This is a genomic window from Nonomuraea cypriaca (assembly GCF_015645445.1).
GTDB classification, from domain to species: domain Bacteria; phylum Actinomycetota; class Actinomycetes; order Streptosporangiales; family Streptosporangiaceae; genus Nonomuraea; species Nonomuraea cypriaca.
In genome coordinates this window covers 1-57,671 of sequence record NZ_JADOGI010000019.1, presented here as the reverse complement: position 1 = coordinate 57,671, position 57,671 = coordinate 1, and the positions used below count along the sequence as shown (strand labels likewise).

Annotated in this window: 51 protein-coding genes (1 of these 51 running past the window's edge); 36 read left to right on the top strand and 15 right to left on the bottom strand. The window is 70.8% G+C overall.

Annotated features, from left to right (window positions below):
• The 10 genes from ITP53_RS09030 to speB form a co-directional block, all read left to right on the top strand.
• Positions 1-366: the final stretch of an extracellular solute-binding protein gene (locus tag ITP53_RS09030; RefSeq protein WP_236050610.1), read on the top strand. Its footprint begins 1,026 nt before the window's first position; only the last 366 of its 1,392 coding nucleotides appear in the window; its start codon lies off the left edge, out of view; the stop codon is at positions 364-366.
• The gene (locus tag ITP53_RS09025; RefSeq protein WP_328814318.1) at positions 341-1,267 is read left to right on the top strand and encodes a carbohydrate ABC transporter permease; all 927 of its coding nucleotides are present in this window, start codon (positions 341-343) and stop codon (positions 1,265-1,267) included. The genes ITP53_RS09030 and ITP53_RS09025 overlap by 26 nt, the downstream gene beginning before the upstream one ends.
• Entirely contained in the window at positions 1,264-2,082 is an 819-nt protein-coding gene (locus tag ITP53_RS09020; RefSeq protein WP_195894861.1) for a carbohydrate ABC transporter permease, read from the top strand. Before ITP53_RS09025 ends, ITP53_RS09020 begins: the two co-directional genes overlap by 4 nt.
• On the top strand, positions 2,083-3,147 hold the full coding sequence (locus ITP53_RS09015) for an ABC transporter ATP-binding protein (RefSeq protein ID WP_195894860.1): 1,065 nt from the start codon (positions 2,083-2,085) through the stop codon (positions 3,145-3,147). It begins immediately after the preceding gene.
• Entirely contained in the window at positions 3,144-4,328 is a 1,185-nt protein-coding gene (locus tag ITP53_RS09010) for a CehA/McbA family metallohydrolase (protein WP_195894859.1), read from the top strand. Before ITP53_RS09015 ends, ITP53_RS09010 begins: the two co-directional genes overlap by 4 nt.
• On the top strand, positions 4,319-5,206 hold the full coding sequence (locus ITP53_RS09005) for a TIM barrel protein (RefSeq protein WP_195894858.1): 888 nt from the start codon (positions 4,319-4,321) through the stop codon (positions 5,204-5,206). The genes ITP53_RS09010 and ITP53_RS09005 overlap by 10 nt, the downstream gene beginning before the upstream one ends.
• Positions 5,203-6,282, top strand: coding sequence for a Gfo/Idh/MocA family protein (locus tag ITP53_RS09000; protein ID WP_195894857.1), 1,080 nt, complete (start codon positions 5,203-5,205; stop codon positions 6,280-6,282). Before ITP53_RS09005 ends, ITP53_RS09000 begins: the two co-directional genes overlap by 4 nt.
• Entirely contained in the window at positions 6,279-8,996 is a 2,718-nt protein-coding gene (locus ITP53_RS60160) for a glycoside hydrolase family 38 N-terminal domain-containing protein (protein ID WP_195894856.1), read from the top strand. The genes ITP53_RS09000 and ITP53_RS60160 overlap by 4 nt, the downstream gene beginning before the upstream one ends.
• A 31-nt stretch (positions 8,997-9,027) precedes the next feature.
• Entirely contained in the window at positions 9,028-9,885 is an 858-nt protein-coding gene (locus ITP53_RS08990; protein WP_195894855.1) for a hypothetical protein, read from the top strand.
• Positions 9,886-9,988: 103 nt separating this feature from the next.
• Positions 9,989-10,924, top strand: coding sequence for an agmatinase (gene speB, locus ITP53_RS08985; protein ID WP_195894854.1), 936 nt, complete (start codon positions 9,989-9,991; stop codon positions 10,922-10,924).
• 19 nt (positions 10,925-10,943) lie between these two features.
• On the opposite strand, the gene ITP53_RS08980 is transcribed toward speB, so the two are convergent.
• A complete protein-coding gene (locus ITP53_RS08980) occupies positions 10,944-11,435 on the bottom strand; it encodes an Lrp/AsnC family transcriptional regulator (RefSeq protein ID WP_195894853.1) in 492 nt (163 codons plus the stop codon).
• A gap of 199 nt (positions 11,436-11,634) precedes the next feature.
• Here ITP53_RS08980 and ITP53_RS08975 point away from each other — a divergent pair, with 199 nt between their 5' ends.
• The 10 genes from ITP53_RS08975 to ITP53_RS60155 all read left to right on the top strand — a co-directional run bounded on the left by ITP53_RS08975 (position 11,635) and on the right by ITP53_RS60155 (position 23,043).
• Entirely contained in the window at positions 11,635-13,068 is a 1,434-nt protein-coding gene (locus ITP53_RS08975) for a gamma-aminobutyraldehyde dehydrogenase (RefSeq protein WP_195894852.1), read from the top strand.
• A gap of 6 nt (positions 13,069-13,074) precedes the next feature.
• A complete protein-coding gene (locus ITP53_RS08970; protein WP_195894851.1) occupies positions 13,075-14,142 on the top strand; it encodes an ABC transporter ATP-binding protein in 1,068 nt (355 codons plus the stop codon).
• Between the two features lie 9 nt (positions 14,143-14,151).
• Positions 14,152-15,348, top strand: a complete 1,197-nt coding sequence (locus tag ITP53_RS08965; protein ID WP_195894850.1) for a polyamine ABC transporter substrate-binding protein — start codon at positions 14,152-14,154, stop codon at positions 15,346-15,348.
• A gap of 51 nt (positions 15,349-15,399) precedes the next feature.
• Entirely contained in the window at positions 15,400-16,251 is an 852-nt protein-coding gene (locus ITP53_RS08960; protein ID WP_195894849.1) for an ABC transporter permease, read from the top strand.
• Positions 16,252-16,400: 149 nt separating this feature from the next.
• Positions 16,401-17,219, top strand: coding sequence for an ABC transporter permease (locus ITP53_RS08955; RefSeq protein WP_195894848.1), 819 nt, complete (start codon positions 16,401-16,403; stop codon positions 17,217-17,219).
• Positions 17,220-17,248: 29 nt separating this feature from the next.
• Positions 17,249-18,643 carry an NAD(P)/FAD-dependent oxidoreductase gene (locus ITP53_RS08950; RefSeq protein ID WP_195894847.1) on the top strand — a complete coding sequence of 465 codons (1,395 nt, stop codon included), beginning with the start codon at positions 17,249-17,251 and terminating at the stop codon, positions 18,641-18,643.
• Positions 18,644-18,658: 15 nt separating this feature from the next.
• Complete coding sequence (locus ITP53_RS08945; protein ID WP_195894846.1) at positions 18,659-19,531, top strand: alpha/beta hydrolase; 873 nt, start codon at positions 18,659-18,661, stop codon at positions 19,529-19,531.
• Positions 19,532-19,557: 26 nt separating this feature from the next.
• Positions 19,558-20,502 carry a quinone oxidoreductase family protein gene (locus ITP53_RS08940; RefSeq protein WP_195894845.1) on the top strand — a complete coding sequence of 315 codons (945 nt, stop codon included), beginning with the start codon at positions 19,558-19,560 and terminating at the stop codon, positions 20,500-20,502.
• An 89-nt stretch (positions 20,503-20,591) separates the two neighbouring features.
• Positions 20,592-21,494: a serine hydrolase gene (locus ITP53_RS08935; protein WP_236050620.1), complete on the top strand. Its 903-nt coding sequence runs from the start codon at positions 20,592-20,594 to the stop codon at positions 21,492-21,494.
• A 181-nt stretch (positions 21,495-21,675) separates the two neighbouring features.
• Positions 21,676-23,043, top strand: coding sequence for an MFS transporter (locus ITP53_RS60155; protein WP_195894843.1), 1,368 nt, complete (start codon positions 21,676-21,678; stop codon positions 23,041-23,043).
• A gap of 12 nt (positions 23,044-23,055) precedes the next feature.
• On the opposite strand, the gene ITP53_RS08925 is transcribed toward ITP53_RS60155, so the two are convergent.
• The 8 genes from ITP53_RS08925 to ITP53_RS08890 form a co-directional block, all read right to left on the bottom strand.
• Positions 23,056-24,567, bottom strand: coding sequence for an MFS transporter (locus ITP53_RS08925; protein ID WP_195894842.1), 1,512 nt, complete (start codon positions 24,565-24,567; stop codon positions 23,056-23,058).
• A 35-nt stretch (positions 24,568-24,602) separates the two neighbouring features.
• Entirely contained in the window at positions 24,603-27,422 is a 2,820-nt protein-coding gene (locus tag ITP53_RS08920) for a BTAD domain-containing putative transcriptional regulator (protein WP_195894841.1), read from the bottom strand.
• A 50-nt stretch (positions 27,423-27,472) separates the two neighbouring features.
• A complete protein-coding gene (locus ITP53_RS08915) occupies positions 27,473-28,222 on the bottom strand; it encodes an isocitrate lyase/PEP mutase family protein (RefSeq protein ID WP_195894840.1) in 750 nt (249 codons plus the stop codon).
• Positions 28,219-28,971 carry a cytochrome P450 gene (locus ITP53_RS08910; RefSeq protein WP_195894839.1) on the bottom strand — a complete coding sequence of 251 codons (753 nt, stop codon included), beginning with the start codon at positions 28,969-28,971 and terminating at the stop codon, positions 28,219-28,221. Before ITP53_RS08910 ends, ITP53_RS08915 begins: the two co-directional genes overlap by 4 nt.
• A 54-nt stretch (positions 28,972-29,025) precedes the next feature.
• Positions 29,026-29,724 (bottom strand): DUF998 domain-containing protein, encoded by a 699-nt coding sequence (locus ITP53_RS08905; RefSeq protein WP_195894838.1) that lies wholly within the window; start codon positions 29,722-29,724, stop codon positions 29,026-29,028.
• Entirely contained in the window at positions 29,721-30,926 is a 1,206-nt protein-coding gene (locus ITP53_RS08900; RefSeq protein WP_236050609.1) for a glycosyltransferase, read from the bottom strand. Before ITP53_RS08900 ends, ITP53_RS08905 begins: the two co-directional genes overlap by 4 nt.
• A gap of 99 nt (positions 30,927-31,025) precedes the next feature.
• Positions 31,026-31,838, bottom strand: coding sequence for a DMT family transporter (locus ITP53_RS08895; protein ID WP_207755700.1), 813 nt, complete (start codon positions 31,836-31,838; stop codon positions 31,026-31,028).
• A gap of 37 nt (positions 31,839-31,875) precedes the next feature.
• Positions 31,876-32,472 carry a DedA family protein gene (locus ITP53_RS08890; RefSeq protein WP_236050608.1) on the bottom strand — a complete coding sequence of 199 codons (597 nt, stop codon included), beginning with the start codon at positions 32,470-32,472 and terminating at the stop codon, positions 31,876-31,878.
• A gap of 413 nt (positions 32,473-32,885) precedes the next feature.
• Between ITP53_RS08890 and ITP53_RS08885 the strand changes: the two genes are divergently transcribed.
• The gene (locus ITP53_RS08885; protein WP_207755699.1) at positions 32,886-34,115 is read left to right on the top strand and encodes a sensor histidine kinase; all 1,230 of its coding nucleotides are present in this window, start codon (positions 32,886-32,888) and stop codon (positions 34,113-34,115) included.
• Positions 34,112-35,146 carry a hypothetical protein gene (locus tag ITP53_RS08880; protein WP_195894835.1) on the top strand — a complete coding sequence of 345 codons (1,035 nt, stop codon included), beginning with the start codon at positions 34,112-34,114 and terminating at the stop codon, positions 35,144-35,146. The genes ITP53_RS08885 and ITP53_RS08880 overlap by 4 nt, the downstream gene beginning before the upstream one ends.
• On the opposite strand, the gene ITP53_RS08875 is transcribed toward ITP53_RS08880, so the two are convergent.
• A complete protein-coding gene (locus ITP53_RS08875; RefSeq protein ID WP_195894834.1) occupies positions 35,054-35,695 on the bottom strand; it encodes a VC0807 family protein in 642 nt (213 codons plus the stop codon). The genes ITP53_RS08880 and ITP53_RS08875 overlap by 93 nt on opposite strands.
• Positions 35,696-36,094: 399 nt before the next feature.
• On the opposite strand from ITP53_RS08875, the gene ITP53_RS08870 reads away from it, so the two are divergent.
• A complete protein-coding gene (locus ITP53_RS08870; RefSeq protein WP_195894833.1) occupies positions 36,095-37,486 on the top strand; it encodes a selenium-binding protein SBP56-related protein in 1,392 nt (463 codons plus the stop codon).
• A complete protein-coding gene (locus ITP53_RS08865; RefSeq protein ID WP_195894832.1) occupies positions 37,483-38,082 on the top strand; it encodes a hypothetical protein in 600 nt (199 codons plus the stop codon). Before ITP53_RS08870 ends, ITP53_RS08865 begins: the two co-directional genes overlap by 4 nt.
• A gap of 308 nt (positions 38,083-38,390) precedes the next feature.
• Here ITP53_RS08865 and ITP53_RS08860 read toward each other — a convergent pair whose 3' ends face one another.
• The gene (locus ITP53_RS08860; RefSeq protein ID WP_195894831.1) at positions 38,391-38,612 is read right to left on the bottom strand and encodes a hypothetical protein; all 222 of its coding nucleotides are present in this window, start codon (positions 38,610-38,612) and stop codon (positions 38,391-38,393) included.
• A gap of 370 nt (positions 38,613-38,982) precedes the next feature.
• Between ITP53_RS08860 and ITP53_RS08855 the strand changes: the two genes are divergently transcribed.
• The 3 genes from ITP53_RS08855 to ITP53_RS08845 are packed head-to-tail and all read left to right on the top strand — an operon-like array spanning position 38,983 to position 44,325.
• Positions 38,983-40,806 carry a cellulose binding domain-containing protein gene (locus tag ITP53_RS08855; protein WP_195894830.1) on the top strand — a complete coding sequence of 608 codons (1,824 nt, stop codon included), beginning with the start codon at positions 38,983-38,985 and terminating at the stop codon, positions 40,804-40,806.
• Positions 40,803-42,473, top strand: a complete 1,671-nt coding sequence (locus ITP53_RS08850) for a carbohydrate-binding protein (RefSeq protein ID WP_195894829.1) — start codon at positions 40,803-40,805, stop codon at positions 42,471-42,473. Before ITP53_RS08855 ends, ITP53_RS08850 begins: the two co-directional genes overlap by 4 nt.
• A 52-nt stretch (positions 42,474-42,525) precedes the next feature.
• Positions 42,526-44,325, top strand: coding sequence for a chitinase (locus ITP53_RS08845; RefSeq protein WP_207755698.1), 1,800 nt, complete (start codon positions 42,526-42,528; stop codon positions 44,323-44,325).
• Here ITP53_RS08845 and ITP53_RS08840 read toward each other — a convergent pair.
• Complete coding sequence (locus tag ITP53_RS08840) at positions 44,318-45,895, bottom strand: molybdopterin-dependent oxidoreductase (RefSeq protein WP_195894827.1); 1,578 nt, start codon at positions 45,893-45,895, stop codon at positions 44,318-44,320. The genes ITP53_RS08845 and ITP53_RS08840 overlap by 8 nt on opposite strands.
• 117 nt (positions 45,896-46,012) lie before the next feature.
• Here ITP53_RS08840 and ITP53_RS08835 point away from each other — a divergent pair, with 117 nt between their 5' ends.
• Entirely contained in the window at positions 46,013-47,413 is a 1,401-nt protein-coding gene (locus tag ITP53_RS08835; protein ID WP_195894826.1) for a hypothetical protein, read from the top strand.
• Here the strand turns inward: ITP53_RS08835 and erm are convergent.
• Complete coding sequence (gene erm, locus ITP53_RS08830; RefSeq protein ID WP_236050617.1) at positions 47,385-48,110, bottom strand: ErmE/ErmH/ErmO/ErmR family 23S rRNA (adenine(2058)-N(6))-methyltransferase; 726 nt, start codon at positions 48,108-48,110, stop codon at positions 47,385-47,387. The genes ITP53_RS08835 and erm overlap by 29 nt on opposite strands.
• A 345-nt stretch (positions 48,111-48,455) precedes the next feature.
• Here erm and ITP53_RS08825 point away from each other — a divergent pair, with 345 nt between their 5' ends.
• Genes ITP53_RS08825 through ITP53_RS08800 form a run of 6 tightly spaced genes read left to right on the top strand, consistent with a single transcriptional unit; the run spans position 48,456 to position 54,033 of the window.
• Positions 48,456-49,133, top strand: a complete 678-nt coding sequence (locus ITP53_RS08825) for a response regulator transcription factor (RefSeq protein WP_195894824.1) — start codon at positions 48,456-48,458, stop codon at positions 49,131-49,133.
• Positions 49,130-50,539, top strand: a complete 1,410-nt coding sequence (locus ITP53_RS08820; RefSeq protein WP_207755697.1) for a sensor histidine kinase — start codon at positions 49,130-49,132, stop codon at positions 50,537-50,539. The genes ITP53_RS08825 and ITP53_RS08820 overlap by 4 nt, the downstream gene beginning before the upstream one ends.
• Positions 50,540-50,562: 23 nt before the next feature.
• Entirely contained in the window at positions 50,563-51,084 is a 522-nt protein-coding gene (locus ITP53_RS08815) for a hypothetical protein (protein WP_195894823.1), read from the top strand.
• On the top strand, positions 51,081-52,175 hold the full coding sequence (locus ITP53_RS60150; protein ID WP_207755696.1) for a peptidoglycan-binding protein: 1,095 nt from the start codon (positions 51,081-51,083) through the stop codon (positions 52,173-52,175). The genes ITP53_RS08815 and ITP53_RS60150 overlap by 4 nt, the downstream gene beginning before the upstream one ends.
• The gene (locus tag ITP53_RS08805) at positions 52,175-52,840 is read left to right on the top strand and encodes an ABC transporter ATP-binding protein (RefSeq protein ID WP_328814319.1); all 666 of its coding nucleotides are present in this window, start codon (positions 52,175-52,177) and stop codon (positions 52,838-52,840) included. Before ITP53_RS60150 ends, ITP53_RS08805 begins: the two co-directional genes overlap by 1 nt.
• Positions 52,837-54,033, top strand: a complete 1,197-nt coding sequence (locus tag ITP53_RS08800) for an ABC transporter permease (protein WP_195894822.1) — start codon at positions 52,837-52,839, stop codon at positions 54,031-54,033. Before ITP53_RS08805 ends, ITP53_RS08800 begins: the two co-directional genes overlap by 4 nt.
• 77 nt (positions 54,034-54,110) lie before the next feature.
• On the opposite strand, the gene ITP53_RS08795 is transcribed toward ITP53_RS08800, so the two are convergent.
• Positions 54,111-54,458 carry a hypothetical protein gene (locus ITP53_RS08795; RefSeq protein ID WP_195894821.1) on the bottom strand — a complete coding sequence of 116 codons (348 nt, stop codon included), beginning with the start codon at positions 54,456-54,458 and terminating at the stop codon, positions 54,111-54,113.
• Between the two features lie 79 nt (positions 54,459-54,537).
• Between ITP53_RS08795 and ITP53_RS08790 the strand changes: the two genes are divergently transcribed.
• Both ITP53_RS08790 and ITP53_RS08785 read left to right on the top strand, forming a co-directional pair.
• Positions 54,538-55,392 carry a hypothetical protein gene (locus ITP53_RS08790; RefSeq protein ID WP_195894820.1) on the top strand — a complete coding sequence of 285 codons (855 nt, stop codon included), beginning with the start codon at positions 54,538-54,540 and terminating at the stop codon, positions 55,390-55,392.
• 36 nt (positions 55,393-55,428) lie between these two features.
• Positions 55,429-56,196: a DUF6597 domain-containing transcriptional factor gene (locus tag ITP53_RS08785; protein WP_195894819.1), complete on the top strand. Its 768-nt coding sequence runs from the start codon at positions 55,429-55,431 to the stop codon at positions 56,194-56,196.
• Here the strand turns inward: ITP53_RS08785 and ITP53_RS08780 are convergent.
• Complete coding sequence (locus tag ITP53_RS08780) at positions 56,173-57,213, bottom strand: AI-2E family transporter (protein WP_328814316.1); 1,041 nt, start codon at positions 57,211-57,213, stop codon at positions 56,173-56,175. The genes ITP53_RS08785 and ITP53_RS08780 overlap by 24 nt on opposite strands.
• Between the last annotated feature and the right edge of the window lie 458 nt (positions 57,214-57,671).

Genomic DNA, 57,671 nt, shown 5'->3' with positions numbered 1-57,671 from the left:
GGCGGCGCGCTGCGTACGGTCAACCCCAACACCGAGCACCCGAAGGAGGCCTTCGAGCTGCTGGCCTTCACGCTCTCGCCCGAGGCGCTGAAGGAGGAGACCAAGGACGGCAACGTGCGCATCACCCCGCGTACGGACGTCAACAAGGAGATCCTCGCGGGCGAGCCGCTGCTGACCTTCATCTCGGAGCAGGTGCTGCCGGTGACCGCCTTCCGGCCGCCGGTCGCCGTCTACCCGCAGGTGTCGGTGGCGTTGCAGGAGGCCACGGCCGAGGTCGTCGGAGGCGCGACGCCCGACCAGGCGGCGGCCGACTACCAGAAGAAGCTTGAGGGAATCGTCGGTGGCGCAGGCAATATCGCCTCCTGAGTTCAAGGAGACCGCGCGAGGCGGCGGTGACGGCTCGGACGCGGCGGGCCTGGGCCGGTGGCGCGCGGGGGCCTTCGTGGCTCCCGCGCTGCTGCTCATCGCCGTCTTCCTCGTCTTCCCCGCGTTGTGGGTGCTCTATCTCGGGCTCACCAACTACCGGCTGACCGGGGTCGCGGCGGCCGAGCCGCAGTTCGTGGGGCTGGACAACTTCGTCAAGGCGGTGTCCGACACTGCGTTCTGGAGCTCCACGTGGCTGACCACGCAGTTCGTGCTGGGCTCGGCGATCATCGGACAGGTCGGGCTCGGGTTCACCATCGCCTGGCTGCTGCGCGACCGGCGCGGGCCGCTGAAGCGGCTGGTCGAGGGCCTGGTCATCCTGGCCTGGATCCTGCCGAGCGCGGTGGTGTCGTTCCTGTGGGTGGCGCTGCTCGACCGCGACGGCGGCACGCTCAACGCGCTGCTCGGCATCCCTGGCTTCGCCTGGCTGCTCGACCACCCGATGCTCTCGATCATCGTCTTCAACACCTGGCGCGGCACCGCGTTCTCGATGATGCTGTACGGCGCCGCGCTCGGCAACGTGCCCCCCTCGCACCTGGAGAGCGCCCGCCTGGCCGGCGCCTCCGGCTGGCAGCAACTCAGAGACGTGGTGTTCCCGCACATCAGAGGGCACATCCTGACGAACCTGCTGCTGATCAGCCTGTGGACGTTCAACGACTTCACCCCGTTCATGCTCACCGCCGGCGGCCCCGACGGTGAGTCAGAGGTGCTCGCCGTGCACGTGTACAAGGTCGCGTTGCAGGGCGGCGAGCTCGGGTACGGCGCCGCGATCTCCACGGTCATCCTGTTGATCAACCTGGTCGTGGCGGTGTTCTACCTGCGGCTGCTCCGGAGCAAGAAATGACGCGCTTCGTCCTCGGCCGGATCGGCTTCTACACGCTCATCGCGGTGCTGCTGGCCTTCTTCACGGTCCCGCTGCTGTGGCTGGTCACGGCGCCGTTCACGTCGGACCCGACGTACGAGGTCTCCGTGCCCGACTTCACCTGGGAGAACTTCCAGGCGGTGGTGGAGCACCCGTACGCGCTGCCGTCGCTGTACAACTCGGTGCTGCTGTCGGCGGGGACCGCGGTGCTGGTCGTGATCCTGGCGGCGCTGGCCGCGTACGCGCTGAGCCGGGTGCGGCTGCCGGGGCGCGACGCGCTGCTCTACGCGTTGCTGCTGCTGTCGTCGATCATCACGGGGACGGCGGCGATGGTGCCGCTGTTCCAGCTCGCGGTCGAGCTCAACCTCATCGACTCGCAACTCGGTCTGATCCTCATCCTGACCGGGGGCCTGCTGCCGGCGGCGATCTTCATGATGAAGGACTTCATGGACTCCACGCCGAAGTCGTACGAGGAGTCCGCGCGGGTGTTCGGGGCCTCGCCGCTGCAGATCGTGCGGCACGTGGTCGTCCCCCTGGTACGCCCTGGGCTGGCGACCATCGCGGTCTGGGCGGTGGCCAACGTGTGGGGGAACTTCCTGATGCCCTACCTGCTGCTGAGCGACGTCGAGAAGCAGCCGGCGGCGGTGATCACGTACACGCTGTACACCGAGGGCGGCCAGGCGAACCTGCGGATGTTGTCCACGTTCGGTCTCCTCTATTCGATCCCTGTCGTGCTCATGTACCTGTTTGTTAGTAAGAAATACGGCTTCCGCTTCCACGGAGGGATCAAGCGTTAAATGGCCGCCATCGAACTACGCGGGCTGACCAAGGTCTATCCCGGCGGAGTGAAAGCCCTCGACTCGCTCGACCTGGTCATCCCCGACGGCGAGTTCTTCGCCCTGCTCGGCCCCTCCGGCTGCGGCAAGACCACGCTGCTGCGCACGATCGCCGGCCTGGAGACCGCCACCGGCGGGGCGGTGGTGATCGGCGCGCGCGACGTGACCGGCGTGCAGCCGGGCGGCAGGGACGTCGCGATGGTCTTCCAGGACTACGCGCTGTTTCCGCACATGGACGTCACCGACAACATCGCCTACCCGCTGCGCATCAAGAAGGTCGCCAAGGGCACGCGCCGCGACAAGGCCGTGGAGGTGGGGGCGCGGCTCGGGCTCGAACTCCTCATGGACCGGCGGCCGGGCCAGCTCTCCGGCGGGCAGCAGCAGCGGGTCGCGCTGGCCAGGGTGATGGCCACGCAGGCGCAGGCGTTCCTGTTCGACGAGCCGCTGTCCAACCTGGACGCCCGGTTGCGGCTCGAAGCGCGTACGTTCCTGAAGAAGCTCCAGCGCGAGCTGGGCGTCACCACCGTCTTCGTCACCCACGACCAGGCCGAGGCCCTCGCCATGGCCGACAGGATGGCCGTCATGGAGTCGGGGCACATCCGGCAGATCGGCACGCCGGCCGAGGTGTTCCAGCGGCCCGCGAACACGTTCGTGGCCGGCTTCATCGGCTCGACGCCCATGAACCTCCTGGACGGCGCCGTACGAGGTGACACGCTGGAGGTGGCAGGGTGCAAGGTGGCGGTCCCGGTCTCGGCCGAGGGCCTGCTGACCGACGGGGAGACGATCGTGTACGGCGTACGGCCCGAGTACATGTCCTACTCCGCCGAGCCCGCGGACGGCGGGCTGGGCGGAAGGGTGGCCATCGTGGAGAACCTCGGCGCCTCCCACCTGGTGACCCTCGACGTCAACGACGTGAATGTGCAGGCCGTCGTGCCCGAGGGCGGCGAACCCGCCGTCGGCGACGCCGGCTACGCGCTGCCCCGGCGCGACCGCGCCCTCATCTACCGGGACGGAGAGCTGGTGTGACCAGGAGGGGTCATTGGAGCCTGGATGACAGGCTGGAGCGGATCCTGCGTGAGGTGCCGTTCGAGGTGCCCGCAGGCACGGCCGCCGTGACCGTGAAGCTCGGGTACGACCGGTCGCAGGGCGTCATCGACCTCGGCTGCGGCTCGCCCGAGGGCTTCCGCGGCTGGTCGGGAGGCGCGCGGGACGAGTACACGATCACTCCGGACTGGGCGACGCCGGGCTACCTGCCGGGATCGCCGGAGGCGGGGACCTGGCACGTGTGGCTGCGGCTGCACCGGATCCCGCCGCAGGGGCTCGACTTCACGCTGGAGATCACCACCGAGACCGCCGCACCGCCCCAGCCGGTCGTCGCCGAGCCGCCGCACGGCGAGCGCCCGCCCCGCAGGGACATTCCCGACGTGGACGGCCTGCGGTGGTTCGCCGGTGACTTCCACGCGCACACCCTGCACAGCGACGGCGGCCTCACCATCGCCGAGCTGGCCGAGCTGGCCCACGGGCGCGGGCTCGACTTCCTGGCCGTCACCGACCACAACACCGTCAGCCACCACCCCTGGCTGGACAAGATCGACCGGGAGGTCACGCTCATCCACGGCCAGGAGGTCACCACCGACCGCGGCCACGCGAACGTGTTCGGCGACGTCGGCTGGGTGGACTTCAGGCAGCCGGTCGACGCCTGGGTCGAGCACGCCGAGCGCGCGGGCGGGATCATCTCGATCAACCACCCGCTCGGCGGCGACTGCGCCTGGCTGCAGCCGCTCAGCCGCCGCCCCAGGGTCGCCGAGGTCTGGCATTCCGGCTGGTGGGACCGCCGCTGGGGCGCGCCGCTGGCCTGGGCCGACGCCTGGCGGGACGACGTGATCGCGATCGGCGGCAGCGACTTCCACCGCCACGGGTCCGACGGCCTGCCCGGCGCGCCCACGACCTGGGTGCTGGCCGAAGACGCGAGCGCGGTGCTGGACGGCGTACGCGCAGGGCGCACCGCCGTCTCGGCGGAGCCCGGCGGGCCGCTGCTACTCAGGCTGGGCGGCGAACTGCTGGCGCTGGACGCCGACGGCCTGGTGCTGGTACGCCCCGACGGCACGCGGCAGGTCGTCCGCGGTGAGCGGGTGCTGCTGCCGGCGACCGAAGGACGACATCGCTTGGAAACGTACGAGAACGAGGTGATCGCGCTATGCGCGTGAGGAAGATCGCCAACGCCCCTGTGAGCTTCGGCGTGTTCGAACTGAGCGACGCGCCGCCGCCGCTGAGCGCCGACGAGATGGTCCACGCGTTGTCCGAGGCCGGCTACGAGGGCATCGACCTGGGCCCGCTCGGCTACTTGGGCACCGGCGCCGATCTGGCCGCACGCCTCGGTGACCTGGCGCTGGCCGGCGGCTGGGCCGATCTGCCCTACAACGACGAGGACGGGTTCAGGCGGGCGCTGCCCGCGCTGGACGCCACGCTGGACGTCTTCGCGTCGGTGCCAGCCGGGGCGCTGCCGCCGCGGCCCACTTTGGGCTGCTCGGGCTCGCCCGAGAGGTTCGCCCGTCCCGGGGGGAGCGCTCCAGGGCTGGTGCCGTCCGAGTGGCCGGCGTACGCGGCCCGCGTCCAGGAGGCGGCCGACCGGTGCCGCGAGCGCGGGTTCGAGCCCGCGTTCCACCACCACCTCGGCACCTACGTCGAGACGCCCGACGACGTGGAGCACCTGCTGGAGCTGACCGACGTGCAGCTCTGCCTCGACACCGGACACCTGCTGCTGGCGGGGGGCGACCCGGTGACGGCGCTGCACGCGTGGGCGGACCGGGTCGGCCACGTGCACATCAAGGACGGCGACACGAAGATCCTCGCGACCGCCCTGGCCGAGGGCGTGGACCTGCGCGAGCTCATGGGCCGCGGCGGGTTCGCCCCGCTCGGGGAGGGTGAGCTGGACCTGCCCGGCGTGGTACGCGCGCTCGACGACATCGGCTACGCAGGCTGGATCGTCATCGAGCAGGACACCCTGCCGGGACGCCGCACCGTCGCCCAGAACATCGCCGACCAGGCGGCCAACCGCCGCAAGCTGAAGGACCTGGGACTGTGAAGATCGCTCTTGTCGGGTGCGGCGCGGTCACGCAGGCGGTGTACGTACCGCTGCTGTCCAGGCGCCGTGACCTGTTCGAGGTGGTGGCCGTCTGCGACCTGTCGCGCACGCTGGCCGACGCCGTGGGCGACCGGCTCGGCGCGCCCGATCGCCACACCTCGCTGCACGAGATGCTCGCGGGCGGCGGCTTCGAGGCCGTGCTCATGCTGGCCTCCGGCTCACACGGCGAGTACGTGCGCCAGGCCCTCGCGGCCGGTTACGCCGTGCTGTGCGAGAAGCCGCTCGCGCTGACCAGGGCCGAGGTGGCGGCGCTGCCCGAGGGCCGGCTGATGGTCGGCTACATGAAGCAGTACGACCCGGCCGTGCGCCGGGCCGAGGAGCTGCTGGCCGAGCTGGGCGGTCCCGGCGTCATCAGGTCGGTCGAGGTGAGTGTGCTGCATCCGAGCGGGGAGTCGCAGCTCGCGTATGCGAACCTGACGCAGGCGCGGGACGTGGACGCCGGGCTGCCGGCCTCGTTGCGGGCCGCCGAGACCGCGCTCGTCTCCGAGGCGCTGGGGGAGTCGGCCCCCGAGTCGGTACGCAACCTGTACGGCGTAGCACTCGGCTCAATTTGTCACGATTTGTCGCTCTTAAGGCGCTTTACCGGGTCGCCCACCGAAATTTCGTACGTTGAGATGTGGGGGCCCGCGCCCGGGTCCATCGAGATCTCGGGGCCGCTGCCCGTCCAGGGCAGATTCACCATCCGGTGGCACTACCTGGAGGACTACCCGGCCTACCGCGAGACCGTGACCATCCACCACGACCGCGGCTCGCTCGAACTCGTCTTCCCCTCGCCCTACCTCATGAACGCCCCGACGACGCTCACCGTGGTGTCCGGCGGCGAGAGCCGTACGGAGTGGCGCGACGTGACTGAGGCGTTCGAGGTACAACTGGCCGCCTTCCATGCTTTCGTGAACGATGGCAGGCCGCCGCTCACCGGAGCGGACGGCGGGCTCGAGGACATCGTGACGGCCCAGCGGATCGCCGCCTGCTACGCCGTACAGCATGATCTGCCCATGGGAGGGGAGGCAGCGTGAGCTCGGAGATCGTCGTCGTACCGCACACGCACTGGGACAGGGAGTGGTACGAGCCATTCCAGCGCTTCAGACTGCGCCTGGTGGCGCTGCTCGACGAGGTGCTCGACACGATGGAGCGCGAGCCCCGCTACCACTTCACCCTCGACGGCCAACTCGCCTGCGTCGACGACTACCTGGAGGTACGCCCGGAGAACCGCGACCGCGTCGCCGCGCTCGTCGAGTCCGGGCGGCTGGCGGTCGGGCCGTGGCAGATCCTGCTGGACGAGTTCCTGTGCTCGGGCGAGAACATCGTTCGCAACCTCGAACTCGGCATGGACCGGGCGGACAAGCTCGGCGGGGCGATGCCGGTGGGGTACCTGCCGGACATGTTCGGGCACACGGCCCAGATGCCGCAGATCCTGCGCAAGGCCGGGCTGCTGCACGCCTGCGTGTATCGCGGGGTGCCGTCCTCCGTCACCACGGACGCCTTCGCCTGGGTCGCGCCGGACGGGACGGCGCTGCGCACCCAGTACCTCCCCGCGGGCGGGTACGGCAACGGGGCGCACCTGTTCTCCGACGCGGAGGGGCTGGCGGACCGGGCCACGGCGTTCGTCGCGACCATGCGCGAGTGGCACGGGCCCGAGGGACCGCTGCTGGCGATGTACGGGACCGACCATTCCGCGCCCGTGCGAGGGTTGCCGGAGATGGTGGCGGCGATCGGCGGCCGCATGGACACCTTGTCCGGATATATCGGTGTTCAATCGGGTGACGTGGCGGGACTGCCCCGAGTCGTCGGTGAGCTGCGCTCGCACGCGCGGGCCAACATCCTGCCCGGCGTCATCTCCGTCCGCGCCCACGTCAAGCAGGCCATGGGACGCGCCGAGCGGATGGTGGAGCGCTACGCCGAGCCGCTGGCCACGCTGTGGGGCGCCGAGTGGCCGCGGCGGTTCCTGGACATGGCGTGGTGGCGGCTCGTGGACGCCAGCGGACACGATTCCGTGACCGGTTGCGGCGTCGACGACACCGCCCAGCAGGTGGCCGCCCGCATCGCGGAGGCCGAGCACCTCGGGCAGGCCGTGCGCGACATGGTGACCGCACGGCTGGCGGCCGCCGTACCGTCCGGCGGGGTGCTCGTCGTCAACCCGACGCCGTCCGCGCGGAGCGGGGTCGTGCTCCTGGACGTCGCCGGGATGGACCCGCTGGTGGACCCGTCGGGCGCGCCGGTGCCCGCGCAACCCCTGGAGTACGCCGCCACGCTGCTGCTCGACCAGGAGATGGACCCGGCCACCGCGCTGACGTTCATCCACGGGACCGAGCTGTACGGGCAGCACATCACGAACTGGTCGGTCGAGGACGGGACGCTGACGTTCACGGTCGCGCGGGAGACGCCGGTCGTGTTCGACGTGGACGACCTGCGTGGGGCGCTGGACGGCGTGACCCGCGTCCGCATCCTCGCCGAGCCTCGGCGCACGGTCGCCGCCCTCGTTCAGACGCCGGCGCTGGGGCACACGAGCGTCAGGCCCGCGCCGCGCTCCGCCTCCACCGGTGCTTCCACTGGGCAGCCCTGCGCGTTCGGCTCGGACGCGACGCCGCCGCCGGTGCGGGGCGACGAGGAGGTGCTGGACAACGGGCTGCTGCGGGTGGCGATCGCCGGGGACGGCACGCTGACGCTCGTCTCCGGGGACGGCACCACGGTCACGGGAGCCGGCCGCATCGTAGACGGCGGCGACGTGGGCGACACCTACAACCACGCGCCGCCCGCCACGGACCTCGTCGTGTCCGAGCCCGAGGCGGTCGAGGTCGAGCTGATCTGCTCGGGACCGCTGGTGGCGGCGGTGGACGTGCGGCGCGCGTACCGCTGGCCCGCCGCGGGCGACGGGATCGACGGGGCCGAGGAACTGCCCGCCGCCGCGCGGACGGCCAGGACCGAGGAGATCGTCGTCACCACCCGGGTCGAGCTGCGCGCGGGCGAGCCGTACGTCCGGCTGAACGTCGAGTTCGACAACCGCTGCGCCGACCACCGCGTACGCCTGCACGTGCCGCTGCCGTCGAAGGCGTCGCAGTCGTACGCCGAGGGGCAGTTCGCGGTCGTCACGCGGGGCCTGACCGCGGAGGCCGGCTGCGGCGAGACACCTCTCCCCACCTTCCCTGCCTCCTCGTGGGTGGCCGCCGGCGGTGTGGCGGCGCTGCTTGAGCACGTGACGGAGTACGAGCTGGTGGACGAGGGCGCCGAACTCGCCCTCACGCTGCTTCGCTCGGTCGGCTACCTCTCCCGCAACCGCAACGCCCTGCGCCCGGAACCCGCCGGTCCCCAGCTGCCGACACCGGCCGCGCAGTCGCGTGGGGTGCGGTCGGTGAGCCTGGCGCTGATGCCGTACCAGGGATCCTGGGAGGAGGTGGTGCCGCAGGCGGAGACCTTCAGGCACGACCTGCTGGTGGTGCCGGGAACGGGCGCTCGGACGCTCCCCCTGCCGTCACCCGCCACGGGACTCTCGGTGACGGGGGAGGGCGTGGTGATGACGTCACTCAGGACGCGCGACGACCGGCGCGAGCTCCGGCTGGTCGCGCTCACCCCCTCGGACACGGAAGCGGTCATCGAGGGCGCCTTCACCGAGGCCAGACACGCGGACCTGCGCGGGCGACCGGGCGAGTCCGTGCCCGTCACGGACGGCGTGCTGCGGCTTCCCCTGGGGCCGTGGGAAATCGCGACCATCCAATTGTTCAACTCTCGGTAATCCAACGACAGCGTTCAGTAATGTCGCGGTCATGCCTGGATCTCAGCACGAGGGGCTGGTCTCGATCGGCACCCTTGATTTCGGACATACCGCGAAAATGTTGCTCTCGCTCTTCGACCTGCCGATATCCGAGTCGGGAGAGGCGCGGCTGGCCTCTCCCGACCTGTCGGAAACCGTGCCGGCCAGCTACCACGCGGACGCCGCCCTGCTCTTCGGCAGTGGGAAGCGGAAAGTGGGCGTGATCCTGGAGACGCAGCGCGGGGAGGACGGGAGGAAGCACTATTCGTGGCCGAACTACATCACGAGTCTCCGTGCTCGCGAGCGGTGCCGTGTCTACCTGGTCGTCATCTGCCCGAATAGCGCGGTGGCCGAATGGGCCGCCAAGCCCATCTTCATCGGCCACCCGGAGATGGTGCTGATACCACTGGTGATCGGCCCGGACAACACGCCTGTCATCACCGACGTCGCCAAGGCCGTGGACAACATCGGACTGGCGGTCATCTCGACCGTTACCCATCGCGACGATCCGAGCATCAACCTCATCATCGCCACTTTGACCCATGCGCTCTCTTCCATCGATCCGAAGCTGGCCCAGGGTTACGCTGAGTATGTCGTCGTAGCACTGTCGGACAGTCCCGCGCAGAAGGAGATGGAACGACTCATGTCCACAAAGACCTATCCCTACATGGGCGAGTACTCGCAGTCTCTGATCGATCAAGGGAAGGCCGAAGGAGAGGCCAAGGCCGTGCTGCTGGTGCTGGGCTCGCGGGGTGTTTCGGTGGGTGATCGGGATCGTGAGCGCATCGTGTCGTGTACGGATCTCGCGATTCTGGAGGGGTGGGTCGAACGGGCGGCGTTCGTGACTTCCGTGGAGGAGCTTTTCGCCTGAGCGGCCGGTAGGCCCCGGGTTGTGGGCTGCCACAAGACCCGCGGTAAGAGTTTGTTGTGGCTACAGTTGTGGCTGGTCAGGAGCATGACGAACACTGGCCGACATGAACAGAGGTCCCGTCGACTCCACCAGGGTGCCGCGTTTCGCCGGGCCCGCCACCTTCGCCCGCCTGCCCCGCCTGGATGAGGTGGAGCGCGCCGACGTCGCCGTCGTGGGTGTGCCGTTCGACACCGGGGTGTCCTACCGGCCTGGCGCGAGGTTCGGGCCGGCGGCGGTCAGGGAGGCGTCCCGGTTGCTGCGGCCGTACCATCCGGGGCTGGACGTCTCGCCGTTCGAGCGGGCGCAGGTGGTCGACGCCGGTGACATCGCGGCGAACCCGTACGACATCGGCGCGGCGATCGAGGCCATCGAGGGCGCGGCGGACGAGTTGGACGCCCGGCTGGTCACCATCGGCGGCGACCACACGATCGCGCTGCCGCTGCTGCGGTCGGTCGCCAAGCGGCACGGTCCGGTGGCGTTGGTGCACTTCGACGCCCACCTCGACACGTGGGACACCTACTTCGGCGCCGAGTACACGCACGGCACGCCGTTCCGCCGGGCGGTCGAGGAGGGGATCCTCGACACCGAGGCGCTCAGCCACGTCGGCATCCGGGGGCCGTTGTACGGCAAGAAGGACCTCGAGGACGACCGGCGGCTCGGGTTCGGCATCCTGACCGCGGCCGACGTGCTGCGCCGCGGTCTTGACGAGGTGATCGACGTGCTGCGGCAGCGGGTCGGGGACCGGCCGATGTACGTCTCCGTCGACATCGACGTGCTCGACCCTGCCCACGCCCCGGGCACGGGCACCCCGGAAGCGGGCGGGCTGACCAGCAGGGAGCTGCTGGAGATCCTGCGCGGCCTGGCCGGTTGTCATCTGGTCGGGGCGGACGTGGTGGAGGTCGCTCCCGCGTACGACCACGCGGAGATCACCTCGGTCGCCGCCTCCCACGTGGCCTACGACCTCATCGGCCTGCTGGCGATCCAGGAGAAACGGGCATAAGTGTGCGGGAAACCCAAAGTCAGCGCGTGCCCCAGGAATACGTCTGCTTGCGCAACTTCAGGTACACGAACGACTCGGTCGTCCGTACCGAGGGAATGGCGCGGATCTTGCTGAGGATCTCCAGCAGATGACCGTCGCCCTCACAGACCACTTCCACGATCACGTCGAAGGAGCCCGCCGTGAGCACCACATAGTCGATCTCGTCGATGGCCGCGAGTTCGTCGGCCACCGAATCCAGGTCGCCCTCGCAGTTGACGCCGATCATGGCCTGGCGGGGGAAGCCGAGCGTGAGAGGATCGGTGACCGCGACGATCTGCATGACGCCGGCGTCCTGCAGCCGCTGGACCCGCTGGCGCACCGCGGCCTCCGACAGGCCGACCGCTTTCCCGATCGCCGCGTACGGCTTGCGCCCGTCCGCCTGGAGTTGTTCGATGATCTGCTTCGACAGATCGTCGAGCACCACTTGCCCAGAGTTGGAGTTGTTGCGGCGTACGCGGGGCGGCGTGGTCATTTGTGAGGAATCCTCCTAGCGGTCCGGCGTTACGGGGACGTTCCCGCTCGATCACCGTCCTGGTGCGACATGTTGTCAGTTCTTGGCAGTCTGTCAAGCGAATTCGTAGCAATTTGATATCTTCACCACGAAATCCCTTGTCCGGATGCATCTGCTCTGTAAGAGTCGCGGCATCTCAGCCACCTCACGAGGAGTGCGCATGATCACCCGTCTGCAGAACTTCATCAATGGTGAGTTCGTGGACGCCAAGAGCGGCCGATTCTCTGACATCATCGACCCCTGCACGGGCGAGTCTTATGTCCAGGCCCCCGTCTCGGGCCCCGAGGACGTCGATGCGGCCTTCGCCGCCGCGGCTGCCGCGTTCGAGTCTTGGGGCAGGACCACCCCGGGTGAGCGGGCCAACCTGTTGCTCAAGGTGGCCGACGCGATCGAGGCGCGGGCCGACGAGATCAACGAGGCGGAGTGCCGCGACACCGGCAAGCCGCTCGCCCGCATGGCGGAGGACGAGACCCCGGTCGCCGCCGACCACTTCCGCTTCTTCGCGGGCGCGGCGCGTACGCTCGAGGGCCCCACGGCCGGCGAGTTCCTCGCCGAGCACACCAGCGTCATCAGGCACGAGCCGATCGGCGTGGTCGGTCAGGTCACGCCGTGGAACTATCCGGTCATGATGGCGGTCTGGAAGATCGCCCCCGCCATCGCGGCCGGCAACACGGTCGTGCTCAAGCCGTCCGACACCACCCCGGTCGCCACGCTGAAGCTCGCCGAGATCCTCGGCGAGGTGCTGCCCGCCGGCGTCTTCAACGTCGTCACCGGCGATCGCGAGACCGGTGCACTCGTGGTCGCCAATCCGACGGCGGCCATGGTGGCCATCACCGGCTCGGTGGGCGCGGGCATGTCGGTCGCCAAGAGCGCCGCGGACGACCTCAAGCGGGTGCACCTGGAGCTCGGCGGCAAGGCGCCGGTCGTGGTCTTCGAGGACGTCAAGGACCTGCGCAAGGCCGCCGCCGACATCGCCGTGGCCGGCTTCTACAACGCCGGCCAGGACTGCACCGCGGCGTGCCGGGTGCTGGTGCACGAGAGCGTGCACGACGAGTTCGTGGCCGCGCTGAGCGAGGCCGCCGCCGGCACCGTGACCGGCGACCGGGAAGCGGAGGACGCGCTGTACGGCCCGCTCAACAACGAGAGCCAACTCGCCAAGGTCCAGGGTTTCATCGACCGCGTCCCCGCGCACGCCAAGGTGCTCACTGGCGGCGGGCGCGTCGGCGATAAGGGGTACTTCTTCGCCCCGACCGTCGTCGACGGGCTCAGGCAGGACGACGAGATGGTGCAGAACGAGGTCTTCGGCCCCGTGATCACCGTCCAGACGTTCACTGACGAGGCCGACGCGCTGGCCAAGGCCAACGACGTCAGGTACGGCCTCAGCGGCTCGGTCTGGACCTCCGACCACGGCCGTGCCATGCGGATGTCCAACCGGCTCGACTTCGGCGTCGTCTGGGTCAACACCCACATCCCGTTCGTCTCGGAGATGCCGCACGGCGGCTTCAAGCACTCCGGGTACGGCAAGGACCTGTCGGTGTTCGGCCTGCACGACTACACGAGGGTCAAGCACGTCATGCACTACATCGGTGAATAGGCCACGATGACCGGACACTCCGCGATCGAGCTTGAGGACGTCGCCAAGGACTACCTCTCCCACGGGGAGGTCGTCCAGGCGGTGAAGGGTGTGACGCTGGACATCGCGGAGGGGGAGTTCTTCTCCCTGCTCGGCCCGTCCGGCTGCGGCAAGACCACCACGATGCGGATGATCGCCGGCTTCGAGGCCCCCTCGAAGGGCCTGGTGAGGCTGCGCGGCCAGGACGTCACGAACGTCCCGCCGAACAAGCGCGACGTCAACATGGTCTTCCAGTCCTACGCGCTCTTCCCGCACATGAGCGTCTGGGACAACGTGGCCTTCGGGCTGAAGCAGCGCAAAACGCCGCAGGAGGAGATCAGGCGGCGGGTCGGCGAGATGCTGGAGATCGTCGCTCTCGCCGGCCGGGAGAAGCGCAGGCCGCGTGAGATGTCCGGCGGCCAGCAGCAGCGCGTGGCGCTGGCCAGGGCGCTGGTCAACCGGCCGCGGGCGCTGCTGCTGGACGAGCCGCTCGGCGCGCTCGACCTCAAGCTGCGCCAGGCCATGCAGATCGAGCTCAAGCGCATCCAGCGCGAGGTCGGCATCACGTTCGTGTACGTGACGCACGACCAGAACGAGGCGCTGACCATGAGCGACAGGATCGCGGTCATGAACGACGGGCTGGTCGAGCAGCTCGGCGGGCCCCGCGAGATCTACGAGCGGCCCGCGACCGCCTTCGTGGCCGGCTTCATAGGCACCTCCAACCTGCTCACCGGCGCCGCGACCGGCGGTGCGCTGAAGATCGGCGGCGGCCGGGTGATGGTCCCGGGGCGCGACGGCGACGTGACGGTCACCGTGCGGCCGGAGAAGATCACCATCGGCACGGACGAGCCGGAGCCCGGCATGAGCGCCGTGCGCGGCACCGTCGCCGAAGTGGCCTACCTCGGCACCTACAACAGCTACGCGGTGAGTCTCGCGGACGGGGCGGAGATCACCGTGTTCCAGCAGAACGCGCATGACGCGACGGCCACGGCGGAGCGGGGCGACTCCGTGTGGCTGTCGTGGCAGGAGCGGCACTCGTACGTGATTGGAAGTTGATACAACCCCATGAACCCCCGTCTCCGCACCAGACGTGACGCCTTCAGAATCGCCGGCTTCTCGGCCGCCGGGCTCGCCCTCGCCGCCTGTGGCGTGCAGGGACAGAAGGCGGCGGCGCCGAAGCCCGACGCGGTCAAGGACTTCTGGTCCAAGCAGACCAAGCATGGCAAGGTCGTCTTCGCCAACTGGCCCGAGTACATGCCCGAGGACAGGGGCCCGCTGGAGAAGTTCAAGCAGGCCACCGGCATCTCGTACGAGTACAAAGAGGTCATCCAGGAGAACGCCGAGTTCTTCGGCAAGGCCGATCCCGTGCTGCGCGCCGGCCAGTCGCTGGGCTACGACATCGTCGTCATGACCAACGGCATCCAGCTCCAGCACATGATCCAGCTCGGCTACGCCACGCCGCTCGACCACGCGCAGTTGCCGAATTTCCAGGCCAACGCCGGCCAGAAGTACAAGGAACGCGCCTACGATCCGGGCAACAAGTACACGGTCCCGTACACGTCGGGCGTGACCGGGATCGCGTACAACACCGACTACGTCAAGGAAGAGATCACCAGCATCGAGTCGTTGTTCGATCCCCGGTACAAGGGGCGGGTCGGGATGATGGCCGACGCCCAGGAGATCGGCAACTTCGGCATGTTCGCGCTGGGGATCGATCCGGAGAAGTCGACCGAGGCCGACTGGAAGAAGGCCGGGGAGAAGCTCAAGGCGCAGCGCGATGCCGGACTTGTACGGAAATATTACGATCAAGGGTATATCGACGCCGTGTCCAAGGGTGACATCTGGCTGACCATGGCCTGGTCGGGCGACATCTTCCAGCGCCAGCTCGCCGGCGAGCCCGTCAAGTTCGTGGTGCCCGAGGAGGGCGGCACGATCTGGACCGACAACATGCTCATCCCCAAGGGCGCCGCCAACCCGGTGGACGCTCTCATGCTGATGGACCACCTCTACCAGCCGGCCGTGGCCGCCGAACTGGACGAGTTCATCCAGTACGTCACCCCGGTCGCCGCGGTGCAGGACCTGCTCAGGGAGAAGGCGAAGACGGCCGAGGGCGAGGACAAGAAGGCGCTCGAGGACATGATCGACAGCCCGCTCATGTTCCCCACCGAGGCCGACTACGCCAGGCTGCGCACGTACACCAGTCTGACCACGCAGCAGCAGCAGGTCTTCAACCCGATCTTCCAGTCCGTCACCCAGGCGTAGGTGCATGAAATGCGACCTGCAGCGCACCGCTGGACGCGGCACACTGTAGCGATGAGGCGGCTCACCCCCTACCTGCTCGCCCTCCCGAGCTGGATGTGGCTGGGGATCTTCCTGGTCGTGCCCATGGTCGCGATGGCGTCGGTGTCGCTGCAGACCGGGAACGCGATCGACGGCTTCGCCATGACGTTCAGCTTCTCCAACTACGGCGACGCGCTCGGCAGGTACGGCACCCAGCTCCTGCGCTCGCTGCTCTACGGCGGGCTGGCGACCGTGGCCATGCTGGTGATCGGGTATCCCGTGGCGTACTGGATCGCCTTCAAGGGCGGCCGGCGCAAGTCCATGTACCTGTTCCTGCTGCTGTTGCCGTTCTTCGTGTCGTTCGTGCTGCGGACGATCTCGTGGAACTTCCTGCTGTCGGACAACGGCATCCTGTTCGGCACGTTGAAGGGCTGGGGGCTGCTGCCCGAGGGCTTCCACGTGCTGGCGACGACGTTCGCCGTGGTCGGCGGGCTGACGTACAACTTCCTGCCGTTCATGATCCTGCCGATCTACGTGGCGCTGGAGCGGGTGGACCCGCGGGTGGTGGAGGCGGCCCAGGACCTGTACGCGACGAAGACGGCGGCCTTCCGCCGGGTGGTGCTGCCGCTGTCGTTGCCCGGGGTGTTCGCCGGGGTGCTGATGACGTTCGTGCCGGCCACGGCCGACCCGATCAACGCGCAGATCCTCGGCGGCACGGCGAACACCATGATCGGCAACATCATCCAGACCGAGTACCTGACCAACCTCAACTACCCGACCGCCTCGGCGCTGTCGTTCACGTTGATGGCGGTGCTGCTCGTGGGCATCTTCATCTACGCCAGAGCGCTCGGCACCGAGAACGTGCTAGAGGCGGCGGCCCGATGAGGGAACCCGACGCAGTGAGCGGAGTGGACCCGCGAGGGACGAGTGGGTCCGCGAAGCGAATGAGGAGCGGTGAGCGACCAATCAGCACGAGGGAACCCGACGCAGTGAGCGGAGTGGACCCGCGAGGGACGAGTGGGTCCGCGAAGCGAATGAGGAGCGGTGAGCGACCAATCAGCACGCGGAGGGGCAGGGGCAGGGTTGGGGATCGGCTGCTGCACTTCTACACGTGGCTGGTGATCGTGTGGTTGTCGGCGCCGATCGCCGTGATGATCCTCTTCGGGTTCAACGACAAGCAGAGCAAGTCGAACACCACCTGGCAGGGCTTCACCCTCCGGTGGTACGGCGAGCTCTTCGACATCTCCGACCTGACCGTGGCCCTGCGCAACTCGCTGGTCATCGCCCTGGTCAGCACCGTGATCACGGTCGTCATCGGAACCATGCTGGGGCTCGCCATCGGTCGGCACCGGTTCCGCGGCAAGGGCGTCACGAACTTCCTGGTCTTCGCCGCCATCTCCACGCCCGAGCTGGTCATGGGCGCGTCGCTGCTGTCGTTGTTCGTGTCCGGCAACGTGCCCCGCGACGCGAACACGATCATCATGGCGCACGTGTTGTTCTCGCTCTCCTTCGTGGTGGTGACGGTGCGGGCGCGGATCGTCACGCTGGACCCGGCGCTGGAGGAGGCGGCCAGGGATCTCGGGGCCACGGCCTGGGGGACGTTCAGGCAGGTCACGTTGCCGTCGATCATGCCAGCGGTGCTGGCGGGCGGGATGCTGGCGTTCGCGCTGTCCATCGACGACTACGTGGTGACCAGCTTCGTCAACGGCTCCACCGTGACCTTCCCGCTCTGGATCGTCGGCGCGGTCAAGACCGGCATCCCGCCGCAGGTCAACGTCATGGGTACGCTGATCTTCGGGATCGGCGTGCTGATCGCGATCGGTAACGCGGTCGCGGCGCGGCGCCGTACCTGACAAAACGCACTTGTAGGGAAGTGGGATGTGTGGATCCGCTGAAGGCGCTGGCTGACGCGGAGCGCAGGCCGTACTGGCTGGACAGTCCGGCCAGGCCCGAGCCGCTGCCGCGGCTCGACGGGAACACCGGCGCTGGCCTGGTCGTGGTCGGCGGGGGCTTCTCGGGGCTGTGGACCGCCCTGATGGCCAAGGAACGCGACCCCTCACTCGACGTGGTCCTGCTGGAGGGCCGCCGGATCGGGTGGGCGGCCACCGGCCGCAACGGCGGGTTCTGCATGGCGACCCTCACTCACGGCCTGGCGAACGGGCTGGAGCGGTGGCCGTCAGAGATCGACCGGCTCGAACGCATGGGTGTGGAGAACCTCGACGAGATGGAGCGCACGCTGGAGCGCCACGGCATCGACTGCTCGTTCGAGCGCACCGGAGAGCTGCACGTGGCCACCGAGCCGTGGCAGCTCGACGGGCTGAACGAGCACCTGGACCTGATCTCCGAGCTGGGGCTCGACTACCAGCCGCTGGACCGGGAGCAGGTGCGCGCGCAGGTGAACTCGCCGACCTACCTCGGCGGGCTCTGGGAGCGCAACGGCTGCGCCATGCTGGACCCGGCGCGGCTGGCGTGGGGCCTGCGGGAGGCGTGCCTGCGCCTCGGCGTGCGGGTCCACGAGCGCAGCCCCGTCCGGGGGCTGCGCGACGACGGCACGAGGATCACGCTGCGCACCCCGCACGCCGCCGTCACCGCGCCGCGCGTGGCCCTGGCCACCGGCGTGTTCCCGTCGCTGCTGCGCCGGCTCAAGCACTTCGTGGTCCCGGTGTACGACTACGCCCTGATGACCGAGCCGCTGACCGGCGCGCAACTCGCCGAGGTGGGCTGGCGCAACCGGCAGGGCGTCGGCGACTCGGGCAACCGGTTCCACTACTACCGGCTCACCGACGACAACCGGATCCTGTGGGGCGGCTACGACGCCGTCTACTACAACGGCGGCCTGCTCAAGCCGGAGTACGACCAGCGCGACGAGACGTTCGTCACGCTCGCCGAGCACTTCTACGACACGTTCCCGCAGCTCACCGGGGTGCGCTTCACTCACAGGTGGGGTGGCGTGATCGACACGTGCAGCCGGTTCAGCGCCTTCTACGGCCAGGCGCACGGCGGGCGGCTGGCCTACGCCGCCGGATTCACCGGCATGGGCGTCGGGGCCACCAGGTTCGGCGCGAACGTCATGCTCGACCTGCTGTCCGGCGAGCGTACCGAGCGGACCGGGCTGCGGATGGTCAAGGAGAAGCCGATCCCGTTCCCGCCCGAGCCGGTGCGCTCCGGGGTCATCCAGTTCACCCGGTGGTCGATCGCCCAGGCCGACCGGCACCAGGGCAGGCGCAACCTGTGGCTGCGTGCGCTCGACCGGATGGGGCTCGGGTTCGACTCATGACGCACACTGGGGCATATGAGAGTTGAGTTCGTCGCGGACGGCCTCACGCTGGCCGGGGACCTGCGGGTGCCGGAGGGCGGGGAGCCGTGTCCCGGGCTGGTGTTCACGGGGCCGTTCACCGGGGTGCGCGACCAAGTCACGGGGCGGTACGCGGAGCGGCTGACCGAGCGGGGATACGTCACGCTCGCCTTCGACCACCGCAACTGGGGCGAGTCTGAGGGTGAGCCGCGCTTCGAGGAGGATCCGCAGGGCAAGCTGCGTGACCTGGGGGCGGCGGTGTCGTTCCTGCGGTCGCGGCCCGAGGTGGATCCGGAGCGGATCGGGGCGATCGGGGTCTGTCTCGGCGGCGGATATGCCCTGAAATTTGCTGCTTTTGATCCTCGTGTGCGGGTATTTGCGGGCATTGCCGGGGCGTACAACAACCCGTACGCGATGCGGTCCGGGATGGACTACCAGGCCGCGCTGGCCGCGCTCACCGAGGTGCGGGAGCGGCAGGACCGGGGCGGGCCCGTCGAGTACGTCCCGGCGGTGGCCCGGGAGGGGGAGGCCGCCATGCCGGGGGACGAGCCGAACGCGTACTACGGCACCGAGCGCGGAGCCTCGCCGCACTGGGCGAACCGGGTGACCAGGGCCGGCGTGCGTGAGCTGATCACGATGGACAACATGATGGGGGCGGACTTCCTGTCGCCCAAACCGGCGCTCATCGTCCACGGGCTCGTCGACCGGTTCTGCTCGCCGGAGGGGGCCGAGGAGGCGTTCAAGCGGCTCGACCAGCCGAAGCGGCTCGTCTGGGTCGACGCCAAACAGCACGTCGACCTCTACGACCGCGAGCCGTACGTCAGCCAGGCCGTGGCCGCGACCGCCGAATTCCTGGCCGAGCACCTCTGACCGGCTACTCTGGCCAGGGGGGATACATGCGTGCCATCCAGTTCGCCAGGTACGGCGGGCCCGAGGTGCTCGAAGCGGCCGAGGTGCCCGATCCGGTGGTGGGCCCGGGCCAGGTGCTGATCGACGTCGAGGCGGCCGGGGTCAACTTCGCCGACATCAGGCAGATCGCCGGGGACTACGAGCAGCCCGGCGGCCTGCCGTACATCCCCGGGGGCGAGGTGATCGGGCGGACGCCCGACGGGCGGCGGGTGATGGGGTTCACCGCCAACGGATACGCCTCCAAGGCCGTGCTCGACGCCGGCGACCTGGTGAGCGTCCCCGACCGGCTGGGGCCGGGCGAGGCGCTCGCGCTGCTGGTGCAGGGGCTGACCGCGTGGCACCTGCTGCGCTCGTCCGCGCGGCTGCGGCCGGGCGAGAGCGTCGTGGTGAACGCCGGGGCCGGTGGCGTGGGCAGCCTGGCCGTGCAACTGGCCAGAGAGTTCGGCGCCGGACGGGTGATCGCCACGGCGTCCACGCGGGACAAGCGCTCGCTGGCCGTGGAGCTCGGCGCGGACACGGCGGTCGACGGCGCGGCCGACGGCTACACCGAGCGGATCATCGAGGCCAACGAGGACCGGCCCGTGGACGTCGTCCTGGACGCGGTGGGCGGGGCGGTGTTCGAGGCGGCGTTGAGCGCGCTGGCCGGGTTCGGGCGGCTGGTGACCTACGGGTCCTCGTCCGGGGAGCCGACGCCGGCGGTGGATCCAGGCCGGCTCATGGCGGCCAACCTGGGCGTGTCCGGCTTCTGGCTGAGGCCGGTGCTGACCGAGCGGGGCGCGGCCGGGCTCGAGATGGACGAGTTGCTCGGCCTCGTCGCGAGCGGGCGGGTCAGGCCGCTGGCCGGCGCGGAATATCCGCTGTCCGAGGCCGGCAGGGCGCTCGCCGACCTGGCCGGGCGGCGTACCGTCGGAAAGGTCGTGCTGAAGGTCTGACCAGGGATGTTCCGGGTGTGATGGGCGCGCTCGACGGGCATCAACCGGGGGACCCCCGATGAGCTCACGGGGGTTGGCGCGTGAAGAGGATGGCCTGGATCGGACTGGCCCTCGTGACCGGATGCGGTGCCGAGCGGGCGCCGGTCGTGCCCGCGGTCGTGAAGCCCCCGGTCAAGGTAGCGCGATGCGTCCTGAAATTTCCTGACAGGCGAGCCGGAGCCGCCGCCCGCGCCCGCCTCGAACGCGACCTCGCCCGGTACGCCGCCGACCGCCCTGGCCGGATCGTGTACGGCGCGCTGGACCTGGCCAGCGGGATCAGACTCGGGCACGGGGAGCACGACCACGAGCTCATCACCGCCAGCGGGGCCAAGGTGGACATCGTGGCCGCGTTGCTGCAACGCCGTACCGGCCGGCTGGACGAGGAGGAGCTCGATCTGGCGACGCGCATGATCAAGGAGAGCGACAACCGCGCGGCCGACGCCCTCTGGTCGCGGGTCGGCGGGAGCGGCGCGATGAGCGCCTTCTATCGGAAGGCCGGGCTGAGGGAGACCACTCCGGGGCCCGGCATTTACTGGGGCGGCACCAAGAGCAGCCCGGCCGACCGCATCCGGCTGCTGAAGGTGCTGGTCAAGGGGGTCAAGGGGGTCAAGGGGTTGAGCGCCGCCGATCGGAGGCTGGTGCTCGGCCTGATGGGACAGGTGATGCGGGAACAGGCATGGGGCGTCAGCGCCGCCGCCCGGCGGGGGGATCGCGTGGCGCTCAAGAACGGGTGGACGCCGCGGCCGTTCATCCACAACACCTGGGCCGTCACCAGCTACGGCCGCATCCTGGGCCCGGGGCGCGATCTGCTGCTGTCGGTGCAGACGGACCAGCAGCCGGGCCACGGGGCGGGCGTCCAGACCATCGAGCGGCTGGCGCGGATGATCGGCACCCGGCTCGACGACCTGTCCCCGACGATCGAGCGGCCCTGCCCGACCAACCCGATCCCCTGAACCCGCGCGCCCGGCCGCCCTGGATGACATAGCATGGGTTTTTGCCGCATTTGACTTGTTCGAATGCCTTTGAAAGACCGCTCGGCGGCCGGCCTCGCGTCGGTGTCAACCCCGGTCGAAGCCCACCACGACGGTGTGCTCCTTCCCGGGGGTTCTCCGTCATGATCTGGACGGAGACCTCGTGAAGTCCTACCTCCACGTGCTCGCCACCCCCGGCGCCTGGCGCTTCCTGGCCCCCGCGCTGGTCGCGCGCCTGCCTTTCGCGATGACCCAGATGGGCATCCTGCTGCTGGTGGAGTGGTCCACCGGCTCGTACGGCGCCGCCGGGATCGCCGCCGCGGCGGCCGCCGTGTCGCAGGCCGTCGGCGGCCCCTTGTCCGGCCGCCTGGCCGATCGGCACGGGCAGGCCAGAGTGCTGCTGCCGCAGGTCGCCGGGCACGCGCTGGCCCTGGGCACGCTGCTCGCGCTCGCCGCCGCGCATGCCGCGCCCTGGTCGCTGGTCCTCGTGTCCGCGCTGGCCGGCTTCTCGGCGCCGCAGGTCGGGGCCATGGTCCGGGCTCGGTGGGCGTACCGGCTGGGGAGTCCCGGGCGGTTGAACACGGCCTTCGCGGTCGAGTCGATCACCGACGAGTTGACGTTCACGCTGGCGCCGGTGCTGCTGGTGGGGTTGTCCACGGCGTACTCGCCGGTCGCCGCGCTGACTGCGGGGCTGGTGCTGATCGTGCTGGGGACGGTGACGTTCGCGGCGGTCAGGACGGGAGCGCCGGCGCCGCTCGGCGGAGACGCGGCGGCCGGTGGGCGGAAGCCCGGCGGGGTGGCGCGGATGCGCGGGGTGCCGGTCCTGGCGGTGGCGTTCCTGGCCATGGGATCGGTGTTCGGGAGCCTTCAGGTGGGTGTCACCTCGCTCACCGCCGGCCTCGGTGAGCCCGCCACGGCCGGACCCGTCTACGCCGTGTTCTCGGGTGCCAGCATGCTCGGCGGCCTGCTCTACGGCGCCGCCCACTGGCGGTCGGGTCCGCGGCACCGCCTGGTGGCCGGCTTGGCCCTGCTCGCCGCCGCCACCAGCGCGTTCACCCTGGCCGGCTCGATCCCCATCCTGTACGTCGCCGCCGCCCTCGCCGGCCTGGTGATCGCCCCCGTGCTGATCACCGGCTACACCCTCATCGACGGGCTCGTCCCCGCGGGCGCCAGGACCGAGGCGTTCACCTGGCTCAACGGGGCCGTCGGGCTCGGCCTGGCGGCGGGTGCCTCGATGGCGGGCCAGCTCGTCGATCACTTCGGGCCGTCGGCGGCGTTCGTCGTCGCGCCGCCGGCGACGGCAGCCGCCGCGGCCCTGGTCCTCGCCAGGCGCCACACCCTCCGCCCGCTGCCTGCCGCGCCGGTGGTGGAGCAGCTCTCCGCCGAGGCGGTGGGGGACCGGCCCTCCGCCGGGCCGGTGGCGGCACGGCGCTCTACCGGGGCGGTGGGGGAACCGCGCTCCACCGGGCCGGTGGTGGAGCCGCTCTCCGCCGGGGCGGTGGGGGACGTTCGGGAGCCTGCGTCGGCGTGACCTGCGCGGTCGTCAGGAGTGGGCGCGGGCCAGCACCTCCTCCGGGATGACCTTCGGCACCCCGCGGAGCCCGACCAGCGCGAGCAGCGCCACCACGGCCAGCAGCCCCGCCGTCACCAGCGACGTCAGGTGCACGCCTTCGAGGAACGCCGTCCGAGCCGCCACCATGAGCTCACCCGCCTGCCCGGCGGGCAGGGCCGAGGCCGTGCCCACGGCGCCGGCGATCGACTCCTGCGCGGCCTCCCCGGTAACCCCTGCCGGCAGCACCAGGTTGGCGCGGTACGCGCTGTTCAGCACCGTGCCCAGGATCGCGATGCCGAGCGCCCCGCCCAGCTCGAAGGCCGTCTCCGACACCGCGGCCGCCGCCCCCGCCCGCTGGACGGGCGCGGTGGCCAGCACGTTGTCGTTGTTGACGGTGAACGCGAACCCGACGCCGATGCCGCCGATCACCATGGCAGGCAGCAGCGTGAGGTAGTTGAGTTCGGTGCCGAGCGTGGTGTAGTAGAGGAACGAGCCCGCGTTCATGGCCAGGCCGAGCGCGACCACGCCGTTCCTGCCGATGTACTGCACCAGCTTGGCGGCCAGGATGCCGCCCACCGCGCCGCTCAGGCCGCCGGGCAGCTGGGCCAGCCCCGCCTGGAGCGGCGACCAGCCGAGCACGAGCTGCAGATACCAGGCGAACATCAGCATCATGGCGGACATCGCGAAGATCGCCAGCATGTTCGTGAGAATGGAGGCGCTGAAGGCCCTCCTGCTGAAGAGCCGCACGTCGATCAGCGGCTCGGCCAGCCGCGTCTGCCGCCACACGAACAGCCCCAGCAGCAGGATCCCGGCCGCGCCTGACAGCAGCACGTCCGCGTGCTCCAAGCCCTTGTGCGCGGCCTCCTTGATCGCGTAGATGACCGTCACGATCCCGCCGAAGGACAGGACGACGCTGGTCAGGTCGAGTCGGCCGGCGTCCGGGTTACGCGACTCGGGCAGCAGCAGGATGCCGCCCACCAGCACCAGCGCCATGATCGGCACGTTGATCAGGAAGACCGAGCCCCACCAGAAGTGGTCGAGCAGCAGGCCGCCGAAGACCGGGCCCACGGCGAAGCCGGCCGCGCTCATCCCGCTCCAGATGCCGATGGCCGCGGTGCGCTCGCCGGGTTCGGTGAAGACGTTCCTGACGATCGACAGCGTCGAGGGCATGATCGTGGCGCCGGCCACGCCGAGCAGCGCGCGGGCCGCGATCAGCGCCTCGGCGTTGGGCGCGTACGCCGTCACGGCCGAGGCGGCGCCGAACGCGACCGCGCCGATCAGCAGGAGGCGCTTGCGGCCGATGCGATCCCCGAGGTTGCCCATGGTGACGAGCAGGCCAGCCAGCGCGAACCCGTAGATGTCGCCGATCCAGAGCAGCTGCGTGGAGTTGGCGCCGAGGTCGGTGACCAGGCTGGGCAGGGCCAGGTGCAGGACGGTGAGGTCGAGCGAGAGCAGGAGACTGGCCAGGCAGACGATGGCCAGGCAGGACCATTTGTTCTTCATGCGGCCCACTGTCCACAGGGCGGCTGACGGCGTACCTACCGTTCGCTGACCATCCGGCCGGCCTCCGTCAGCGCGACCTCGATGCGCGCGTGGGTCTGCTCGGTGCTGTACCAGCCGACGGGGCACTCCTCGCGCGCCCGGAGCAGCATGGATTCCGCCTCCTCCGGCCCGCCTTGGCGCAGCGCCACCTCGCCCAGGCCGAGATGGGCCCAGGCCATGGTCTCCACCGAGCCGTTCCGGTGCGACACCTCGGCCGCGAGCGTGTAGTCCGCCCGCGCGCCGGCCGCGTCCCCCAGGCATTGCAGGGCGTCGCCCCGGCGGCACAGGGCCTCGGCGATCTCCGTCTTGGCGTCCAGCTCACGGGCGATCGTCAACGCCTCGTCGGCCCGCGCGTACGCGGTCGGGAAGTCGCCCCGGAGCTGGTGCAGCGCCCCGAGCCCGGACAGCACCAGCACCGTGCCCCAGCGCTCGCCGATCGACTTGAACAGCTCCAGGCTGCGCTCGAACTGGGCCTCCGCCTCGGTCAACCGGCCGAGCACCTGGAGCACGAACGCCGTACCGCTGTACGCCAGCGCCTCCTGCCAGGGCGGCAGCAGGTGGACGACGCCCGTGATCTCCTCGAAGATCAGCTCGAAGTCGGCGGGCGGCCCGGTGAACATGGACAGCAGCAACATCAGGAACTCCACCCGCGCCGGCAGGTAGTTCAGCGGCAGCAGCTGCCGCACCTCCGCCAGCCGGTAGAGGAGCAGGCCGTCGCGGTCTCCCGACCACGCGGTGATGAGCACGGCCATGGCGTACTCCTCCGCCATGCCCTCGGGGCGGGCGTCGCCGAGCTCGGCCAGCAGTGCGGCGGCCAGGTTGGCGCTGGTGACGCGGTGGCCGCGCATGTACCAGTAGCAGGCGCTGTGGGCCAGCAGCCGCAACCCCAGCTCCAGCTGCCCGGATTCGGTCGCCCAGCGCACCGCCGCGTTGACGTCGTCGCTCTCCTCGTCGAGCCTGGCCAGCCACTCCAACTGCTCCCTGGTGCGCAGCCGGGCGTCGGCCGCGACGACCAGGTCGAGATAGTAGGCGGCGTGCGCATCGCGGATCGCGGCCACCTCGCCGGACTCCGCCTGCCGCTCCGCGCAGTACGCCCGGATCGTGTCGAGCATCCGGTAACGGCCGTCGACGACCTCCACCAGCGACTTCTCGGCCAGCGAGAACAGCACCTCCTCAGGCAGCCCGCAGACCCGCTCGGCCGCCTCCGGCCGCGCCCCGCCCACGAACACGGTCAGCCGCGCGGCCATCCGCTGCTCGCTCTCGTCCAGCAGGTCCCAGCTCCACGCGACGACCGCGCGCAAGGTCTGGTGCCGGGGCAGCGCCGTACGGCTGCCGCGCGTCAGCAGCCTGAACCGGTCGTCCAGCCGCGCCGCCACGTCGGACACCGACAGCGTGCGCAGCCGCGCCGCGGCCAGCTCGATGGCCAGCGGCAGCCCGTCGAGCGCCCGGCAGATGCGTACGACCTGCGCGGAGTTGCCGGAGTCGAGGGTGAAGCCCTGGTCGACGGCGGCGGCGCGGTCGGCGAACAGCCGGACGGCCGGGTAGGCGAGCGGGTCGTCAGTCTCCGACGGCGGCAGGCGCAGCGGCGCGACCGGCAGGATCGACTCGCCGGTGATGCCCAGCGCCTCGCGTCCCGTCACCAGCACGCGCAACCCCGGGCAGGACGCGAGCAGCAGGTCCGTCAGCTCGGCCGTGGCCGCGATGAGGTGCTCGCAGTTGTCCAGGATCATGAGCATTCTGCGGTCGGCCAGCGCGGTGAGCAGCCGGGTGACCTGGTCCACGGCGGGCCGCTCGGGGGCGTGCAGCAGCGTGTCGCGGATGTCGAGCGCGGCCAGCACCGCCCTGGGCACGTCGGTGCCGTCGGCGACCGGCGCGAGCGGCACGAAGCAGACGTCGCCCGTCGCCTGCTCGGCCGCCTCGATCGCGAGCCGGGTCTTGCCCGCGCCGCCCGGCCCGATCAGCGTGACCAGCCGGCTCTCCGCCAGCCGCCGGCTGACCTGCGCCAGCTCCTCGGCGCGGCCGACGAAGCTGGTGAGCTGGGCGCGTAACCCCTGTCTGCGCTCGGTCGCCGGCGCGGCGGGCGCGCCCAGAGCGGGGTCGGCCCTGAGCACGGCCAGGTGCGCGGCGGCCAGCTCGGTGCCCGGCTCGACGCCCAGCTCATCGTCCAGGAGCTTCCTGGCCTCGTCGTAGACGGTAAGCGCCTCGGCCTGGCGGCCGCTGCCGTAGAGCGCGCGCATGAGCTGGGCCCTCAGCCGCTCGCGCAGCGGGTGAGCGGTGGCGAGCTGGCGCAGCTCGGCGACCAGCTCGCGGTGCCTGCCCAGGTCCAGGTCGGCCTGTACGCGGTCCTCCGTCGCGGCCAGCCGCAGCTCCTCCAGCGCGGCCGCGGCCGCCTCGGCGTGCGGCGCGTCGGCCAGCGGCGCGCCCCGCCACAACGTCAGCGCCTCGCGCAGCAGCGTGGCCGCCCGGTCGGGGTCGCCGCCGGTCAGCGCCTGCCGGCCGGACCGCGTCAGCAGCTCGAACCGGTGCGCGTCCACGTCCTGCGGCTCCGCAACCAGCCGGTATCCCGCCGGGTGGAACTCGACCAGGTCCCGGCCCAGGGCCCGGCGCAGCCTGGACACCTGTGACTGCAGGGCGTTGGCCACGCCCTCGGGGGGCCGGGCGCCGTAGACGCCGTCCACGAGCTGCTCCGCGCCGACGACGCGGCCGGCGTGCAGGGCGAGCAGGGTCAGCAGGGCGCGCACGCGCGGACCGCCGAGCGCGACCGGCTCACCGTCCTCGCCCAGCGCGTTGGTGGGCCCGAGGATCTGGAAGCGCATGGTTTGATTATCGCGGTTCGATCGGGAACGCGGTCGTTTCGCCGGGCATGTCAGGGTTCGTTCTGCGGCAGGAGCGCGGTGATCTCCGCGTAGGACGGCACGTGCGGCGCCGGTTCGCCGCGTACGCCGAGCGCCGTCGCCAGCGCCCCCTGGAGCGCGGCGCGGTACAGCAGCGATCCGGTGCTCACCCTGGCCACACCGGCCCCCGCGAGCTGGTCCAGGGTGGGGCCGTCCGGCTGGTAGAGGACGTTGAGGGGCAGTGGCGTGGTCGCGACCACACGGGCGATCTCCCCGAGATCGTTCAATCCGGGCACGAAGACCCCGTCGGCGTGCCCGTACGCGCGCACCCGCGCCAGCGTGTCCCCGGTGCCCAGCCAGCACGTGTCCGTACGGGCGTTGACGAACACGCCGTGCCCCCCGGCGGCTTCGATGATCCGCTGGTGCAGCTCGATCGGCCGCAGTGTGCCGTCGGGACGCCCGTCCTCCAGGTTGACCCCGGCGACGCCGAGCGCGGCGAGGCCCGCCACCAGATCGGACACCTCGGCGGGGTCGTCGCTGAAGCCGCCCTCGATGTCCACGGTGACCATGACGCCGAGCTCCCTGATCGTCTCGGCCAGCTCGATCGTCTCCGCCCTGGTCGCGCCTGCCGCGTCCGGCTTGCCGTACGCGGCGGCCACGCCGAGGCTGGTCGTGCCGATCGCCGCGAATCCGTGCGCGGCCAGTACGGCGGCCGAGCCGTAGTCCCAGGCGTTCGGCAGCAGCAGCGGGTCGCCGGGGCGGTGCAGGTCGCGGAAGCTCATCGGCCGCCGCCGAGCAGGGCCGTGAGCACACCGGCGGCCAGGGCGAGCGCGTGGGCGGGTGCGGGGCAGGGGCGCACGCCGTACCCGAAGGTGAGGTGCGGGGCGGGGTCGCGGGAGAGGTCGAACCGGTCGGGTGCGGCGAACACGTCCGGGTCCCGGTTGACGGACACCAGGTCGATCGTGACCTCGTCGCCCGTCCGGGTGTCGAGCCTGCGGGTGGCCTTGAGCGGCGGGTCCTGCCTGAGCGTCTCGTGCAGGAGCGCGTCGACGTCGTCGCCAGGGCGGGCGTGCCCGAGCGCGGTCTCGACGAGGGCCTCCGTGGCGGCGTGCCCCTGCAGCAGCAGGGTGATCGCGGGGAGATCGGCCTGGGCGAGCAGCGCGGCCACGGCGGCGTCGGCCTGCGAGCTCTCCTCGCCCGACAGGTATCCGGCCGCGGCGGCGGGGACGGCGCTCGTGTCGCGTACGCCGAGCGCGGCGCCGAGCGCGGCCGTCGGCACGCCTCGCCACTCGCCGTCCCGCTCCAGGGTCATGGCCAGTGCGGCGGTGCGCAGTTCCGCGGGGTCCAGCCTGGCCAGCCGCTCGGTCAGCCGGCGGCGGCGCCGGGCGTGGGTCTCGCCGGCCGCGAACCGTGACACGTGCGCGCGCAGCCAGGCGAGCGTCGCCTCTGCGGCGTCCTGACGTACAGGTGGCGGCACGTACCTCGTGTCGGCGAGCACCGCCTGGGCGGCGGCGTGGCGGGTGATGAGCATGGCCTCACGTTAGGACGAGGTCCCTTCGTCGCCGCTCGAAATGTGCGTGCGGGGTCACGCCGCGAGCCTCTCCCGTGGGCCCGCCTCGCCGTTTCCCGCCGCGCCGCCCGCCCGCGTGGGCTCCGCGGGTGCCGCCTGAGTCCGCGTGGCCGGCCTTCCCTTGGCGAAGGCCAGTGCCATGAGGGTGACGAGCACGATCTCGGCCAGCACGACGGCCCGCTCCAGCAGCCCGTAGTAGGCCGCGCCGTCGATCAGCGGTGAGGTGATGGACGCCGGGTGCGCCGCCAGGTAGGCCGCCAGCGCCAGCGCCGACGTCATGCTGACCGCCTTGACCGCGTTCCACCGGGCCGCCGTCGCCCGCCCCCTGGCCAGCGACCAGCCGGCGACCGGCAGCGTCGTGAAGACGACCGCCGACGCCCAGCGGTGGATCTCGCCGGACATCGTGCCGACGTCCGACATGCCGGGATCGGTGGGGAAGACCGCGCTCAGCATCAGTCCCGCGGCCCCGGCCAGCAGCAGCACCCTCGTGGCCGCGCTGCGCGCAGGCTCGCTCCGGGCGAGCCCGTAGGCCAGCGACAGGCACGCCCCCGCGAGTGCCAGCATGCCGGCCAGTACGGGCACCAGCCCCCCGGAGACCAACGCGTAGTCGCTGATCAGCGGCTGGGCGGGCAGGGCGAACTGCGCGTACGCCAGCGCGCCCATGGCGGTCAGGGCGCCGATCACGGTCACCCAGACGCTCCGCCGAAGGGTCATCGGGCCACCTCGTCGTAGATGCGCTCGAACCTGGCGAGCGAGGACTGGTCGTCGTGGGTGAGCGCCAGCTCCCTGCTGGTCCTGCCCAGCCCGGCCCGCAGGTCGTCGTCGGTGAGCACGGCGGTCAGGTGCCTGGCCAGGCCGATCACGTCGCCCGGCTGGAACAGGTACCCGTTGCCGTTCACCAGGTGCGGCAGCGCCATCGCGTCCGCGGCCACCACGGGCAGCCCGGTGGCCATGGCCTCCAGCGTGGCGATGCTCTGCAGTTCGGCGACGCCCGGCATGGCGAACACGTCGGCGGCGGCGTACGCCTGCGGCATGCTCTCGTCGGGCACGAACCCGAGGAAGAACACCCGCTCGGCCACCCCGATGCGCCTGGCCAGCCGCTCCAGCTCGGCCCGCTGGTTGCCCTTGCCCACGAACGCCACCTGGGCGTCGGTCTCGTTGAGCACGAGCGGCAGGGCGCGGACCAGCTCGTCCAGGCGCTTCTCCTCGTCCAGGCGGCCGACGAACAGCGCCGTGGGCCGGTCGGGCAGGTCGAACATCTTGCGCGCCCATGCCTTCGGCTCGGCGTGCGGGTGGAACCTGGTCAGGTCGATCCCGCAGGACACCGCCTCCACGTCACGGCCGAAGCCCTGGTCGGCCAGCAGCCTGGCGGCCAGCGGGGTGGGCGTGGTGATGTGGTCGGCCCGCCTGAAGATCCGGCTGAAGTCGCGCCAGGCCAGCTTGCCCGCCTTCGTCCGCAGCCGCTCGGGGATGTGGCCGAACTGGAAGAGGTTGTCCGGCATGAAGTGGTTGGTGGCGACGATCGGCACCCCGGCGCGGCGGGCGGCGCCGATGGCGGCCCGGCCGACCACGAAGTGGCCCTGGGTGTGCAGCACGTCGGGGCCGACGGCGGCGACCAGCCGGTCGAGCCGCGTCGGTACGGTGACCCGCATGGTGGGGTGGACCAGCAGCGGCGCGGAGCGCAGCCGGTGCACGACCACGCCGTCGACCATGTCGGTGCTTGCGGGGCCGGCCTCCGACTGGCACACGACGTGCACCTCGTTGCCGCGCGCGGCCAGCCCGGTGGCCAGGCGATGGGTGAAGTACGCGGCGCCGTTCACGTCGGGGGGATAGGTATCGGACGAGATCAGGATCCGGCGGGGCCGCTCCGGGACGGGGGCGAGGCCGGCGACGTCGGAAACGGTGTGCAGAGGCATGGCCATGACGGTGACTCCAGATTTTCAAGGGAAACCGGCCAGGGGAGGACCGGCGAGAGAACGGGGAACATCGAGTAGGGAGCAAGTGATCGCGAAAGCTCAGGCTGCGTCGATGCGCGCCTCCAGCGGGCTGGTCCGCGCCAGGGCGACGGTGCCCGCGGCGGTCAGCGCGGCGGCCGCGAAGGGGGCGATCCCCGTCGGCAGCGGCTCACCGAGCAGCAGCGCCCCGAACGCCACCGCGGTCAGCGGGTCGGCGATCTGCAGCGAGGCGAACGAGACGCCGAAGTGCCCGGCGGCGTAGGCCCGCTGCAGCATCATCAGCGCCAGCAGCGCGGGGACCGGCAGCGCCAGCAGGTACCACCAGTTCCATCCCCCGTCCACCAGCACGCGCATGAGCGTGGCGGTGGCGCCGTACAGCACGCCGGAGCTGGTCGCCAGCAGCGCCGACCGGCCCGCAGGCGAGGCCGCCTTCGAGCCGGCCCACAGCAGCACCGCGGCGATGCCCGCCACCCCGAGCAGGGTGAGGACGCCCTGCGGGCCCAGATGGGTGGGGCCGTCGGACTCGGGGACCAGCAGCACCAGGATGATCAGCCCGGCCGCCACCACCCCGGCCGCGCCCAGCTCCGCGCGGGAGGGCCTGCGCCCGTGCAGCGTGGCCGCGATGGGCAGGGCGAAGAGCAGGCTCGCCACGCCCATGGGCTGGACCACGGTCAGCGGGCCGAGCCCGAGTGCGACGATGTGCAGGCCGCCACCCGTCAGGATGGACGCGCCGCCGATCAGCCAGCGCGGTCTCCGCAGCAGGGCGAGCAGCCCAGGATTGGCGGTGCCGGCTGCCTCGAACTGCTGGAGGGCGGCTCCGAGCGCGAAGAACAGCGAACCGACCAGGGCGATCGCCGCGGCCAGCACAGTCATTTCGCACTCCTTTCAGACAGATGGTTACCGGGAAATGTCAAACGGACGTGTCCGCGGGAAGACCTTCGGGGGAAGCCTGGATGGCGCGCCGCTTCCTGACCCATCGCACGATCTCGACGATCGCCGTGACGGACAGCGCGATACCCAGGCCGAGCAGCAGGCCCTTGATCGGGTCGTTCTCGAAGGCCATGCCGCCGAAGAAGCCGATCAGCCCGGAGTACACCCCCCACGAGATCGCCGCGATCGCGTCGAAGAACGTGAACGAGCGCAGCGGATGGCGTACGGCGCCCATGGTCAGCGTGGTCGCGGTACGCCCTCCGGGGATGTACCTGGCCACGACCAGCACGAGCCCGCCCCGCTCGGCGAGCGCGTTCCGCGCCCAGACGAACGCCTTCTTGTCACGGAGCCGGCGTCCCGTCTTGTTGCCGATCAGGTAAGAGATGTGGTCCCCCGCGAACGCGCCGAGTGCCGCGACCACGATGACCAGGGCCAGGTTCGTCTCGCCGGTCGCGGCGAAGACCCCGGCCGTGATCACCGACGTCTCGGCAGGCACGATCGGAAAGAACCCGTCGAGCAGTGCCAGAGCGAACAGCGCCACGTACAACCACGGTGACGACATGGCCTGTTGGACCATGTTGAGAATGGCGTGCGACATAAGCGTGTACTCCGATCGATTAGGGCACTCACACAGCGTGTCGGTGTGAGGCGGCCGGGGACATCCGGGATGCCCCCGGTCGAACGCGGACCCATCCCCGAGGTGGTTCAGGGCCGGTTCCCCATGAAGGTAGAAACTCCGCAGGTCACGGCACATCGGACGATCGGCACGCAGTACCCCCGACTTTCGTCGGGGTCATGGCTCCGACCTCCTGGTGACACCATCGATCAAACCGGCTTCCGCAGGCGGAAGCAGGAGTGGAGGTAGGCGCTTTCGAGGTGGGGCTAGCACTACCTGGACAGTGGTCGCCGCCCCACCCTTACTTTCGTCAGGGTCGTCTCCTGCCTTCGGACGGTGCCGTCCTCCTCCCGGCGGCGGATAACGTCGGTGCGGTGAGGCATCTGCGCCGTCTTCGCCGGGAGAGCCGCCGCCAGGTGGTCTACGACCTGCTGCTCTGGATCGCGCTCGGCGTCTTCATCGCCGCGATGGGCCCCGACCCGTTCAAGGACCCGGCCGCGTTCGGCATGGTGACCGCGCCCAGGGTCGTGCTCGCCGCGGCGGCGGTGCTCGTCGGCCGGCCCTACCCGCTGGCCGCGCTGGTGCTGCTGCTGCCGCTCGGTCCGTGGCGGTTCACCGAGGGGTTCGCCACGGTGGACCTGAGCTGGCTGCTGCCCAGGCAGGGTGTCAAGATCTTCCCGCTGTTGCCGACCTCGCCGTTCATCATCTGGTACGCCTATCTCACCGGCCGGCGGCTGAGCCGGGTGTGGCCGGCGCCGGCGGCGTTCTGCCTGGTCACGTGCGTGGGCGTGAGCGTGGTGCTGGTCATGGGCGGCGACCTGGCCCTGTGGGTGTCCATGGTCACCGCGCTCGTCGGCACGTATCTGGTGCCGTACCTGCTCGGGCTGCTCAGGCGCAGGCTGCTGCAGCAGCGGCGGCAGACCAGGCTGTCGGTCGCGGCGCAGGCCAGGCTGCGCGAGCGGGCCAGGATCGCGCGGGACATGCACGACTCGCTCGGCCACGACCTGGCCCTGATCGCGGTCCGGGCGGCGGGGCTGGAGCTGGCTCCAGGACTCGACCCGGCGCAGGTCAAGGCGGCGGGAGAGCTGCGGCTGGCGGCGGCGGACGCCACCGAGCGGCTGCGGCACATCATCGGGCTGCTGCGCGAGGACTCCGACCCGCCGCCGCTGTCCCCCGTGGACGAGCCCGTGGTGGGGCCCGTGGATGGCGACGTGGCCGAGCTGGTGTGGCGGGCCAGGGACTCCGGCATGTCGATCACCCTGGATCTGGCGCCGGGACCGGTGCCCGGCCTGGCCCGCGCCGTGGTGCAGGAAGGGATCACCAACGCCGCCAAGCACGCGCCCGGCGCCGCCGTGCAGGTCTCGGTCTCGCCGTACCGCGTGGCCGTGCGCAACGGGCCGCCGCGCTCCCGCCCGACGGCGTTGTCCGGCGGCCTGGGGCTGGCGGGCCTGCGCGAGCGCGTACGCCTCGCGGGCGGCACGCTGACCGCGGGACCCGCGGGCGACGGCTTCGAGCTGGCCGTCACCCTCCCTCTCACGGGGGAGGAGGATCCCCTTCACTCGGGAGTGAACCGGCGGCCGGACGCGCGACGCTCGGGAGCATGACACGACAAAGAGCGGGGATAGGCCGCGTCACCGCCGCGATCGTCACGGCCGCCGCGATGCTGCCCTATCTCACCTTGAAGATCCTCTGGCTCACCGGAAGCTCCGTCGGGGTGGACGATCCCGCGCTGATGAGCGACCCGGCGATGATCGGGGCCAACGCGGCGACCTTCGGCATGGAGGCCGTGGGCCTGGCGCTGACGCTGGCACTGACCACCCGGCTGAGCATGCGCCTGCCCGCCTGGCTCGTCCTGCTGCCCCTGTGGGTGGGCATCGGGCTGCTGTCGGAGATCGTGGTGACGCTGCCGCTGTCCACGCTGGTGTACGGGCCCACGCTGTTCAGCGCCGCGGCCGGGCCCATCCAGCCGTGGGTCTACCTCATGGTCTACGGCGGCTTCATCGTTCAGGGCGTCGGCCTCATGACGGTCTTCGCGCTCCACGCCAGGGAGCGGTGGCCGGGAGTCTTCACCACGCGGGTCGATCACGCCTTCGCCAGCCCCACCAGGTCGTTCCAGACGGTCGTGGCCCGCGGCGCGTTCCTGGTGGCCGCGCTGGTCGGCGGGGTCAGGATCTACTGGGCGGCCGGCGGCACCGCCGGGGTCCCCGCCGCCACGAGCCTCACGGCCGGCATCCAGAACGGGTTCAAGGGCGTGCTCGCCATCGCGGGCGCCGCCGCGCTCGTCGCCCTCGTCAGCCGGCGCGGGCGCGGGCCCTTCTGGCGGCCGCTCGTCGTGGCCTGGCTCGGTTCTGGCTCGATGTTCGGCTTCGGCTTCTACAGCACGATCACCGCGGCCACCGTTGACCAACTCGGCGCGATCTCGGGCGCGGTGCGGCTCGTGGACCTGTTCGGCATGCTGACCGGCCTCGTCATGGGGATGTGCGGGGCGTTCCTGCTGGCCGAGCGGTCAGGCGTGGGCGGGGGTGTGCGCGCGGGTGTGGGCTCAGGTGTGGGCGACGTGCAGCCGGCGCAGGAGGCGCTTGAAGCCGATGATCGAGATGGCGATCGCCAGACCGCTGATCACAGCCACCCCTGAGGTCCGCAGCAGCATGAACGTGCCCAGCGACCCGGCCAGCGACTCGTAGACCGCCAGGAAGATGCTCAGGGTGGAGTTCATCAGCAGGACGAACGCCCACAGCAGCGTGATCCTGGCGAAGAACCTGCGGACCCGCTCGTGCTTGAGCACCGCCGACGGCAGATGGATGTAGTCGAGCGTGAGCTTCTGCACGAGCGGCCGGTTCAGCCGGACCGACGCGAGGAAGACCATGCTGATGCAGATCGTGCCCATCTCCGGCTGGATGAAGAACCACATCCACGTGCCGGTCCAGAAGGCCACGACGGCCCTGATGGTGATCGCGAACGCGGCCAGCCACATGGTGGCGGGCACCTTGACCCGCTTGACCAGCCGCCAGGCGACGCCGAAGTAGACCCAGGCGACGGTGGCGAAGAGCGCCCACTTGAATCCGAGGACGACCATGGCGAGGTAGAACACCGCCAGCGGTGCGACGACGCCTTCGAGCAGCTTGGGAGCCGCCTGCCGGGCGAGCGCGGTGAGGCGTGGGAGGGTGACCTGAGGATGGTTCAAGGCTGCTCCGCAGATTGGCCGACGATCAGCGTCTACCCGGGCTTCGGGGGACCAGGCTTTCCAGATGGACCGCTCGCTGTAACCCTGGCGGCATCCCGTCGTCCTGGGAAGCACGCCGGTGGCTTACCGTACCCGAGGCGAGATGATGCGACTGCCTCTTTTGACACGCTCCATCTGTTCCCAACCAAATCAGCAGAGCCTTGAACCTTTCTTTCAGTCGAGTGAAGCTGTGGCCGGTTTCGCCCAGAAAGCGAGCGGCTGGGCCACCACGACCTGCGCTCGGGCACCGCGCCGGCGTACTGGACGCCGCCTGCTCGTGGGGTAAAACTCCTGACCCATGACGGTATCGCGGGAACAATACCTATTGACCGGATCGGGAATCGGGCTATACGTGGAGAGATGACTCTCTGGACTCCAGATCCCACGTTCTACCCCTCTCCCCGGGACGCGGCGCAGGCGGCTTCCGAGCGGCTCGCGTACGTCGCCGCCTTCGACCGGACGGCTACGCGGCCGGACGCACTGGCTGTGATCGACACCGATCCGGCCTCGCCAGGCTACGGCACGGTGGCCGGCTGGACGGACCTGCCGGGCACCGGCGACGAGTTGCACCACTTCGGCTGGAACGCCTGCAGCAGCGCCCTGTGCCCCAGCGCGCCGCACCCGCACGTCGAGCGGCGCTACCTCGTCGTCCCCGGGCTGCGCTCCTCGCGCATCCACATCTACGACACCAAGGACCGGATCAGTCCGGAGCTGGTCAAAGTCATCGAACCGGAGACGCTCGCCCGCCGCGCCGGCTACTCGCGCCCGCACACCGTCCACTGCGGCCCCGACGGCCTGTACGTGTCGGCGCTCGGCGGCGCGGACGGCCGGGACGGGCCAGGGGGCATCGCGGTCCTCGACCACACCACGTTCGAGGTGACCGGGCAGTGGGAGGTGGACAGGGGACCGCAGTACCTGGCCTACGACTTCTGGTGGCACATCAACCACGACGTGCTGGTGACCTCGGAGTGGGGCACGCCGTCGATGGTCGAGGACGGGGTGGTCGGTGAGTTGCTGCTCGGCCGGAAATACGGCCACAAGCTGCACTTCTGGGACCTCCGCAAGCGTACGCACGTCCAGGAGGTCGACCTCGGCGACGAGCACCAGATGGCGCTGGAGCTGCGCCCGGCCCACGACCCCACCCGCCTGTACGGCTTCGCCGGCGTGGTCACCAGCGTCGCGGACCTGTCGGCGTCGGTCTGGCTCTGGTTCCACGAGGACGGGCGCTGGCAGGCGCGCAAGGTCATCTCCATCCCCGCGGAACCGGCCGGCGCCGACCACCTGCCGCCCGTCCTGCAGCCGTTCGGGGCGGTGCCGCCGCTGGTGACCGACATCGCCCTGTCGGTGGACGACCAGCGCCTGTACGTCTCCTGCTGGGGCACCGGCGAGCTCAAGCAGTACGACGTGTCGGATCCGTACAAGCCGGTGGAGCTGGGCTCGCTCCGGATCGGCGGCATCATCGGGCAGGCACCGCACCCGGCCAGGCCCGATCTCGCGCTGCGCGGCGGGCCGCAGATGGTCGAGGTCAGCCGCGACGGCCGCCGCGTCTACCTCACCAACTCCCTGTACGGCTCCTGGGACGACCAGTTCTATCCCGACGGCGTCGGCGCCTGGATGGCCAAGGTCGACACGGCCGCGTTCACCTTCGACGAGCGTTTCTTCCCGTACGGCGACGACTTCCGCGGCCTGCGCCCCCACCAGGTGCGCCTGCAGGGCGGGGACGCCTCCTCCGACTCGTACTGCTTCCCGTGACCCTCACCGCGGTGCTCCTGCTGGGAGCCTTCCACGGCCTGAACCCCGCCATGGGCTGGCTCTTCGCGGTGGCCCGCGGCCTGCAGGAACGCAGCATGGACCGGCTGCTGCAGTCGATCCCGCCGATCGCCCTGGGCCACCTGGCGTCCGTGGCCCTGGTGGCCCTCGTGGTGGCCGCCACCGGCTCCCTGGTCACCGGGACCGTGCTCTCGGTGACCGGCGGGGTGGTCCTGGTGGCCTTCGGCCTGTGGCGCCTGCTCTCGACCCGTCACTTCCGCTGGGTGGGCATGCGCCTGTCGCTCTGGCAGCTGGCCGGCTGGTCGTTTCTCATGTCCTCGGCCCATGGGGCGGGACTGATGCTCCTCCCGATCTTCACCGGCATGACCGCGGAAGGCCACGCGGGCCACGCCGTGTCGGGAGGACTGGGCGTGGCGGCCTTCCACACGCTGGCCATGTTCCTGGTCGCCGGGCTCGTCGCGGTGCTCGTCTACAAGCTGGCCGGCCTGACGGTCCTGCGCCGCGCCTGGTTCAACGTGGACCGCATGTGGGCGGTGGCCCTCATCGCCGCCGGGATCATCACCCTGGCCCAGCTCTGAGCGAGATCAGTCGCGTCGATGGTGGTTGTCATCGTCGCCATTGAGGCCGAGACTTCGGGTCCTATGGAGCACCAGTACCCTTTTCGTTTCCTACACGCCCGAGCGCCACGACCCCGAGGAGATGGTCCGGCGGGGTGCGGAGTTCTGCCGGCTCATGGACCGCCACCCGATGGCGTTCCTCAGCGAGATCTGCGAGCGCCCGGCCACATCCTGTTCCCCGTCGGGTGCGCCGCGGACGGCGCAGAAGTCCCGGACCTGGCCAGGAAACCGCTGACCGAGGCCCTGATCCCGATGCCAGGAGAGCCTTCCTAGACCTCCCTGGGTACGGGCCTGGAGGGCCGGAACTCCTGCAGGACCGTGTCGGCCTGGTCCGCGCGCTCGGTGCCGCGCAGCAGCTCCGACAACGCCAGCGCGGCGAACTCGTTGCCGTCGTCGACCGCCTCGCGCAAGGCCGGCTCCGCCTCGTCGTCCCTGCCCGCCTCCTCCATGAGGCCGGCCAGCTCCCGCATCGACATGGTGTCCCCCGGCATGGCGCTCGGCCGCCACACGTCGCATGCGGCGTCGACCTGCCCGGACCGCAGCAGGAACGTTTCCGGCTCATCACTAATTGGCTTATAAGTTGCAACGTATAGAAATAGCCGGTTTGTCGGGTGTGGCGGGATTGGGTCTTGTAAGCACGGGGTGTCAAGGCTACGATCGCGACAACTCTTAGGAAACTTTCCTAACAGTAATCGCCCATCGGACAAGATCTGACTGCCTCAGCAAGGCACCCCCAACCACCGGTCCGCGCCGACACCCCCCGAAGGCCCGTGTCTCACCTCCACGGGCCGTGCCGTACGGCTTGCGCTCTCACCCCCCGGCGCGAGCCGTACGGCACGCCACCCCCCAAAGGAAGAACCCGTGAGACTTCGCGCGATCGTCCTTGCGCTCGCCACCCTCGCCCTCACCGTGACCGCCCTGCCGGCCCACGCCGCCGCGGCCACCGCGACCTTCGTCAAGGTCGCCGACTGGGGCTCGGGATTCGAGGGCAAGGTCACCGTCACCAACGGCACCACCACGACCATGTCGGGCTGGAACGTCCAGTTCGACGTCCCCGCCGGGTTCTCGATCCCGTCCGCGTGGGACGCGGTCATGTCGAGGAACGGCCAGCACTACACGTTCACCAATCCCGGCTGGGCCCCCACGCTCGCGGCGGGCGCCAGCGCGAGCTTCGGCTTCAACGGCAGCCCAGGCAACTTCCCCGGCATCACCGGCTGCACGCTGAACGGCGCCTCGTGCGGCGGCTCGTCCGCCGAGGTCCCCGGCCGGCCCGGCGCCGCCTCCGCCACCTCCACGGCCAACGCCATCACTCTCAACTGGGGAGCGTCCTCGGGCACGGTGACCGGCTACCGCGTCTACGAGGGCACTTCTGTCAAGGCCACTGTCACGGGCACCACCGCGACCATCGGCGGGCTCGGGACCTGTGAAAGCCACACGTACACCGTCAAGGCGTACAACGCGGCCGGAGAGTCGGCCGCCGGCGCGCCCGTCACGGCCACCACCACCGGCTGCGGCACCGGCGTGCCGGGCAAGGTCACCGGGATCGCCGTGACCGGCTCTACCTCCACCGGCGCCACGCTGAGCTGGCCCGCCGTCCCCGGCGCCACCGGTTACAAGATCCGGCTGAACGGCGCACTCGTCGCCACCGTCACCGGCACCACCCACGCACTCAGCGGCCTGTCCGCCTGCACCTCCTACACGATCACGATCAACGCGTCGAACGCCGCCGGCGACGGCCCGGTCAGCGACCCCACCAGCCTCACCACGCCGGGCTGCACGGGAGGGACGCTGCCCAAGCACTTCCTCACCGGCTACTGGCACAACTTCGTCAACCCCGCCGTGGAGCTCAAGCTCTCGGCCGTGCCCAACGAGTACGACCTGGTCGCGATCGCGTTCGGCGAGGCCACGGCCACCGCGGGCGAGGTCGTCTTCGCGGTCGACCCGGGGCTCGCCACGGCGGTCGGCGGCTACACCGACGCCCAGTTCAAGTCCGACGTCCAGGCCCTGCACCAGCGCGGCAAGAAGGTCATCCTGTCCGTCGGCGGCGAGGCCGGGCGCGTGCAGGTGGCGAGCGCGGCTGCGGCGACGAAGTTCGCCGACTCCGTGTACACCCTCATGCAGAGCCACGGCTTCGACGGCGTGGACATCGACCTGGAGAACGGCCTCAACGCCACCTACATGGCCCAGGCCCTAAGGTCGCTGCGCGCCAAGGCGGGCGCCGGCCTGATCATCACCATGGCCCCGCAGACCATCGACATGCAGTCGACCGGGATGGAGTACTTCAAGCTCGCCCTGTCCATCAAGGACATCCTCACCGTCGTCCACACGCAGTTCTACAACTCCGGCTCCATGCTCGGCTGCGACCAGGCCCAGGCGTACTCGCAGGGCTCGGTCAACTTCATGACCGCGCTGGCCTGCATCCAGCTCGAGAGCGGCCTGCGCCCCGACCAGGTGGCGCTGGGCCTGCCGGCCGGACCGGGGGCCGCGGGCGGCGGCATCGTCTCGCCGGCCCTCGTCAACCAGGCGCTCGACTGCCTGGCCAAGCGGACGGGCTGCGGGACCTTCGTGCCGCCGCGCGCGTACCCGGAAATCAGAGGCGCGATGACCTGGTCCATCAACTGGGACGCCAGCAACAACTGGTCGTTCTCCAAGACCGTCAAGCCCCACCTCCAGGGAATGCCATGAGACTCACCGCCTTATTGACCGGAGTGGTCCTCGCGCTGAGCGGGACCGGGATCGTCACCGCCGCGCCCGCGGCCCACGCCGAGGTCCAGATGATGGCCGCCGCGTGGGCGCCGTGGACGGCGTACGCCACCGGCGCGGTCGTCACCTACAACGGCGTCGACTACGTGTGCCTGCAGGCTCACACCTCCCAGCCCGGCTGGGAGCCGTCGAACGTGCCCGCGCTCTGGAAGGCCGGCACGGGCGGCGGCGGTGACACCGCGGCGCCCAGCGTGCCCGGCAACCTGCGCTCGACCGGCGTCACCTCCAGCAGCGTCGCGCTGGCCTGGAACGCCTCCACCGACAACGTGGGCGTCACCGGCTACAACGTCTACCGCGGCGGCACGCTGGTCACCACGGTGACAGGGACCTCCTACACCGACACCGGACGCGCCGCCTCGACCGGCTACACCTACACCGTCAGGGCCCGCGACGCCGCGGGGAACCTGTCCGGCGTCAGCAACTCCGTCACGGCCACCACCTCGGGCGGCACCGGCGCCCCCGGACAGCCGGGCACCGTCAGCACCTCGGCCACCGGCTCCAGCATCGCGCTCAGCTGGGGCGCCTCGTCCGGCACCGTGACCGGCTACCGCGTGTACGAGGGCTCGGCCCAGCGCGCCCAGGTCACCGGGACCAGCGCGACGATCTCCGGGCTCGGCGCGTGCACGACGCACACGTACACGGTGCGGGCGTACAACTCGGCGGGGGAGTCGGCGGGACGGGACGCCACCGCCACCACGACGGGCTGCAGCAACCCCACCAAGATGCCCGGCGCCCCCTACCTCTACATGGGCTGGGGCAACCCGCCCAACCCGGGCACGGTGATGGACGCGACCGGCGTCAGGTCGTTCACGATGGCGTTCATCCTGGCCAGCGGCGGCTGCAACCCGGCGTGGGACGGGCAGCGCCCGCTGACCGGCGGCGCCGACCAGCAGGCGATCAACACGATCAAGTCCAAGGGCGGCAGCGTCCAGATCTCCTTCGGCGGCTGGTCCGGCAACAAGCTCGGCCCCAACTGCTCGACGCCGCAGGCGTTCGCGGGCGCGGTGCAGCAGGTGATCAACGCCGTCGGCCCCGCCGTCGTGGACTTCGACATCGAGAACACCGACGAGTTCGAGAACTACACCGTCCAGGACCGCATTCTGAACGGCCTCAAGATCGTCAAGCAGAACAACCCGAACGTCAAGGTCGTCGTCACCTTCGGCACCTCCAGGACGGGCCCGAACGCGCACGGCATCCGGCTCATCAACCAGGCCAAGGCGCTGGCCGTGCCGATCGACAACTTCACGATCATGCCGTTCGACTTCGGCGGCTCGAACATGTACCAGGACACGGTCAACGCCTCCGAGGGACTGAAGAACGCACTCAAGAACGCGTACGGCTGGACCGACGCCCAGGCGTACGCGCACATGGGCATCTCGGGCATGAACGGCCTGTCCGACCAGCAGGAGCTGACCTCCCCGGCCACCTGGACGCAGATCCGTGACTGGGCCAACTCCCACGGCCTGACCAGGCTCGCGTACTGGGCCGTCAACCGTGACCGCCCCTGCCCGGGCGGCGGCGTGACCTCGAACTGCAGCGGCATCGCCCAGGCCGACTGGGAGTTCACCAGGACCACCGCCGGCTTCTGACCCGCTGAGCGGCCCGTCCCTCGCCGGGGCGGGCCGCATGGAGGAACCCCCCATGAAACTCCGAGGACCGGCGGTCTTGCTCGTCTCGGGACTGATCGCCCTCCACGCCACCCCGGCCGCCGCCGCGAACATCCTGGCCAACCCCGGCTTCGAGGCCGGACTGAGCGGCTGGACGTGCTCCGCGACGTCGGGGGCGCAGGCCGTGCCGTCCCCCGCGCACGGCGGCACCCAGGCGCTGCGGGCCACCCCGCAGGGCAACGACCACGCCAGGTGCCAGCAGACCGTCAACGTCCGGCCTGGCACCACCTACCAGCTGTCGGCCTGGGTGCAGGGCACGTACGTGTTCCTGGGCGCCACCGGCACGGGCGTCGAGGCCAGCACCTGGGGCGCGCCGGGCGGCCAGTGGGGCCAACTGCGCACCTCCTTCACCACGGGCGCGTCGGCCACCTCCGTGACCGTGTACGTCAACGGCTGGTACGGCCAGAGCGCCTACCTGGCCGACGACGTGGTGCTCGACGGGCCAGGCGGCACGCCGGACACCCAGGCGCCGACCGTCCCGGGCAACCTGGCCGTCGGCGGGGTCACCGGCTCCAGCCTCACCGCGAACTGGTCCGCCGCCACGGACAACGTCGGGGTCGCCCGCTACGAGGTCTCGCGCGACGGCGGCGCCCCGGTCGCCGTCACCGGCACGAGCCACCAGGCGACCGGGCTGAGCGCGTCCACCACGTACCGGTTCAGGGTCCGGGCCTGCGACGCCGCGGGCAACTGCTCGCCCTACACCGCCGAGGCGAGCGGCACCACGACGGCGGGCGGCGGCTCGGGCGGTGGGTTGCCGAAGCGGGTGATGGTCGGCTACCTGCACGCGTCATTCGCCAACGGATCCGGATATATCAGGATGAGTGATGTGCCCAGCGAATGGGACGTCATCAACCTCGCCTTCGGCGAACCCACCTCGGTCACCTCGGGCGACATCAGGTTCAGCCAGTGCCCGGCCGCCGAGTGCCCGAACGTCGAACCCGAGGCGGACTTCATCGCCGCCATCGGAGCCAAGCAGGCGCAGGGCAAGAAGGTGCTCATCTCGATCGGCGGCCAGAACGGCCAGGTGCAGCTCACGACCGCGGCCGCGCGCGACACGTTCGTACGCTCGGTGTCCGCCATCATCGACAGGTACGGCCTCGACGGCCTCGACATCGACTTCGAGGGCCACTCGCTCTACCTCAACCCGGGCGACACCAACCTCGCCGCCCCGACCACCCCGGTCATCGTCAACCTGATCTCGGCGCTGAAGACGCTCAAGAGCCGCTACGGAGCGGGATTCGTGCTCACCATGGCTCCTGAGACGTTCTTCGTCCAGCTCGGCCACCAGTTCTACGGCCCGGGACCGAACGGCGCGGCCGACAACAGGAGCGCCTCCTACCTGCCCGTCATCCACGCCATGCGCGACGACCTGACCCTGCTCCACGTGCAGGACTACAACTCGGGCCCGATCATGGGCCTGGACGCCCAGTACCACACGATGGGCGGGCACGACTTCCACGTGGCCATGACGGACATGCTGCTGGCCGGCTTCCCGATCATGGGCAACGCGGCGAACGTGTTCCCGCCGCTGCGCCAGGAGCAGGTCGCCATCGGCCTGCCCGCCTCGCCGAACGCGGGCAACGGGTTCACGACCGTGGCGGAGGTGCAGAAGGCGTTCGACTGCCTGGCCAAGGGGGCCGGCTGCGGGACGTACCGGCCGCGCGGGGTCTATCCGAACCTGCGCGGGTTGATGAGCTGGTCGATCAACTGGGACAGGTACAACGGGTTGCAGTTCGCCAGGAGCCATCGGGCGTACCTCGACGGGCTCACGTGACCCTCACCAGCTGGGTCGGCTTGAGCGGGATGCCGAGGCCGGGCGGGCGGTAGACGGGCAGCGCCTCGCCGTACTCGCGCATCCAGGCGTGGTCGACCAGCAGCCGCATCCGGCCGCCCTCCCGCCCGTCACGCGGCTCCGCCGGAGCCGCGTGACCGGCCATCCCGTCCATCGCCCGCGCCACCAGATCGGGGTCGGGCGGTGACAGGTCGCAGTGGTCGTCGGGACCGATGAGCAGGTCCACGTCTGGCGGCAGCGGGTAGATCGGCCGCGGCAGGGCCAGCACGCGCGGCGAGGGCGCCATCGGCCAGCCGTCGCGCACCGCCTCCAGCAGTACGGAACGCGACGTCCGCCGGTGGAACAGCCCGTCGGCCAGCGCCCAGCTCAGCGCCCCCACGTCCGACCGGTCCTCGCCGCACGCGTGCAGGCACAGGTACGGCACCAGCGGGATCCCCGCCCCGCCCGCCTGCGCCCACCCGCCGCCGCACCCGGTCAGCACCAGCAGCGCCAGCATCGCCCGGTAGGCCGTGTCGGCGTGCGGCGTCTCCAGCCGGCCCGGCACGATCACGCACCGGCCGCCCGTCTTCTCCGCCGTCACGCCCAGCTCCCGCGCGATCTTCAGCGTGCGCGACGCCGCCACCCCGGTGCACGCCTCCTGCCAGGCCGGCGTGTACGGCTCCAGCCGATCGTCGTAACCCCCAGGCCACACGCCGGGCAACCCGGGCCTGGCCAGCCCGTAGACGGCCAGCAGCAGGTCGAACACGGTCGTCACCAGCTCGTCCCCGTCCCGCAGCACCGGCACCCCGCGCCGCAGCACCCCGGGACCGTCGTCGAAGCGCGGCAGCAGCACCTCCACCGCCTCGCCGCCGTAGAGGCTCAGCCGGTCGCAGACCCGCCCCGCCAGCCCGCCAGGCACGAACGCCGCCTCCCGCTCCCGCAGCCGCACCAGGAACGGCAGGTCCGTGCGCTCCATCGCGTGCCCATGGAACGGCGTGCGGTCCAGGAAGAACTCCTTGAGCAGCACGTGCCCCATGGCCATGGCCAGCGCGCCGTCCGTGCCAGGCCGCACGACCAGCGTCTCGTCGGACAGCCGCGTCGGATGCGTGCCGATCGCGACGACCTTCTGCCCCTTGTAGCGCCCGGCGATCACCATGGGAGCGCCGGCCGTGCGGGCGAGCCGGTTGTTCTCACCCCACAGCAGCACGTACGCCGCCCGCGCCCAGTCCTCCGCCCGCGGACCCGCGAACCTGGGCCCCAGCACCTGCTCCGGCGCGCACGGGTGCTCGGTCAGCACCGCCCCGCCGAGCCCGCCGACGAGCCGGGCCAGCGGCGAGGTCGCCAGCGCCGCCACCCGGTCGGCGCCGTGCCGCGCGGACGTGTGCGCGATCGCCGCCGCGGCCAGCTCGGCGGCCGTGCCGTCGTCGAGCGGGACCCGCCTCTCACCTCGCGAGCGCTGATATTCCTGTGAGTTTCCTGTGAGTTTCGCCCAGGCCGCGACCGGGTCGCGCGACCCGTCCCGTACCTCGAAGTAGAGCCTGACCAGTGCCTGGTTGACCTGCGATCCCCCCATGGGAAAAGTTCAACACAGACGGTGATGTTCTATCGCGATACGTGACGGCATGTCGGGGATAAGAATCGCAAGCCCAGGTGGCAGCACTCTTGGTGTTACGGCAGGCTAGGGGCCGCCATGGATTACGCAGTCATCACGGGGATAGTCCTCGTCGCCGGTGTCGTGCTCGCGATCGTCGCCCAATGGCGTGATTGGCGACCCCCTCTTGTCGTCGCCATCGTCGTCGGCGTCGCGGTCCGGGTGCTGATCATGTACACGTCGGCGATCGACACGTGGCAGCCCGTGGACTTCGTGGAGAGCTTCAAGCCCGCGGGGGAGGCCGTGCTGCGCGGTCAGGATCCGGTCCTGGCGAGCGAGGGCGGCTGGCACTTCCTGCCGACCATCCCCTACGTCTACGGCATCCTGCTGTGGCTGGGCATCCCCTGGGAATACGCGGGCCGCCTGGTCACCGTGGTCGCGGACATCGTGCTGATCCCACTGGTCGGCAAGCTGGCCGGCGGCCCCAGGGCGTCCCTTCGCGCCTTCCAGTACGCACTCAGCCCACTGGCCCTGCTGGTCGCCTCGGTCCATGGCCAGGTCGAGCCGGTCGCGCTCGTGTTCGGGGTGGCCGCGTTCGTCGTCGCCCGCGGACCGGGCTCGCCGGAGCGGCCAGGCATGACGACCGACGTGATCGCGAAGGCGCGCCAGGGCCTCGCGATCCACGGCGTACGCGGCTCGATCCCGAAGCTGATCGGCATGCTAGGCCAGGCCCTGCGGCCAGGCCCCGATGACCGGGCAGGGCTGAAGCGGGCGGCGCTGGCGGGCCTCCTGATGGGCCTGGCGCTGTGCGCGAAGAGCTGGCCGATCTGGCTGATCCCCGGCATGCTGCTGCTTCTGCCCAACCTGCGCGCCCGGATCGCGGGCCTGTTCCTCACCGGGCTGGTGCCGCTCTTCTTCCTGGTCACGCTGCCGATCTTCGCGGGCACGGCGCTCAACCAGATCCCGGAGGTCATCCGCACCATCCAGGACATCAGGCCGATCGTCGGCGAGTGGGGCTGGACGCCGTGGTTCACCGAGGGCCAGTGGGCCCTGCGCCCGGAGCTGGCGTCGTTCGGCACGAACCTGATCTACGTCAGTGTCGTGGCCGCCGTGCTCTACTGGCGGCGCGCAGACCCGATCGACATGACCACCGCCATCCTGCTGATCTTCATGATCATGACGCCCCGGCTCGGCGCCCAGTACCTGCTGTGGTTCATGCCGTTCCTGGTCGCCAGGCCCACCAAATTCGCCTGGCCGGCCATCATCGGCGCGTCCTTCTGGGCGGCGTACGGCTATCTCTACATGACGCAGTTCGACTTCGACACCTGGTGGATCCTGCACTCGCACTGGTCTCGGGCGTCGATCGTGCTGCTGCCGATCCTGGCGCTGGCCCTGCCGTGGGGCCGCCGCGTCGCGGCGACCCCGGCGGTGACCCTCTCCCAGGGGGTCCTCGGCTCCGGCCACGGTCACGTCAAGGGCATAGGCGCCCCCACAACGTGACCCACTGGTCCGGGTGGACGTACCCCACGACGGCGTCGCGGGGGACTCCTGCGGCCTCCAGCGCGGCGTCCACCCCCTGGTAGCGGGTCTTCAGCGAGGCCCGTACCGAGCCGCCGACCCCGCCGAAGCCCAGCTCGACCAGCTCCTGGTAGGAGCGGCGGCCGCGCACCAGCGGCTCCGGCCTGCGCTGGAGGCGCAGGATCGCCGAGTCGACGGAGGGGACCGGCCGGAAGCTGTCCCTGCCGATCGTGTCGCCGAGCCGCCAGGTGAACCACGGCCACGACTCCACCGTGACCAGGCTCCAGCGGCCGTAGTCGCCCGCGCGCTTGCGGGCGTACTCCCGCTGCGTCAGCAGCGTCGCCGAGGTCAGGGCCGGCGCCCGCAGGCACCAGTCCACGATCTTCGACGTGACGGAGTAGGGGATGTTCCCCACGACGGCGAACGGCTCGCGCGGGGCCCGCGCGGCCGTGAAGTCGCCCCTGACGACGTCGATCCCCGGATCGCCCGACGTGCGCGAAGCCAGCCGGGCGGCCAGCCGTGGATCGATCTCGTAGCCGACGACCCGCGCGCCCGCCGCGGCGAGCGCCAAGGTGAGCACGCCTTCGCCGGAGCCGGGCTCGAGCACGAGCCCTTCCGGCGCGGCGGCCTTCACCACGAGGTCGACGGCATGCCTGTCGACCAGGAAATTCTGCGACAACGTGCGCCTCGCCCGATCTCTGGGCGTGCGGCCGCCACCGCCGTTCCTGGCCTTCTTCTGGGTGTGTGAATAGTTTCCGTGCGCGAAATTCTGCGCCACAGCACTGCCCTTCCGGGTCCTCGAGATCGTCTGGTCTCGAAGGGCCCTGGGCCGCGCGTCGCGGACGCTTCGCCTCAGGTCATCGCGTCCGCGGGCGGGCCAGAGCCCGGCCGTGGCGGATGCGCGTGAAAACCTGGCAGCAGAACATGCATGACATGCTCGTCACTGTAGGGAGCGGCCTCGCGGCGCGGCAACGCGATTTCCGCTTTGAGCTCGCATTGAGCTGGCTCGGGTACACCTTTACCCATGGACAGATCGGCCAGGGTGCTCGTCGTGGACGACGAGCCGAACATCCGCGCCCTGCTCTCGCAGACCCTGCGACTGGTCTCGTTCGAGGTACGGACCGCCGAGACGGGGGCGGAGGCGGTGACGGTCGCCAGGGAGTTCAGGCCCGACATCGTGGTGCTCGACGTGATGCTGGGGGACTTCGACGGATTCGAGGTCGCCAGGCGGCTCGGTGAGCGCATTCCCGTGCTGTTCCTGACCGCGCGCGACGGGGTCGAGGACCGCGTACAGGGGCTGTCGCTGGGCGCCGACGATTACGTGGCCAAGCCGTTCAGCCTGGAGGAGGTCGTGCTGCGCATCCGCGCCATCCTGCGGCGCAGCGGCGCCAAGCCCCAGGACGACGTCCTGCGCTACGCCGACCTGGAGCTGGACGCGCAGGCCCACGAGGTGCGCAGGGCGGGGGTGCCGGTCGACCTGTCGCCCACCGAGTTCAACCTGCTCGAATACCTGCTGGCGAACGCCGGCCGGGTGGTGAGCAAGGCACAGATCCTCGACAGCGTCTGGCGCTACGACTTCGACGGCGACTCCAGCATCGTCGAGTCGTACGTCTACTACCTGCGCAAGAAGATCGACAAGTGGGAGCCGCAGCTCATCCACACCGTACGCGGCGTCGGCTACACGCTGAGGACCCCGCGATGAGACCCGCCACCTGGACCCTGCGCACCCGCCTGGTCATGGCCATCCTCGGCCTCACCACGCTCGCGCTCGTGTTGTCCAACGTGGTCGGCGTCATGCTGCTTCGCGACAACCTGATGGACCGCGTGGACGATCAGCTCCAGCAGTTCTCCAAGGCCACCTCCGCGAAGACCTTCCAGGCGTTGCGGACGAAGCCGATCACCAACGGCCTGGAAGCCCTGATCGGCAAGCGGATCTCGGCGATCCAGCGGATGCTGATCTACGACGCCGACGGCACGTTGCGCTACCAGTCCGCCGACGAGCAGGACCAGCCCGCCCCGGTCATCGACGTCATCAGGACCGACGTCCCCTACACCGTGCCGGGCACGACGGGCGACTCATGGCGGGTCCGCGCCGTCGAGTTGTCCACCGGCGAGACGTGGGTGTTCGCCCAGTCGCTCGCCGAGCTGGAGCAGACCCTGACCTCGGCCATCGTCATCGCGGTCGCGGTCAGCGCGTTCGTGCTGCTCCTGCTCGGCCTGGCCGCCGCCGCCGTCGTACGCCTCGGCCTGCGCCCCCTGACCAGGATGGAGGCCACGGCGGGCCACATCGCGCGCGGCGACTTCGCCCGCAGGGTGCCGGGACACGACCCGCACACCGAGCCCGGCCGCCTGGCGGGCGCCATGAACGTCATGCTCGACCGCCTCCAGTCCGAGATCGCCGCCAGGACCGACTCCGAGGCCAGGATGCGGCGCTTCCTCGCCGACGCCTCTCACGAGCTGCGCACCCCGCTCACGTCCGTCCGCGGCTTCGCCGAGCTGCACAGAAGAGGCGGCGGCGACACCGACGAGACGATGCGCAGGATCGAGGACGAGGCCGCCAGGATGGGCGTGCTCGTCAACGACCTGCTCACGCTGGCCCAGCTCGACGAGGAACGCCCGCTCGACCGCCGCCCCGTCGACCTCCTGGAGGTGGCCGCCGACACGATCCGCGACGCCCGCGTACGCGTGCCGGACCGGCAGGTCAGGCTGACCGCCCTCGGCGACCAGCTCGCGCCCGTCTCCATCGTCGGCGACGAGGCCCGTCTGCGCCAGGTGGCCGCCAACCTGGTCGGCAACGCGCTCTGCCACACGCCGCCCGACGCCGCGATCACCGTCAAGCTGGGCAGGTCCGGCGGCATGGGGGTGCTGGAGGTGTCGGACACCGGTCCCGGAGTGCCGCCCGAGCACGTGCCGAGGCTGTTCGACCGGCTCTACCGGGTCAGCGCGGGCAGGTCCAGGGCCGACGGCGGCGCCGGGCTCGGCCTGGCCATCGTCTCGGCGATCGTCCGCGCGCACGGCGGCCGGGTCGAGCTGGACACAGCGCCCGGTGCGGGCGCGACCTTCCGCGTGCTCCTACCTGACTCCCAGGCGGCTCCAAGCCCGCGTTGAAGAGCGCTCGGCACATTCGGAGCATGAGAAAGACACTGATCGTCACAGCGCTCATGGCCGCGGTCGCGGTCGCGGGCTGCGGCAGCCGGCAGGGCGACACCGGCGTCGCCTCCGTAGCCGCCGCCGGCACCGCCAAGCCGGCCGCCAGCGCGTCGTCCACCACCACGGCGGACCCGGAGGAGCAGGGCAGGAAGTTCGCCGCGTGCATGCGCGAGAACGGCGTGCCCATGGAGGATCCGGGCCCCAAGGGCGGCGGCGGCCTGACCAAGATCGAGGGCGTCGACAAGAAGAAGGTCGCGGAGGCACTCGAGGTCTGCCGCGCCGAAGCGCCGGCCAAGGTGGCCGACCGCGCCAACCCGCAGAACGTCGAACAACTTCGCAATCTCGCGCAGTGCATGCGCGAGAACGGCGTGGACATGCCCGACCCCAACCCCGACGGCACCTTCGCCAACGGCACCATGGGCACCATCGCGCGCGAGGATCCCAAGACCATGAAGGCGCTCCAGGCCTGCAACAAGTCCCTGGGAAGAGGGACGGGCAAGTGACGCAGGTGCAGGAGAAGAACGAACGCGCGCTCCGCGCCCTGCCGCCCCGTCGCCGCCGCCCGCTGCGCGTCCTCGCCTGGACGGGCGGGGTCGCGCTGCTCGCCGCCGCCGTCGCGGCCGCCGCCGTGGGCTTCGGCGGCGGCAGCGCAGGTACGGCCGCCGCCACCCGGACACCCCCGGCCACCGTCAAGGTGACCCGTACGACCCTGACGGCGACCAAGACCGTGGACGGCACCCTCGGCTACGGCGACCCGCTGACGGTCGCCGGCAAGTCCCAGGGCACGATCACCTGGCTCCCCGGCGAGGGCTCCACCATCACCAGGGGCCACGGCGTCTACAGCGTGGACGCCGACCGCCGCCCCCTCCTCTACGGCACCATCCCCCTCTACCGCACCCTGGAGGACGGGGTCGAGGGCAAGGACGTCGAACTGCTCGAACGCAACCTGGACAAGCTCGGCTACACCGGCTTCGACGTGGACAACGCGTTCACCTGGTCCACCAGGGAGGCGGTCGAGGACTGGCAGGAGGACCTGGGCCTCGACGTCACGGGAAGGGTCGAGCCCGGTGACGTCGTGGTGGCCGACGGCCGCATCCGCGTCGCCGAGCTCAAGAAGACCCTCGGCGACCCGGGCAGCGGCCCCGTGCTCACCGCCACAGGCACCACCCGCGAGGTGCTCGTCAACCTCGACGTGGCCGACGAGCACCTGGTCAGGAAGGGCATGAAGGCCACTGTGGAGCTGCCCGACGGCAGCACCGTGAAGGGCGAGGTCGCCGGCGTCGGCAAGGTCGCCACCGAGACCGGCAGCGGCACGGACACCGCCACCACGGTCGAGGTCAGGGTGTCGGTGAGTGGGCTGAAGAAGTCGTTCGACGCCGCGCCCGTGGACGTCACGATCGTCTCGGAGCAGCGCGAGAACGTCCTGGCCGTACCGGTCGGCGCGCTCGTCGCCCTCGCCGAGGGCGGTTACGGCGTACAGGTCGTGGAGGGCGCCGCCACCCGCTACGTCGCGGTCGAGACCGGCATGTTCGCCGACGGCAAGGTGGAGGTCACGGGCGTGAACGAGGGCATGACCGTGGCGGTGCCCAAGTGATCGTGGAATTGCACGACGTGAGCAAGGAGTACGGCGACGTCGCCGCACTCCGCGGCGTCTCCATGGGCATCGACCACGGCGAGCTCGTCGGCATCGTCGGCCCGTCGGGGTCCGGCAAGTCGACCATGCTCAACATGATCGGCACCCTCGACCGCCCGACCGGCGGCACCGTACGCATCGCCGGGCACGACGTGCTCTCACTCAACGACAAGCAGCTGTCCGCCCTGCGCGCGAACGTCATCGGCTTCGTCTTCCAGCAGTTCCACCTCACCACCGGCGTGCCCGTGCTGGACAACGTGGCCGACGGCCTCCTGTACGCGGGCCCGTCCCCGCGCGAACGGCGCCTCCGGGCGTACGACGCCCTGGAACGCGTGGGGCTCGGGCACCGGCTCGGCCATCGCCCGCACGAGCTGTCCGGCGGCGAGCGGCAGCGCGTCGCCATCGCCCGCGCCGTGGTCGGCGACCCGCGACTGCTGCTGGCCGACGAGCCGACGGGCAACCTCGACTCCCGCTCAGGAGCCGGGGTGATGGAGCTGCTGCGCGAACTGAACGCGGCGGGGACCACCGTGGTCATCATCACCCACGACCGCGACATCGCCGCCTCGCTCCCCAGGCAGATCGAGATGCTCGACGGCCGCGTCGTGCCGGACGGGGTGCGGGTATGAGCGTCCTCGTCCCGGCCCGTATGCGGCCACGCGACGTGATCAGGGTCGGCGGCTCGGGGCTGCGGTCCAGACCGCTGCGGGTGTTCCTGTCGGCGCTCGGGATCGCCATCGGCATCGCCGCCATGCTCGGCGTCGTCGGCATCTCCGCCTCCAGCCAGGAGAACCTGAACCGGCAGCTCGAAGCGCTCGGCACCAACCTGCTCACCGTCTCGCCCGGCCAGAACCTGTTCGGGGAGGCGTCGCACCTGCCCGCCGAGTCAGAAGGCATGATCGACCAGATCGAGCCCGTCACCGCGGTCACCGCGACCGGCACGACCCCCGCCAACGTCTACCGCAACGACCACATCCCGGCCGCGGAGACCGGCAGCGTCTCGGTCACCGCCGCCCGGCTCGACCTGCCCGCGGACGTCGGCGCCACCGTCGTCAGCGGCGTCTGGCTGAACGAGGCCACCCACCGCTACCCCGCCACCGTGCTCGGCGCCAAGGCGGCCGACCGGCTCGGCGTCGTCCAGGCGGGTCCGGACCAGCGGGTCTGGCTGGGCGAGCAGTGGTTCACCGTCGTCGGGGTGCTCGCGCCCGCGCCGCTCGCCCCCGAGCTCGACACGGCCGCGCTGGTCGGCTGGCCGGTCGCGGCGGAGCGGCTGGGCTTCGACGGCTACGCCACCACGATCTACGCCAGGGCGCGGGAGGAGTTCGTCGCCGACGTACGCGACGTGCTCGGCGCCACCGCCAACCCCGAGAGCCCCAACGAGGTCGAGGTGTCCAGACCGTCGGACGTGCTGGCCGCCAAACAGGCCACCGACGCCACACTGAACGCCCTACTCCTCGGCCTCGGCGGTGTCGCACTGCTGGTCGGAGGCGTGGGCGTGGCCAACACCATGGTCATCTCGGTCCTGGAGCGGCGTGCCGAGATCGGGCTGCGCCGCTCGCTGGGGGCCACCCGCGGCCAGATCCGCGTCCAGTTCCTGGCCGAGTCGCTGCTGCTGTCGGCCATCGGCGGGATCGGTGGGGTGCTGCTCGGCATCGGCGTCACCTCCGCGTACGCGGGCATCCAGAGCTGGCCCGCGATCGTGCCCGTCTGGGCCATGGTGGGCGGCGTCCTCGCCACGCTGGCCATCGGCGGCATCGCGGGCTTCTACCCAGCGGTACGCGCCGCCCGCATGTCACCGACGGAGGCTCTCGCTACTCCGTGACGATCACCCTGATCAGATGTCCGTGCGACTTGTACGCGGGGGCTTGCCCCCGCGTTGACAGAACGACTCTTCCCCGCTTATTGGGGGGAGCGCGGGGGGCTTGCCCCCCGCGTGGGGCGTACGAGGAAGGTCGGCTCCGCGATCACGGACAGCAGCCGGATCACGGCCCGGTGCATGCCGATGCCCGCCGGCCGCTCCTCCGGACGCGCCCGCACCTCGTAGAACCCGTCGTCGAGCAGTCGCGCGCCCAGCACCTCCCAGCCGGGCGCGCGCCGCAGATGGGGCAGGAGGTGCGCGTCGGGGTCCTCGGTCACCCACCCGTCCCCGCGCATCGCCTCCTCCAGCTCGTGTACGGCGGGCAGCATCGCCGCCGCGTCGCTCACTCCGGTGAACCGCTCGTCGATGTTCCACCGCCGCTGCTCCATACGTCCGATTGTGACAAGAAGGCGGCACGGGTACCGGGATAGCTTCGCGGTGCGAGCTCACTACGGGAGGACCACCGACATGGACATGCTCGACCGCGCGGAGAGATACCTCCAGCTGCACGGCAGGCTGATCGACCGGCTGCGCTTCGACGCGCTGTTCCGTGGCGGCTCGCGCGAGCGGGTGCTGGACGCGCTGCGCTGCTATCAGAACCCCGACGGCGGCTTCGGCCACGCACTCGAACCCGACCTCCGCGGTGCCGGCAGCCAGCCGGAGCCTGTCGAGGTGGCGTTCTGGATCCTGGCCGAGCTCGACGCCTTCGACTCGCCGATGGTGCCCGCCGCCTGCGACTACCTGTTGCGTGTCAGCGCGCAGGACGGCGGCGTGCCGTTCGTGCTGCCTTCCGTCAGGGGCACGCCGAGCGCGCCGTGGTGGCAGGCGGACGACGACCCGCCCGGCCACCTCGTACCGACCGCGTCCCTCGCCGGGCTGCTGCACGAGCACGGCATCACCCATCCATGGTTGCCCGCCGCGACCGACTTCTGCTGGTCCCGCATCGCCTCACTGGAGGAGATGAGCCCGTACGACGCTCGCGCGGTGGTGACATTCCTGAACCTGGTGCCCGACCGGGACCGGGCGGAGGCCGAGTTCGCCCGGCTGCGGGACGCCATCCTCGCCACGGTCGCCTTCGACCCGCACGAGACCGGGCACGCGCACTTCCCGCCGGACTTCGCGCCGGAGCCGTCGCGGCTGCCGCTGTTCTCGGCGGAGGTCATGGACACCCACCTCGACGTGCTCATGGCCACCCGGTTCGACGACGAGGCGGTGGGCGTCAACTGGTCGGTCTGGACCCCGGTGGTCGCGCACGAATGGGGCGGCCACCTCGCCGTACACCGCCTCAAGACACTGCGCGCGTACGGGCGGCTGCCCGGGTGAGACGCTTCTGTCGGTGCGGTCGCGTACGTTGGGCCCATGTACGTGGAACGGCCACCCGAGCCCGACCTCGCAGGCCGCATCGCCTGCGTGTGGCACCAGGTCAGCGAGGCCGACTCCACCCAGCTCGTGGTGCCGGATGCCTGCGTCGACCTCATCTGGGGCCCCGAGGGGCTGTTCGTGGCCGGTCCCGACACCGGGCCCATGCCCACGCCGATGGCGGCCGGAGACACGTTCGCGGGCATCCGCTTCAGGCCGGGCGCGGCGGGCGACGTCTTCGGCGTCCCGCTGTCCGACCTGCGTGACCAGCGCGTCCCGTTGTCCGACCTCCCCGCGCTGTCCGACCTGCGTGACGAGCGTGTCCCGCTGGTCGACCTCCCCGCGCTGTCCGACCTTCGCGCGCTGTCCGTCCCGGGGTGCGAGCCGCGGCTCGGCGCCCGCCTGGCGGCCATGCGGTGGGCGGTCCGGCACCGGCTGGCCCGATCGGCCACCGTCGACCCCGCCGTCCCGGCCGTCGCCACGGCCCTCCGGCGCGGCCGCACCGTCGCGGAGGTGGCCAGGGACCTCGGCCTCAGCGAGCGCCAGCTGCACCGCCGCAGCGTGAGCGCGTTCGGCTACGCGCCCAAGACCCTGCAGCGCATCGTCCGCTTCCAGCGTGCGCTGCGGCTGGCCCGCGCGGGCGTCCCACTGGCCGAGGTCGCCGTCACGGCCGGCTACGCCGACCAGGCGCACCTGTCACACGACGTCAAGCGGCTGAGCGGGGTGGCGATGGGCCACCTGGTCTCACCCGCGCGGGCGACTGCCTGACACGAGCGCCCGCACCCACCCGGCTCGCGGATCGCTGTCGATCAGCACCGCCCGCGCCAGCAGGCTCAGCGGAATGGCCAGGATGGCGCCCAGCGGCCCCAGCACGAACGTCCAGACGATCAGCGAGATGAACGTCATCGTCGTCGACAGCCCCACGGCGTCGCCCAGGAACTTCGGCAGGATGAACGACTGGGTGACGACGTTGATGACGGTGTAGGCGGCGATGACCAGCACCATCGTCTGCACCCCGCCGTCCAGCAGGGCGAGCAGGGCGGGCGGCACCAGGCTGATGACGAAACCGACGTTCGGGATGTAGTTGGCGATGAGCGCGAGCACCCCCCAGAGCAGCGGCAGGGGCACGTCCAGCAAGGTCAGCGCCAGGACGTTGAGCGTCGCGTTGATCAGCCCGAAGACGGTGGAGACGATGAGATAGCGGCGCGTCTTGTGCGCGAACATGGCCAGCGCCGTCACCAGCTGCGGCCTGTTCCCCTCCCCGGTGGTCAGGATCTTCGCCGTCACCGGCGCGTCCAGACACATGGCCAGCAGCAACACGATGATGAGGAACAACGCCGACAACACGCCGATCAGACTGCCGAGCAGCCCCTGCGCCAGCCCGAGCACCCGCCCGGGATCGATCGCCTCCAACCCCCGGTTGAGCAAGTCGTTGCTGATGCCGTGCGTGGTGGCCCACTGCTGGGCGTCGGCGAGCAGCTGCTGGAACTCGGGGGCGTACGCGGGCAGCAACGAGGTCAGCTCGGTGATCGAGATGGTCAGGATGCCGACCATGCCCACCAGCACCAGCACCACGATCAGGAACGGCACCGCGACCTGGATCCAGATCGGGGCCCTCATGGCGTCGAGCCGGCTGCGTACCGGGGAGACGGCGATGACCAGGACGAGTGCCAGCACGACTGGCCCGGCGATGGAGGCGACCTCGCGCAGACCGAAGAGGGCGACCACCGCCGCGGCGATGCCCACCAGGATGATGAGCGGCCTGGGGACGGGTTGATCTCGCACGCCTCCGTACCTACCCAGGGTGCGCGGGAGATCCATCGGCATCGCCCATACGGCGACCGCGTTTGCCATCGGCCGGCGTCGCCGTGGTCGTCTCGTTACCGGACGACCGCCGGCGGGTGCTCGCGCAACCGATTTGACGGTTCCCTGAGGCGTACATAGAGTTCACCAGTCCCGCGGGGACGGCGCTGGTCGCCGGTCCCACCCGGGGACCGCTCCTGACACTTCCACTCCGATGGGCTGGTAAGTTAGAGGGGTTGTCCCGGAAGGGGCGCGGCTTAATTTCCGCAGATTGTGCGAGTCGGGTCAATTTGACAGAGACTTGAACGGCTGGGAAGATTAAGACACAACGAAATGAACGCCCCTGAGCGGGAATGTGAAAGTTCCTGTGAGGGTGTACGCGGCCGTTTCTTGAGAACTCAACAGTGTGTTAAAAGCCAGTGCATGTTTTACATGTATGA

Excerpts from the sequence above, each read along its gene's own strand:
- ITP53_RS09020 (WP_195894861.1), top strand. The coding sequence starts at position 1,264 with ATGACGCGCTTCGTCCTCGGCCGGATCGGCTTCTACACGCTCATCGCG.
- ITP53_RS09015 (WP_195894860.1), top strand. The coding sequence starts at position 2,083 with ATGGCCGCCATCGAACTACGCGGGCTGACCAAGGTCTATCCCGGCGGA.
- ITP53_RS09005 (WP_195894858.1), top strand. The coding sequence starts at position 4,319 with ATGCGCGTGAGGAAGATCGCCAACGCCCCTGTGAGCTTCGGCGTGTTC.
- ITP53_RS08990 (WP_195894855.1), top strand. The coding sequence starts at position 9,028 with ATGCCTGGATCTCAGCACGAGGGGCTGGTCTCGATCGGCACCCTTGAT.
- speB (WP_195894854.1), top strand. The coding sequence starts at position 9,989 with ATGAACAGAGGTCCCGTCGACTCCACCAGGGTGCCGCGTTTCGCCGGG.
- ITP53_RS08980 (WP_195894853.1), bottom strand. The coding sequence starts at position 11,435 with ATGACCACGCCGCCCCGCGTACGCCGCAACAACTCCAACTCTGGGCAA.
- ITP53_RS08975 (WP_195894852.1), top strand. The coding sequence starts at position 11,635 with ATGATCACCCGTCTGCAGAACTTCATCAATGGTGAGTTCGTGGACGCC.
- ITP53_RS08970 (WP_195894851.1), top strand. The coding sequence starts at position 13,075 with ATGACCGGACACTCCGCGATCGAGCTTGAGGACGTCGCCAAGGACTAC.
- ITP53_RS08965 (WP_195894850.1), top strand. The coding sequence starts at position 14,152 with ATGAACCCCCGTCTCCGCACCAGACGTGACGCCTTCAGAATCGCCGGC.
- ITP53_RS08960 (WP_195894849.1), top strand. The coding sequence starts at position 15,400 with ATGAGGCGGCTCACCCCCTACCTGCTCGCCCTCCCGAGCTGGATGTGG.
- ITP53_RS08955 (WP_195894848.1), top strand. The coding sequence starts at position 16,401 with ATGAGGAGCGGTGAGCGACCAATCAGCACGCGGAGGGGCAGGGGCAGG.
- ITP53_RS08945 (WP_195894846.1), top strand. The coding sequence starts at position 18,659 with ATGAGAGTTGAGTTCGTCGCGGACGGCCTCACGCTGGCCGGGGACCTG.
- ITP53_RS08940 (WP_195894845.1), top strand. The coding sequence starts at position 19,558 with ATGCGTGCCATCCAGTTCGCCAGGTACGGCGGGCCCGAGGTGCTCGAA.
- ITP53_RS08935 (WP_236050620.1), top strand. The coding sequence starts at position 20,592 with ATGGCCTGGATCGGACTGGCCCTCGTGACCGGATGCGGTGCCGAGCGG.
- ITP53_RS08925 (WP_195894842.1), bottom strand. The coding sequence starts at position 24,567 with ATGAAGAACAAATGGTCCTGCCTGGCCATCGTCTGCCTGGCCAGTCTC.
- ITP53_RS08920 (WP_195894841.1), bottom strand. The coding sequence starts at position 27,422 with ATGCGCTTCCAGATCCTCGGGCCCACCAACGCGCTGGGCGAGGACGGT.
- ITP53_RS08915 (WP_195894840.1), bottom strand. The coding sequence starts at position 28,222 with ATGAGCTTCCGCGACCTGCACCGCCCCGGCGACCCGCTGCTGCTGCCG.
- ITP53_RS08910 (WP_195894839.1), bottom strand. The coding sequence starts at position 28,971 with ATGCTCATCACCCGCCACGCCGCCGCCCAGGCGGTGCTCGCCGACACG.
- ITP53_RS08905 (WP_195894838.1), bottom strand. The coding sequence starts at position 29,724 with ATGACCCTTCGGCGGAGCGTCTGGGTGACCGTGATCGGCGCCCTGACC.
- ITP53_RS08900 (WP_236050609.1), bottom strand. The coding sequence starts at position 30,926 with ATGCCTCTGCACACCGTTTCCGACGTCGCCGGCCTCGCCCCCGTCCCG.
- ITP53_RS08895 (WP_207755700.1), bottom strand. The coding sequence starts at position 31,838 with ATGACTGTGCTGGCCGCGGCGATCGCCCTGGTCGGTTCGCTGTTCTTC.
- ITP53_RS08890 (WP_236050608.1), bottom strand. The coding sequence starts at position 32,472 with ATGGTCCAACAGGCCATGTCGTCACCGTGGTTGTACGTGGCGCTGTTC.
- ITP53_RS08880 (WP_195894835.1), top strand. The coding sequence starts at position 34,112 with ATGACACGACAAAGAGCGGGGATAGGCCGCGTCACCGCCGCGATCGTC.
- ITP53_RS08870 (WP_195894833.1), top strand. The coding sequence starts at position 36,095 with ATGACTCTCTGGACTCCAGATCCCACGTTCTACCCCTCTCCCCGGGAC.
- ITP53_RS08860 (WP_195894831.1), bottom strand. The coding sequence starts at position 38,612 with ATGCCGGGGGACACCATGTCGATGCGGGAGCTGGCCGGCCTCATGGAG.
- ITP53_RS08850 (WP_195894829.1), top strand. The coding sequence starts at position 40,803 with ATGAGACTCACCGCCTTATTGACCGGAGTGGTCCTCGCGCTGAGCGGG.
- ITP53_RS08845 (WP_207755698.1), top strand. The coding sequence starts at position 42,526 with ATGAAACTCCGAGGACCGGCGGTCTTGCTCGTCTCGGGACTGATCGCC.
- ITP53_RS08840 (WP_195894827.1), bottom strand. The coding sequence starts at position 45,895 with ATGGGGGGATCGCAGGTCAACCAGGCACTGGTCAGGCTCTACTTCGAG.
- ITP53_RS08835 (WP_195894826.1), top strand. The coding sequence starts at position 46,013 with ATGGATTACGCAGTCATCACGGGGATAGTCCTCGTCGCCGGTGTCGTG.
- ITP53_RS08825 (WP_195894824.1), top strand. The coding sequence starts at position 48,456 with ATGGACAGATCGGCCAGGGTGCTCGTCGTGGACGACGAGCCGAACATC.
- ITP53_RS08820 (WP_207755697.1), top strand. The coding sequence starts at position 49,130 with ATGAGACCCGCCACCTGGACCCTGCGCACCCGCCTGGTCATGGCCATC.
- ITP53_RS08815 (WP_195894823.1), top strand. The coding sequence starts at position 50,563 with ATGAGAAAGACACTGATCGTCACAGCGCTCATGGCCGCGGTCGCGGTC.
- ITP53_RS08800 (WP_195894822.1), top strand. The coding sequence starts at position 52,837 with ATGAGCGTCCTCGTCCCGGCCCGTATGCGGCCACGCGACGTGATCAGG.
- ITP53_RS08795 (WP_195894821.1), bottom strand. The coding sequence starts at position 54,458 with ATGGAGCAGCGGCGGTGGAACATCGACGAGCGGTTCACCGGAGTGAGC.
- ITP53_RS08790 (WP_195894820.1), top strand. The coding sequence starts at position 54,538 with ATGGACATGCTCGACCGCGCGGAGAGATACCTCCAGCTGCACGGCAGG.
- ITP53_RS08785 (WP_195894819.1), top strand. The coding sequence starts at position 55,429 with ATGTACGTGGAACGGCCACCCGAGCCCGACCTCGCAGGCCGCATCGCC.